Here is a 57,671-nt window from a genome sequence, read left to right on the forward strand (position 1 = left end):
TTTGTGTATAAGAGACAGACACAAGGTCGGGTTTTCAGACAAGCTTAACTTACGCAGTAAACCTTACCGGTAAGCCTCCGGGCTTGGGCATGAACACATCAGGTTGCGGTCGCCGTAGACGTCGTCGATACGGGTAACCGTTGGCCAGAACTTGTTTTCTGCCACAAACTGCGCCGGGAAGGCGGCGTAGGTGCGCTCGTAGGCGCGATCCCAGCTTGGGTCCAGAATGTCAGCCATGGTGTGTGGTGCGTAAGCCAGTGGGTTGTTATCCACTGTCCACTCGCCCGCTTCTACCTTGGCAATTTCCGCACGGATCGTCGTCATCGCTTCGATAAACTTATCCAGCTCGGCTTTGCTTTCTGATTCGGTTGGCTCAATCATTAGCGTGCCGGCTACCGGGAAGCTCATGGTTGGTGAGTGGTAACCAAAGTCCATTAAGCGCTTGGCGATATCCATCTCGGTAATACCGCTGGCTTCTTTTAATGGCCGAATGTCGATAATACATTCGTGCGCCACGCGGCCATGGGTACCGACATACAGCACCGGGAAGTGCGGGTTCAGTTTTTTAGCAACGTAGTTAGCGTTCAGGATCGCGAATTCAGTGGCTTGTTTTAAGCCTTCGCTACCCATCATCGCGATATACATCCAGCTGATTGGCAGAATGCCGGCGCTACCAAAAGGTGCTGCCGATACTGCACCATTGCTGGCGCCGGTGCCGTCGATTTTTACGACCGCATGGTTAGGTAAAAACGGCGCTAAATGGCTCTTCACGCCGATTGGGCCCATACCCGGGCCACCACCGCCGTGCGGGATACAGAAGGTTTTGTGCAGGTTTAGGTGCGATACGTCTGAGCCGATAAAGCCTGGCGAGGTTAAGCCCACCTGAGCGTTCATATTGGCACCGTCCATATACACCTGGCCGCCGTAGGAGTGGATCACTTCACACAGCTCGGCGATGGTTTCTTCAAATACACCGTGCGTAGACGGGTAAGTCACCATAATGGCCGCTAAGCGATCGCCGACTTCCGCTGCTTTGGCTTTTAAGTCGGCCATATCGATATTACCTGACTTATCGCAGTCTACCAGCACAACTTCGTAGTTGGTCATGGCCGCAGTAGCCGGGTTAGTACCGTGCGCCGATACCGGAATTAAACAGATATTACGATGGCCTTCGCCACGGCTTTCGTGGTACTTACGAATCGCCACCATACCGGCGTACTCGCCCTGCGCGCCTGAGTTTGGCTGCATCGAGATAGTGTCGTAGCCCGTGATATTGACCAGCCAGTCGCCCAGCTCGTTGATCATCTGGTAGTAACCTTCGGCCTGATCGCGTGGCACGAACGGGTGCAGAGACGCGAACTCTGGCCAGGTGATCGGGATCATCTCGGCGGTAGCGTTCAGTTTCATCGTGCATGAACCTAACGAAATCATCGAGTGGTTCAGTGCTAAGTCTTTGTTTTCCAGCTTTTTGATATAACGCAGCATCTCAGTTTCGCTGTGATACTGGTTAAATACCGGGTGGCTTAATACGGCAGAGGTGCGTACTAAATCGGCTGGGATAGAGCTTGAGCCATTGGCCACGATCTGCGCATCTAAGGCGTTAACGTCTAAGCCATGACCGGCACCGAATACGATATCAAACAGCTGTGCGATATCACCAGCCTGAGTGGCTTCGCTAAAGCTTACCGCCAGGCTATCGGCCACGTCAGTACGCAGGTTAACACCGGCTGATAAAGCGCGGGCGATAACGGCAGCGCGATCGGCAACTTTAAAGGTCACGGTATCAAACCAGTGGCTATTCACCAGGGCAACGCCTTTGGCTTTTAAGCCAGCAGCGAAGATATCGGCGCTGCGGTGAATGCGCTCGGCGATATCTTTTAAACCTTGCGGGCCATGATACACGGCATAGAAGGAGGCGATATTGGCCAGTAATACCTGGGCAGTACAGATGTTGGAGTTCGCTTTTTCGCGGCGGATATGCTGCTCGCGGGTTTGCATTGCCATACGCAGTGCCTGATTGCCACGGCGATCTTTCGACACACCGATAATGCGGCCTGGCATAGAGCGCTTATAGGCATCGCGGGTCGCGAAGAAGGCAGCGTGTGGGCCACCAAAGGCCATTGGCACACCAAAGCGCTGCATAGAGCCTAATACGACATCGGCACCCAGCTCGCCCGGTGCTTTTAACAGCATTAACGCCATTGGGTCTGTTGCTACTGCAACAATGGCTTTTTTCGCCTGCAGCGCGGCAATTAAGGCGCTGTCGTTACGGATATCACCGTGAGTGGTTGGGTACTGTAATAAGGCACCGAATACGTCCTGCTCAGCAGCTTCGCTGGCTTTACCCACCACAATATCAAAACCAAACATTTCGGCGCGGGTTTTTACCACGTCGATAGTTTGTGGGTGCACGTCGTCGGCAACAAAATACAGGTTAGACTTGCTCTTAGTCACGCGCTTGGCCAGCGCCATGGCTTCGGCAGCGGCGGTTGCTTCGTCCAGCAGCGAGGCGCTGGCCAGTTCCATACCAGTTAAGTCTAAAGATAACTGTTGGAAGTTTAACAGCGACTCTAAACGGCCCTGGGCAATTTCCGGCTGGTATGGCGTGTACGCGGTGTACCAGCCCGGGTTTTCCAGCACGTTACGTAAAATAACATGCGGGGTCAGTGTTGGGTGGTAACCCATACCAATGTAAGACTTATACATTTTATTTTTTGACGCAGCAGCCTTTAAATACGCCAGGGCGTCTACTTCAGTGCGGCTGTCGCCAATGGCCAAAGGTTTTGGCAAGCGAATGCTCTGCGGCACGGTTTGCGCAATCAGCTGCTCGATGCTTTCTACGCCAAGTTCCTGCAGCATAGCCGCAGTTTCGGCAGCATCCGGGCCAATATGGCGCTGGATAAATTCGTCGTGTTTCGCAAGTTGCGTCAGGGTTTTCACAGCGGTATGGGTCATGCTCATTATCCTGGTAGTGCTTTCTAACATAAAGCCCCGTTATCTACGGGGCTTTAGGGTGGCAGGATCTGCCGTAATATTAAGCTTCGTCAATCGCGCTCTGATAACCGGCGGCGTCTAACAGGGCGCCGAGCTCAGCTTCGTCTGCGATTTTAATCTTAAACATCCAGCCATCTTCGTACGGGCTGCTGTTTACCAGCTCTGGCGAGTCGCTCAGGGCATCGTTTACGGCAACAATTTCACCTGAAACCGGCGCATAAATATCTGACGCCGCTTTTACTGATTCCGCAACGGCGCAATCATCGCCCTGGCCTACCGTTTCGCCCACTTCCGGTAATTCTACGAATACCATATCACCCAGTAATTCCTGAGCGTGCTCAGTGATACCTACGGTGTAGATGCCATCGCCTTCAGCGCGCAGCCATTCGTGACTGGATGCGTATTTTAAGTTTGCAGGAATGTTGCTCATTGTAAGTTCCTTAGCTGTGTGTTCTTGCCACCTGCCGCCCTGTTAGCACAGGCACGGCCAGGTGAAGCCTCTCTGGTCTTTCCGGCAGCAGGCCGGCATCGTTATTGTATTATTTTTGGCCAGCTATAAAGCTTAGACCAGTTTTTTACCCATGCGCACAAAGGCCGGTTTTACTACTTTTACCGGTACCAGTTTACCGCGAATATCCACTTCTGCTGTATCGCCGGTCGCGGCAGGTACCCGCGCCATCGCAATACTAAAGCCCAGTGTCGGCGAGAAAGTACCAGAGGTAATTTCACCTTCACCGGCAGCAGTAATCACTTTCTGGCCATGGCGCAATACCCCTTTTTGCTCCATCACCAAACCCACCAGCTTGGCGGTAGCGGCCGCTTTGGCCTGCTCCAGCGCAGTGCGGCCGATAAAGTTACGATCGCCAGGCTCCCAGGCGATAGTCCAGCCCATATTAGCAGCCAGTGGTGATACGGTTTCGTCCATATCCTGACCGTACAGGTTCATGCCGGCTTCTAAGCGCAGGGTGTCGCGGGCGCCTAAACCACAGGGTTTGACGCCGGCAGTTACCAACTGTTGCCAGAAGTCTGCCGCCTGCTCGTTTGGCAGCGCAATTTCGTAACCGTCTTCACCGGTATAACCGGTGGTAGCGATAAATAAGTTACCCGCCTGCACGCCAAAAAATGGCTTCATACCAGCGACGGCAGCTTGCTGCTCAGCCGTTAATAAGGTTGCCACCTTGGCTTTGGCATTCGGGCCCTGCACGGCAATCATCGCAAATTCCGGACGCTCGGTTACCGTAACATTAAAGGCTTTGGCTTCAGCGTTGATATGGGCTAAGTCTTTTTCGCGGGTAGCAGAGTTCACGACTAAGCGGAAGAAATCTTCTTGCAGGAAGTACACGATTAAATCGTCAATGACGCCGCCGGTGCTGTTTAACATGCCGCTGTACAGGGCTTTGCCGGGGGTGGTGAGTTTGGCAACGTCGTTGGCTAATAAATAACGCAGGAAGTTACGGGTATTGGCACCGGTTAAATCAACAATGGTCATATGCGACACATCAAACATGCCGGCATCCTGACGGACGGCGTGGTGTTCTTCAATCTGAGAGCCATAGTTAATTGGCATTTCCCAGCCGAAGAAATCGACCATTTTCGCACCAGCAGCCAGATGGCTGGCGTGTAACGCGGTTTTTTGAGCCATTATTTTTTCCTGTTTATTATGCGGGCCGGCAGCTTAATATTGAGCTTGGCAAATAAACCTTTGTTATCAGCCTATTACGCAATATTGCTACCAGTCTGACTAAAAAATACTGCTCGATTATACCCGATCACCCCGCCAGCAAACAGCCCAATTTGGATTACTTTTTGTAATGCGACAACCGGGGTTACCAAAAAAACTAAGGCAAATTTATGACAGCAATAATTGCTACAGCTATGGTTTGGCTAAAGCCGGTAAATCACCGCTATTACCCAGCGCCTGTGCCATCAGCTGCTGTTTAACAAAAGGCAGTTTATCGGCCAGCAGCAAACCTGCGCCGCGCAAAAATTTTAATGCCGGCTGCTCATTACTAAAACCACGTTTGAAAGCTTCCATCGCCGCGATCATGCTTTGCGCTTCAGCCTTACGCCAACGCTGATACGCCTGCAACACGCGGGGGGCAAATAGTGGTTTACCCGCCTGCTGTTGTTTGCCTAACAATTCAGCCAAGGCAGTCACATCCATTAAACCCAGGTTCATGCCCTGCCCGGCCAACGGATGAATACTATGTGCCGCATCAGCCACCAGCACCACGCGGCCACGCACCCAGTCACTGGCATAACGCATCCGTAGCGGATGCACACTGCGCGCTGTTGCCAGCGTTAAACAACCCAAGACACTTTGGCTGGCAGCGGTTAGGGCGCGCGCAAAGGCAGCATCATCCAGTGCCATCAGTTCGCTGGCACGGCTCGTTTCGGCACTCCAGACAATAGAGCAATGCTTAGGATCCGGCAGTGGCAGCAGTGCCAGCGGCCCGGTCGGTAAAAACACCTGCCGCGCCGTCGCGTGATGTAGCTCGTCGCAATGGATCACCGCTACTATCGCATCCTGCTGATAGTCCCAGTGCGTCAGGGGTAACTGTAGTTGTTGCCGTACATATGAATTCACGCCATCGGCGCCAACCAGTAATTCGCTGAGTAAGATCTCACCGCTGCTCAGTTGCAGCAGCACCTCTCGTTCCGATTGCACTAACTGCTGAATTTGGGCAGCGAAATAACAGTGGATCGCCGGCTGTTGCTGTACTTTTTGATACAGCTGCTGGCGAATCGCTTCGTTATCGCAGATCCAGCCTAAATCGGCCGGCTGTGGTGGCTCGGCGGCAAAATGAATGCGGCCAAAGCTGTCGGCATCCCACACCTGCATATGCTGATAAGCAGCGGCCTGCGCGGCTATGCCATCCCACACACCTAAATGGGCCAGCACCCGTTGTGAAGCCGGATTAAGGGCGCTTACGCGCAAATAGGCAGGGGTTGCCGGCAATGGCTCAGCGCCCTTTTCCACCAGCGCCACCTTTAAGCCCTGCTCTGCCAATAACAGCGCCAGGGTTAAGCCGGCACTACCGGCGCCAACGATGGTGACATCAAGATTTTGCATAACGAGTTCCATAACCCATAGTTTGCCGCGCGAGTGGCGTCTTAAGCGGATCGCACAGCAGAATCGCCGTCAGGCCAAGATTACGCGCCAGCGCCACCAGGCGTGAGCGGTTAGAAAAGGTGCGCACTAAGGCGTCGGTCAGCCAAATCACCTGCTGCATATCGGCCTGGCGTTGCTGCTGATAGGCACGCAGCAGCGCATAGCCACCGGCATCGGCTAAACCTTGCTCTGACAGCAGTTGGCTTAAACAGGCAATATCACGCAGTGCCAGATTAAAGCCCTGACCAGCAATAGGGTGCAGGTTATGCAAGCTGTTACCTAACAATGCGGTGCGGTGATTCACCACCTGCTGGCTTTGCTTTAACACCAGCGGGTAAGCAGCGCGGCTGCCTACCGCCGTAAAGACGCCGGCCCGATAACCAAATGCCTGTTGAATTTGCGCTAAAAATTCGTTGTCACTGAGTGCCAGTAACAGCGGCACCTGCTCCGGAGGAACCGTCCAGACCAGCGAATAGCGGTTTTGGGTCAGCGGTAATAAAGCAATAGGGCCATGCTCGGTAAAGCGCTCGAACGCCTTATACTGATGCGCACTGCTGAGCGCCAGATTGGCGATAATGGCCGCTTGCGGATAAGGCTGCTCCGTTAAACTAAAACCGGCCAGCTGCCGGGTATTGGAAGCACCGCCTTCGGCGATCACCAGTAAGCGGGTACTCACACTCTTGCCGTCATCTAAGGTTAGCTGTTGCCAAGCTTGCTGTTTGTCGATGGCGGCGATGCTGCGCGGCTGTAGCCGGCTTAAATTCGGATGTTCCGCTAACGCCTGATACAGCGCGGCACCAATATGCTCCACTTCGATCACCTGCCCCAGGGCGGGCAAACGGTATTCGTCGGCACTAAGCCAGGTTTTGCCAAAATGGCCACGATCGGATACCGCTATGGTTTTGATTGGGCAGGCCTGCTGGGCCAGTTGTGGCCAGAGTTGCCAGCGTTGTAATAATTCGACACTGGCCGCCGCCAGCGCAATACTGCGGCTATCAAAACTGGCTTTGGATACCGGCGTTTCAGCCTGCTCGATAATGGCAACCTTTAATGCCGGCGCCTGGCGTAATAATGCCAGCGCCAGCATCGAGCCGGCCATGCCACCACCGGCAATCACCAGATCAAAATCGACTGTGGTAGTGCTTGTTACTTGCACGGCTTACCTTATTTGTTGTGTATTTATGCTGTTACTGATTACTGTCAGAGCGTCAGGCTAACGATTGGCCATCAGGGCTTCTACTTCCGCCAGGGTTTTTACACAGCCAGCAGTCAGGTTGTCATGGCCGTCCGCGGTCACCAGAATATTATCTTCGATCCGGATTGCCAGGCCCCACCATTTTTCGGCGGCCTCGCTACCCGGTGCGATATACAGGCCGGGTTCAATGGTCAGCACCATGCCGGGTTGAAACGGCCGATCGTTACCAGCGACCTTATAGGCGCCGACATCATGTACGTCCAGCCCCAGCCAATGGCCTATACCATGCATAAAATACTGCTTACAGGCTTTACTGGTTATGAGCTCGGTCAAATCGCCGTGCAAAATACCTAATTCCAGCAACCCTTTGGTCAGCACCTGCTCGGCAATGGCATTTAACTGTGCAAAGGTGCAACCGGGTTTAACCGCGGCGATACAGCAGAGCTGGGCGTCTAATACCAGCTGATACAGCGCCGCCTGCTCCGGGGTAAAACGGCCATTTACCGGGAAGGTGCGGCTAATATCAGCGGCATAGCCCTGTAACTCGCAGCCGGCATCAATTAATACCAGCTCGCCATCAGTCAGCTGGCTGCTATTTTCGGTGTAATGCAAAATACAGCCGTTGTCGCCACTACCGACTATGGTGTTATAGGCAGCGAAACGGGCACCATGCAGCGCAAATTCATGCAGGATCTCGGCTTCTAACTGATATTCCCAGCCGCCGGCATGGCAAAAGCGCATGGCGCGATGATGGGCCTGAGTGCTGATTTGGCCGGCGCGACGCATTATCGCAATTTCGTCGGCACTTTTTATCAGCCGTTGTTCGCTGCTATAAGGCCTAAGGTCCATCAGCGCCACCGGCGCCTGCTCACCGCGTTTTTCACGCTGTTTGAGCCCCTGCATAATGGTCAGCACTTCCTGCTGTAATGCCGGTTCATCACCTAAATTCAGATACACCGCCTGCATGCCATTTAATGCCTGCTGCAAGCTGGCGCTACGCTCACTCAGACTAACGGCATTTAAACCCAGGGTAGTCAGTGCCGCAGCTGGCCCCAGCCGCCGGCCCTGCCACATTTCAGCAAAAGGGTCTTTGTCGCGGCACAGCAGCAAGCTGCGACACTCGCCCGCAGTGGTTTTAGTTAAAATCAGTAAGGCATCAGGCTCGTTAAAGCCGGTGTAATACCAAAAGTCACTGTGCTGGCGAAACGGATATTCGGTATCGCGGCTGCGGGTTTGCTCGGCGGCCGCACTCAGTAATACCACAGAGCGCTCTGGCAGTTGCGCCAGCAGTTGCTGACGCCGCTGCTGATAGACTTCGATTTGCATAGCAGACCTTAATGTAAGGTTTTATTTAACGGGCCCTTTACCGCCGGCCGCTGCCCGACTTCGTTATAGCAGCTAAACACCATCAGCCGGATATGTTCCAGTACCAGGAAATAGGCTTCTTCGTTTTCTTCGGCGCTGGCATCGTCCTGCGTACTAAGGTCAACCTTAGTCACTTCGCTAAGCTGATTCACGGCTTCGCGCACTTCTTCGCTTAATAACGATAAATCGGTTTGTTGTACCGAAAATCCGACTAAAAATGCTTGCGCCCACTCCACCATCGCTTCCAGCCGCTCGATCAGTGCATCATCGTCATGCGGCAGCAACAACGCGAAATCATAGTCGGCAGCACTCAGGCTTTGTGAGGTATTGCTGATCAGCTGCTGCACGTCGGTTTTTAGCGCCTGAGGCAGGGCCTGACCGTCATTTAAAAAGTCGTGCAGCACCGGCAAAAACTCGCTGGCATCGGCTGGCATACCGCCGCACAGCAGGCCACTGATTAAACCATGCAATTCTGCGGCAGAAGCCATCACATAGGCTGCATCCAGGGCTGCGCTCCAGCGTTCATAGCTTTGTACCAGTGATAATGGCATAAAGTGCCCCTTTATTAACTAAACCTGGCTATGCTACCACTGCGCAACAGCTACGCCAACCTGTGCCTAAACAAGCAGCAGTTGGCCGCTTTTTGCCGGGCTTTGTTTCTCATCACGATTAAAGCGGTGTTATACTGAGGGCGTTCTCTGGGTTGTTCGTGTTTTGTCGATGTCCCTGAGCCGATAATTGTTTTGTTAAGGGATGTTTCTGCGTCGCTTTTGTGCAGGCCCGGCTAGTACCGGGAAGCCTACGGTGGCCATTGGCGTTCCGCCTTGAACCTTGGGTTCAAGGGCTGATACAGGGCACGGCAACTTCGGAGAACACTTCTGCACTTTCTCTTCTTCCTGACAGCAAGGGTTCTGAATTGCTAAATCGGGCACAACTGCGAACTGAAATCCGTAACCGGCGGCAACAGCTGAGCGCTCAGGCGCAGCAGGACGCAGCTATCGGATTAGTGCGGCAACTGCTCCCCTGTGCTGAGGTATTAGCGGCGCAACATATCGCACTCTATCTGAGTAATGACAGCGAGATTGATACCACGCCGCTAATCCAGGCCTTATGGCAGGCCGGCAAGACGCTGTATTTACCCATTTTGCATCCGTTTTGTGCCGGCTATCTGATTTTTCAGCGCTATCAGCCGACTACGCCGCTATTACCCAATCGCTTTGGTATTCCGGAGCCGAAACTAAACTGCGCTGAATTACTGCCGGTGCAGCAACTGGATCTGATTTTTACCCCTTTAGTCGCGTTCGATAGCCTCGGGCAACGCCTTGGCATGGGCGGCGGTTTTTATGACCGTACCCTGTCGCAGTTAGCCGCCAATCATCATTGCCGGCTAATTGGTTTGGCGCATGATTGCCAACAAGTGCCGCAGTTACCGATCGAGCCCTGGGATCAACCGCTGCATGCGGTAGCGACCGGCAGCCGGCTGCTGCGTTTTAGCCGCTAGTTTTTGCCGAAAATTATCCGCGCTAACTAACACTGTCTTTTTTTCTGGCAGCCGATATACTATCCATCTTTATGGCTAAACGCATAAAGCGAACCCTCCATGACGCAAGATGAAATGAAACGCAACGCGGCCCGCGCCGCCGTGGCCTATATCGAGCCACAGACAATTGTCGGTGTCGGCACCGGCTCTACCGTAAACCACTTTATTGACGCTCTGGCCGAGATCAAAGATCAAATCGCCGGTGCCGTCTCCAGCTCTGAACAATCTACCGCCCGCTTAAAGGCACTGGGCATTCCGGTGCTGGATTTAAACAGCATCAGCGGCTTTGGCGTCTATGTTGATGGCGCCGACGAAATTAACGCCGCTAAACAAATGATTAAAGGCGGTGGTGCCGCCCTGACCCGCGAAAAAATTGTCGCCGCTGTCGCCAAAACCTTTATCTGTATCGTCGATAGTACCAAGCAGGTTGAGGTATTAGGCAAATTCCCGCTACCGGTTGAAGTGATCCCGATGGCCAGCAGCTATGTCAGCCGCGAACTGGCAAAACTGGGTGGTAAACCGGTAGTACGCGAAGGCGTGGTCACCGATAACGGTAATCTGATTATTGATGTGCACGGTTTACGTATCAGCGAGCCGTTAGCGCTGGAGCAGCAGATTAATAATATCGTTGGTGTTGTTACCAACGGCATCTTTGCCGCTCGCGCCGCCGATCTGGTCTTGGTGGGCAGCGCTGAGGGTACTCAGGTACTGCGCTAACACTAAACAAAGCTTTTGATAGAACTGTTTTTATAACAATAGCCCCGCTTAAGGGGCAGTGAAGACAACCGGGCGGCATTTATATTAAGCACAAGAGAAGTGACCATGGAAAAATTTTCGCTGGCAAAAGACAAAATTAAGATCCTGCTGCTGGAAGGCCTGCACCAGAGTGCCGTACAAACCTTTAAAGACCACGGCTACAGCAATATCGAGTATCTGAAAACCTCGCTGCCGGAAGACGAGTTGATTGAGCGGATTAAAGATGCGCACTTTATCGGCATTCGCTCGCGCACCCAGCTTACCGACAAGGTGTTAGAAGCTGCCTCTAAGCTGGTGGCGATCGGCTGCTTCTGTATCGGTACCAATCAAGTGGATCTGGACGCGGCCTTAAGACGCGCCATCCCGGTGTTTAATGCGCCCTTTTCTAATACCCGCTCGGTGGCTGAACTGGTGCTGGGACAAATTATTATGTTACTGCGCGGTATTCCGCAGCGTAATGCCGCGGCTCATCGTGGCGAGTGGTTAAAAACCGCCGATAACTCCTTTGAAGCACGCGGTAAAACGCTCGGCATTATCGGCTATGGCCATATCGGTACTCAGCTTGGCATTATGGCCGAAAATATCGGTATGCGGGTGCAGTTTTACGATATCGAAAACAAGCTGGTACTGGGCAATGCGGTACAGGTAGATTTAGGCAGCTTACTGAAAACATCCGATGTGATCAGCCTGCATGTGCCGGAAACGCCACAAACCAAAAATATGATTGGCGAAGCCGAACTGGAGCTGATGAAGCACGGTGCTATCCTGATCAATGCCTCGCGTGGCACTGTGGTTGATATCGATGCCCTGACCAGCGCGTTACAAAGCAAAAAGCTGGCCGGCGCCGCCATCGATGTATTCCCGGTGGAGCCTAAAGGCAACGACGAAGAATTTATCTCGCCACTGCGCCAGTTTGATAATGTGATTTTAACGCCGCATATCGGTGGCTCGACTCAGGAAGCGCAGGAGAATATCGGCTTTGAAGTCGCCGGTAAGTTGGTGAAATACAGTGATAACGGCTCGACCCTGTCGGCGGTGAATTTCCCGGAAGTGTCGCTGCCTGAGCATAAAGGCCGCTCACGCCTGCTGCATATCCACAAAAACCAACCGGGTATGCTGACCAAGATCAACGAAGCCTTTGCCCGGCATAATATCAATATCTCCGGCCAGTACCTGCAAACTGTGCAGGAAATTGGTTATGTGGTGATTGATATTGACTCGGCCGATCACGAACTGGCACTGAATGAGCTAAAAGCCATTCCGGGTACCTTAAGAGCGCGGGTGCTACATTAAACGTAGTATTTAACATGACGGGGCAGCTAAAGCTGCCCTTTTTTATATTGGTTCTGTGCTTAAAAGGAATACACTAAAGATGCGGACGTTTCCGTATCCGTGGTTTCCAGATCACCTTCTGGCCGTGAGTTGTGGTTTACTGAAAAACTCACACGCATCGCTAAGCGACCATTAATTTGCGACGTTAACGAACTGCGGCTGGTAAACATCGAGTTTTCACCATCCAGCGACACATTACCTTCAAAGGTTTGCCGGAACCGGCTGCCTTTATAGATTTCCTGCTCAAAGTTTGCCGCTAAAAACCAGATAAAACCCATAGTCGTATTGCGACTGGCACTTTCGCGATACGCAAAGCCCGGGCCGGTCTCTAAATCCAGGTAATTAGATTGCTTTTCATAAACCCGGTTAGCATAACCGGTAGCCAGCGAGCCGACCTGACGGAATGAACCGAACATATCGTACGCATAAGCACCGCGACCAAAGAACGAGGTGGTACCGGTCAGAAACTTATAGTTGCTCTGGGCGGACACAGCATAACGCTTTACTGTCGGTTCGCTGCGTACCTCACCGGTGGCGCTATCGGTAAACTGATTTTTCTGTACCCGGCCCTGAATATTATAGCGGTTACGGAAGAAATCATTTTCGTGCACCATTTCGGTATTGACCCGCCAGCCGCGGGCGTCGGTATTACCATCGATAAACAGAAACCCAAGCTCAATATCGCCGGTGATAGTACCAAGGATCCCAAGGTCACGTAATTCGGGGACAAGTGGTTCAGCCTCTTCGGGCTCTTCATTGGCAACGGCATTAAATGCCAGCAACCCAAGTAAAAAAATTAAGACAGGCATGTTCAGATCTGAATAGTTAGAATTAATATTACTGCCGCCTGCTACAACGCCAGGGCCACCTGGCGTTGACAACCTTAAGTTGCTCAGGCCGACGCAGTGTGTTGCCGGATATAAGCCAGCGCCATTTCAATCCGTGCCAGACAACGCGCTTTACCAATCAAGGTTAGCGTAACATCCAATGCCGGTGAATTACCGCCACCCGTTACGGCTACCCGTAATGGCATCCCGACTTTACCCATACCAAGATTAAGCTCAGCCGCAGTATCTTTAATTTGGGACTGGATCTGCTCAGCAGACCAATCCGACAAACTGGTTAATTTGGCCAGTAATAGCGCCAAAGGTTCAGCCGCCGCTGCAGTTAAATGTTTAGCTGCCGCACTGGTTTCAAATTCGCTAAAGTCTTCATAAAAATAACGGCTGACTTCCACCATTTCTTTTAAGGTTTTTACCCGCTCGGCTTGTACCTGCACCAGCTGCGCCAGACTTGGCCCGGTGCTGATATCCAGTTTTTGCTCAGCAACATGCCAGGCTAAATGACTGGCAACATCCTGTGCCGGCAGGGTTTTCATATAGTGTTGATTTAACCAGATCAGCTTGTCGGTATTAAAGGCCGATGGGGCACGGTTACAAGATGACAGGTCGAACAGCTGTACCAGCTCGTCCAGACTAAAGATTTCCTGGTCACCATGTGACCAACCCAGACGAACTAAATAGTTGATCAATGCCTGTGGCAAGAAGCCATTATCGCGATACTGCATAACGCCAACAGCGCCATGACGTTTTGATAACCGCTTACCATCGTCGCCAAGAATCATCGGCACGTGGGCGTATTTGGGGATCTCAGCGCCCAGCGCCGCCAGAATATTCATCTGCCGCGGGGTGTTATTAACGTGGTCATCACCACGGATCACATGGGTAATGCCCATTTTCCAGTCATCAACCACCACCGTCAGGTTATAGGTTGGGGTGCCGTCACTGCGGGCAATTACCAGATCATCCAGCTCAGCATTGGCGATTTCAATGCGGCCTTTAATCATATCGTCAATCACAACCACGCCATCCAGCGGGTTTTTAAAGCGAATGACATAAGGCTTATCGGCCGGATGATCAGTGCGATCTCGCCACATACCGTTGTACTTTGGTTTTTCACCGGCAGCCATTTGTGCTTCGCGCATCGCATCCAGTTCTTCCACCGTGCAGAAGCACTTATAGGCTTTGCCTTCTGCCAACAGCTGCGCCACCACTTCTTTATACAGGTCAAAGCGTTTGGTTTGATAGTACGGGCCTTCGTCGTGATCCAGTCCCAGCCACTGCATACCTTCTAAAATCGCGTCTACCGATTCCTGAGTTGAGCGTTCCAGATCGGTATCTTCGATGCGCAGGATAAATTTACCGCCATTTTTTCTGGCAAACAGCCAGCTGTATAAAGCAGTACGGGCACCACCAACGTGCAAATAGCCAGTTGGGCTGGGAGCAAAACGGGTCACTAACGACATAATCTTTCCATTTCTGACGGGCAAATAACTAAGGGGCGGTATTGTAGCAATCCGCGCCGGCAGATGCACCCGAGGCGTAGCGGCAAAAGCTGGTTTTTTTCACTCTACTGTTTACTTTTGCGGCATACAGCGTACTTTGCCCGAAAATAAAGTTGACAGCTAAATCACGCTCCCTATAATGTGCGCCATCGCAGCGTGGATTGTTAGCTCAGCTGGGAGAGCACCGCCCTTACAAGGCGGGGGTCACTGGTTCGAACCCAGTACAATCCACCAATTTTTTAATTTAATTATGATTTGCGATACTCCCATGGATTGTTAGCTCAGCTGGGAGAGCACCGCCCTTACAAGGCGGGGGTCACTGGTTCGAACCCAGTACAATCCACCAATTTTTTAAAATCGTTGAGAGCACCGCCCGCTCTTTACGAAGAGACGGTTGTCACTGGGTCGAACCCAGTACAATCCACCAATATTTTACACAGCGATACTCCCATGGATTGTTAGCTCAGCTGGGAGAGCACCGCCCTTACAAGGCGGGGGTCACTGGTTCGAACCCAGTACAATCCACCAATTTTTTAAAATCGTTGAGAGCACCGCCCGCTCTTTACGAAGAGACGGTTGTCACTGGGTCGAACCCAGTACAATCCACCAATATTTTACACAGCGATACTCCCATGGATTGTTAGCTCAGCTGGGAGAGCACCGCCCTTACAAGGCGGGGGTCACTGGTTCGAACCCAGTACAATCCACCAATATTCTATACAGCGATACTCTAATGGATTTTTAGCTCAGCTGGGAGAGCACCGCCCGCTTTTTACAAAAATACGGTTGCCACTGGTTCGAACCCAGTACAATCCACCAAATTCTGTACAGCAATATCTCCTTCGATTGTTATCTCAGCTGGGAAAGCACCGCCCGCTTTTTACAAAAACACGGTTGCCACTGGTTCGAACCCAGTACAATCCACCAATTCTACACAGCAATATCTCCTTCGATTGTTAGCTCAGCTGGGAAAGCACCGCCCGCGCACCACTCAAAATCGCATTTATTGATCTCGCCCCGTTAACTCAAGCCAAAAAATTGCTATAGTAACTAAAGTACTTTCTCTCAGGCACCGCCAGTAATGGAACATGTACCCAAGCGGGACGAACGCATTCTAATCATTGATGAGCAACAGCTGTCGCAAAGTTATTTGCGTTACACGCTGGAGCAACTCGGTTATCAGAACATTACCATTGCCGACCGCGCCCAACTGGCGCTTAATCTTTGCCGTAACAACCTGTTTGATCTGATTATTTGCTCCTTCAACCAGGCTGAAGGCAAGGACGGTTTTCAACTGTTTGCTGAGTTGAAGTTTAGTGGGTTGCAAAAGCATGCTACGGCACTAATTTTTATCAGCGCGGAAACCGATCCGACCCTGGTGCATAGCGTGATTGAGTTACAGCCAGATGAATTTCTGGCCAAACCCTTCGCGATTAAAGATCTGCAGCTGCGGATTGAGCGCGTGCTTAAACGCAAACAACAACTGCGGCCTTTATATCAGTTATTAGATAACCAGCAATATCCGTCAGCGTTGCGCCATATTGATGAACAGCTGTCAGATGCCAGCCAGCACAAGTGGTTTCCACTACTCCTTAAGCTCAAAGGCGATATCTTACTTGCACAGCAAGACTATGAGGATGCCGAACATTTCTTTTTAGCCATGCTCAGCATCCAACCCTTTAGCTGGGCGCGCATGGGGCTGGTACGTTGCTATATGCAACAAGGCCGGGAACAGCAGGCTTTTAATGAGTTAGAGCCCTTGTTATTGCGAACGGAAAGTCGCCTGTTTGCACTGGATTTACTGTCGGAACTCGAATTTAAACAGCAGCGCTATCAGCAAGCTCAGCAGCATTTGATTGATGCCGCAGAGCTGGCACCGCGTAATTTGTTGCGCCAGCAAAAGCTACTACAGCTGTCACGTTTAAATCATGATTATGAAACTCAGTATCGTGCTGCCAAAGATATGGTGAAATATGCCCGTTACTCGATGTTTGAACAGCCGGACTTATATCTGAACCTGGCGCGTGCCAGTATTGATTATGCGCTGGCCAGTGAAGACGAAGAACAACAAAGCCGCTTAAACCGACAGGTGACCCTCAGTTTACAAGCGCTGCAAAAGCAATTCGGTAAACAGGATCTCAGCGAGCAGCAACTGATCTTACAAGCCCGTTTATTGTATCTGCAGGACCATAAAGACAAAGCCAAAGCACTGCTGCGTGATCTGAAAAACGACCAACCGATTAGCTCACTGGAAGATGCACTGGATAAAGCTAAAGCATTACACGAACTTGGTTTAGCGGATGCCGCCGAGCAACTTTTTCAGCAAATTAGTGACTATTGCAAACAGCAGCAAGCCGATCCGGTATTGACTGCGTATCTGCAACAGGAGCAAGCCGAACGGGTACAAATGAAGCAAGGACCACGTGAGCTCAACAACAGTGCAGTGCAACTGTATCAACGTGGCCATTGGGAACAAGCCTTCGAAGCCTTTAGCCTGGCACATAAAGTGATGCCGAAAAATGCCGGCATTGCCTTAAACCTGTTGCAAACGCTGTTAACCAGCCCCAGGCCCTTATGTGGAGTACAAGAAAAACTGCGGTTACAACACCAATGCGAGCAGGTTATTGCAGCCGCCAGCCTGAAACCGGAGCAGCAACGTCGTTATGAGCAGCTAAAAAGCAAGCAACAGCCGTTACAAATGAACGGCTGAGCTTAATCGCCGGCCCTGCAATAAGTTTCCGGCAAATACGCTTTCACTTGCAGAGATACTTTATTTCACCACCGGCTCCGGCCATTCGCTAAAGATCTGTGGCAAGGTTTTCGAGCGGATTAACCAGAAAACGCCCAGCCCCAAACCGATCACCGAAACCAAACGCCAGGGCGCATCCAGAATCACGTCGGCGGGCAGATCATAGAGGCTGTAAGCCAAATCGGCCAGGCAGCTGATTAAGAGTATCCAGCGACTCACACGCCAGATCGGACGCCAGGCAGCACTGCGTTTATCGCTACGTTGACTGAGTGCCGCTACTACCAACAGCACTGGCAAGGCAATAACACAGGCAATTAAAAAGTCCTGCTGTTGCGGATAGAACAGTTTAAGTAAATCCTTTTGCTGCGGCGGTAAGGTCAGCACCATCACCCAGCTTAAATAGGGCCGTAACAGCAACACTAGTAACCAGTAAAAGCGCTGCGGTATCGGCACCAGGCCGTATTTGTCCAGCAAAGGCCAGTCTTTCACGCTTGCCGCCGCCGCTGCGCCAAAATACCCAGCAACACAAAGACCCCTAAACTGATCCACGGCAGCCATAAGTTACTTAATTGTCCCAGCTGCTTGGCCACCAGCGGGGTTAAAAATAAGGTCAGGGCACCATAACCGAACGCACAGAGCAGCACAAAAATACCGGTGCGCCAGATAAAGTGCCAGTGAGCCGTTTGCCGGCGGACGATCTGGTTTAGCTCATCACCAAACACCACTAGCGAGGTTGCGACCATAGCCAGCGCCATATCGCGCACATAGGGGCGGAACAAGGCGCCCCAGTCCAGTAATAAGCTCACTAACCAATCAGGCATCCGGACTCACTCCATACTGCTTAAACAAATCCAACATCTGTTGCTCATCCCAAACCGGTACCTGTAATTCACTGGCTTTCGCCAGTTTCGAGCCGGCATTTTCACCGGCAATCACGGCATGGGTTTTCGCTGACACCGAGCCGGAGACTTTGGCTCCCAGCCGCTGTAATAACGCCTTGGCCTCATCGCGGCCCATACTGCTCAAAGTACCGGTTAATACGATGGTCTGGCCGCTTAACGGCTGCTCGGTGACCTGTTGCAGCGCTATCGCCGGCCAATGCAGGCCCTGCGCCAGTAAGGCGCTGACCACCTGTTGGTTATGCGGCTCACGGAAGAAATGATACAAATGCTCAGCAACGACAGTGCCAACATCGCTAACCGCTAACAGTTGCTCGATACTGGCGGCCATCAGCGCATCCAGGCTGGCAAAATGATTGGCCAGATTCAGCGCCGTCGCCTCACCCACTTCCCGGATCCCTAAGGCATAAATAAATCGCGGCAAGGTGGTACTTTTGGCGGCTTTAATGGCATTTAACAGCTTTAATGCCGACTTCTCGCCCATCCGCTCCAGGCCAACTAAAGACGGCATATCCAGCTCAAAGATCGCATCCGGTGTTTTCACCAGTTGCTGCTCTACTAACTGCTCAACCAGCTTATCGCCCAGACCTTCAATATCCAGCGCCTTGCGCGAGACAAAGTGTTTCAGTGACTCTTTCAGCTGTGCCGCGCAATACAAGCCCCCACTGCAGCGGGCAACCGCTTCACCACTCACCCGCTCAACCGCCGAGCCGCAAACCGGGCAGGTATCCGGAAAGATGACTGGTCGGGTATCCGCCGGCCGCTGTTCCATCACCACGGCCACAATTTGTGGGATCACATCACCGGCGCGGCGCACAATGACTTTATCGCCAATTTGTACACCTAAGCGGTTTATTTCGTCCTGATTATGCAGCGTGGCATTACTGACCATTACGCCGCCGACATTAACCGGCTCCAACCGCGCCACCGGGGTGATAGCGCCGGTACGGCCCACCTGAAAATCGACATCCAACAGGGTTGTTAGCATTTCCTGCGCCGGAAATTTAAAGGCAATAGCCCAACGCGGCGCCCGGGCAACAAAGCCCAGCGCCTGTTGCTGTGCCAAGTTGCTGACTTTGACTACCACACCATCAATTTCATAAGGCAGTGCCGAACGTTTGGCCAGGATCTGCTGATAATACGCCAGTGCGGCCTCTGCCCCTTCGACTAACCGGATTTCCGGGCAAACCGGTAACCCCCATTTTTTTAGCTGCTGTAGACGCTGATAATGACAGCGGTTATTCAGCAGCATGCCGGGATCATCCAGCTGGCCGACCGCATAGGCATAAAACATCAACGGTCTTTTCGCAGTAACAGCCGGATCTAATTGCCGTAAACTGCCGGCTGCGGCGTTACGCGGGTTAGCAAAGACTTTTTCGCCCCGCGCTTTGGCGTCAGTGTTCAGCCGTTCAAAGCCGGAGATCGGCATAAAGACTTCGCCGCGCACTTCCAGTACCGGCGGTACTTCACCGGTTATGCGCAGCGGGATCGCCCGGATGGTGCGGATATTGGCGGTAATATCTTCGCCGGTGCTGCCATCGCCGCGGGTTGCCGCCTGCACTAACACGCCGTGTTCGTAACGGATACTGACCGCCAGGCCGTCTAACTTAGGCTCAGCACAAAAGCTAAAATCGCCGGCAAAATCCAGCCGATCCTGCATCCGTTTTACAAAGGCGAGAAAATCGCTGTCATCAAAAGCATTATCCAGCGATAACATCGGTACCTGATGGCTAACCTGAGAGAATTTGGCTAAGGGTGCGCCGCCAACCCGCTGCGTCGGTGAGTCGGCGGTAATCAATTCTGGATGCTGCTGTTCCAGTTGTTGCAGCTCGCGATACAGCCGATCGTATTCGGCATCCGGCACACTGGGGGCGTCTAACACATAGTATTGATAGTTATATTGTTCCAGCTGCCGGCGCAGCTGAGCGATTTGCTGTTCAGGAGACATCATTTGCAAACTCACCAACAAAAACGGCAGGAAAATCCTGCCGTTAGATTAAAGCCTGGCAATCAACCGCGGATCAGTTGTTGCCGTTGAAACTCGCGGATCCGCTCGACATAATGCCGCACGGTTTGCACCGTCAGCACGCTACGCTGCCCGTCTAACACCTGACCACCGAACTCTTCCGCCAGCTTTTTCGCGGCGTTATTCATCAGGTTAAAGTTTTGCAGCGGTTCGCCCGGTCCGGGTAGTGTCATAAACAGGCTCAGGCCACGGGTGCTCAGCTCGTCCATACGTTCAATATCAAAGGTGCCGGGATTAAACATATTCGCCAGACTAAACAGCACCTCACCGGTACCGGCACTGTCCTGATGCCGGTGGAAGATGTCCATATCGCCGTATTTAAAGCCCAGCATGGTCAGTACTGACAGCAGCTCCTGACCACCAATTTGTTGCTGCTCAGGCACCAGCACATACAGGATCAACACCTCTGAAGGCGCGGCTTCTGCTTCTTGCGTTGGTTCATCGTCTACCGTTTCATCATAGCCATAGTCAGTGTCTTCCGGCAGCAGCTCTTCCTGCTCAGGAATACTTTTTTCATCCAGTGCCGAGAAATTCAGCACCGGCTCTTTCGGCTCAGCAAACAAGTCAGTTTGTTCGGCTGGCCGTTTTACATCAATGGGCCGGCTGGTGGGTTTGGTCGCGGTTCTGGGCGGCACTAACTTGCTGCGTTGCTCCGCCTGGCCTTTACCGGCGCCTTTAACTACCCGCACCTGACCAATACCATATTCGTCAAAACCTTCACCCGGACGTTCGTCTTTGCTGTCCTCTTCCGGATGATAACGATGCTGCACCTTGTTACTGTTTTTGCGCACCGTCCATAAGCCGTGTAAAAACAACGCCCCCAATACCAGGGCACCGATAATAATTAATACCAAACGCAACTCGTCAGCCATTTGTTATACCTTTTCATTAGGCTACTGCCAGTTTGACAGCATCATCCACATCTACTGCGACCACGCGTGACACGCCGGGTTCCTGCATCGTCACCCCCATCAATTGCGCAGCCATTTCCATAGCAATTTTATTGTGGCTGATATAAATAAATTGTACGGTATCCGACATTTCCCGCACCAGATTACAGAAGCGCCCTACGTTAGCATCATCTAACGGAGCGTCAACCTCGTCTAACATACAAAACGGTGCCGGGTTTAATCTAAATATTGAAAACACTAATGATAAAGCGGTTAAGGCTTTTTCACCACCCGATAATAAATGAATTGTACTGTTTTTTTTACCTGGCGGCCTCGCCATAATACTTACCCCGGTTTCCAGTAAATCGTCGTCAGTCAAATCAAGGTAGGCACTGCCACCACCGAAGACTTTCGGGAACAGCTGTTTTAAACCATCGTTTACCTGATCAAAGGTTTCTTTAAAGCGTTGTCGGGTTTCGCGATCGATTTTGCGAATCGCGGTTTCCAGCGTCTCCAGCGCCGAAGTCAGATCCTGATGCTGGGCATCCAGATAGGCTTTGCGCTCGGCCTGTTGCTCATACTCTTCAATCGCTGCAAGATTTATCGCGCCAAGCCGGCTGACTGCTTCGACAGTCTTATCCAGCTGTTGCTGCCACTGTGCTTCATCGGCGTCGGCCGGCAATTCAGCCAGCACCTCTTTCATATTCACCTGCTGCTCACGCAACAACTCCAGCATATTATTGGCGCGGATCCGGTAGCCTTCCGCATCCAGCCGCAGGTTTTCCAGTGCTTTTTGCTGGCTGCTTAAACGCTGGGTAATGCCGCTTTGCCCCTGCTCCAGCTCACGGATCTGTTGCTGGATAGCGGCTAGCTGCTGATTGGCACTGGTTAGCGCCTGTTCGGCGTCACTGCGCTGCAGCAAGGTTGCCTGTAATTCCTCTTGCAGTTGCAATGCCGGATCCTGTTGTTCGTCCAGCTGTAGCTGCAACTCGGCCAGTTGTTCCAGCCATTGCTGTTGTTGCAAGGCTGCGCGGCTTAAACTCAATTCGACACTTTGCAATTGCTGCTGACAGAGCCGTTGCTGCATTTGCAGCTGGCTGTGCTGACCTTGCTGTTGTTGCAATTGCTGGCGCAGCGCCTCTTCCTGTGCCCTCGCCTGTTGCTGCCGTTGCTGTAACTGCTGTTCCTGCGTTAACGCCTGCTGATACTCTTGCTCCGCTTCAGCAAGCTGAAGTTCGGTTTGCTCTGCACTTGCCGCCAGCGCCTGTTGCTGTAACTGTAATTCTGCCAGCTGCTGCTGCAGCTGTGTACTCTGTTGCTTTAATTGCTGCAGCGCCTGCTGTTTTAACTGCACCACCGTATGCTGTTGCTGCAAGGTTTGTTGCTGGCTGCTGAGCGCTGCATTAAGCTGGCTAAGTTGCTGCTGTGCCTGTTTTTGCAACTCAAGCTGTTGTTGCTCGGCTGCCGCAGCGGCTGCAAGCTCCTGCTCAACCTCAGCTAACTCCTGCCCTAATTGTTGTAACCGCTCTTGGCGTAACAAACGGCTATCGGTCAGCGACACCTGGCTTTGCTGGCCCCAGTTAGCGCCGAACCATTTACCCTGTGTACAGATCACCGATTGTCCGGGCTTAAGCTGTGCCAGCATCGTTAGCGCCTGCGCTTCATCCGCCGCCAATAAAATCTGCCGGAAATAATCCGGATACACCCCTGACAGCACCACGCTGGCCAGGGTATTAGCCGGCACCGCTTTGTCGCCAGTCGCTGCGGTGACATACAGCGCTTTGCCGTCATCATGAGCAGCCAGCTCAGCCTGTTGTAGTGCGCCCAGTGCCAGCGTAACAGCCAGCGCCCAGCCGTCGGCAATTTGCAGCTGCTCTGCCAGTAAAGGTCCGCTGCTGCCGGCTTGCTGTTGACTGTGGCTAAGACGTTGTTGCTCTATTCTCAACACTTGCTGTTGGTTTTGCCACTGTTGGCGTTGTTGAGTTGCCTGCGCGCTCAGCTGTTGCTGCTGCGCCAGGGCGGCAGTAAGCTCTGCCTGCTCTAGCTGCAATGCCGCGACTTGCTCTGCCAGCTCATGGTGCCCGGCTTCTGCCAGCGCCAGCTCTTGCTCTGCCTGCTCAGGCTCAAGCCGGGCCAGCTGTTCAGTTAACTTATGTTGCTGTGCGGCCAACTGATGTTGTTGCTGCGCCCAATGTTGCAGTTGCAGCCGCCACTGCTGCAGTTGCTCGCGGCGCTGATAATGCTGTTGTTGCCAGTCTTGCCAGTTAAGCTGTGCCTCGGCTGCCTGCTCCGTCGCGTCCAGCAATTGAGCCTGTAACTCTTCCTGTTGCTCAGTCAACACTAGCAGTTCCGGTATCAGCTCTTCCAGCTGCGCTTCAAGCTCGGCGCGTTGCTGCTGCTCCTGCTGCTGTTGCTCATGAAAACCGGCCAGACTCAGCTGCTTTTGCTGGATCTGCTGTGTGAGTAACTGTTGTTGCTGACGCTGGCCAACAATTTGCTGCTCCAGCGCACTGATCCTGTTACCCAACTGATAATACTGCTGCTGACACTGCTCCTGCTGTTGCCGTGCAGTATTGGCTTGTTCACGTAATTCGGTCAGCACCCGCTCATCGCCCGCCTGCGCCGCCTGATATTTCTGCAGCTCGGTTTCCTGCTCGCGCAGCTGCTGTTCCAGTTTATTTAGCGTGTCGTTAAAGCCCAGCCATTTAATCGTTGTCAGCTGGGCACGCAGTGTGCGTTCCTGCGCTTTCAGCTCTTTATAGCGCTGTGCGGTAGCTGCCTGCCGCTTGAGTTTATCGATATTTTTACCCAGCTCTTCGCGCACGTCGGTCAGGCGATCCAGATTATCCCGGGTATGTTTAATGCGGTTTTCGGTTTCGCGCCGCCGCTCTTTGTAGCGGGAAATGCCGGCGGCTTCCTCAATAAAGACCCTAAGCTCCTGCGGTTTAGATTCAATCAGGCGCGAGATCATGCCCTGTTCGATAATGGCATAGCTGCGGGGCCCCAGGCCAGTGCCAAGGAAAATATCGGTAATATCGCGGCGGCGGCACTTGCTGCCATTTAAGAAATACAGCGACTGGGCATCGCGGGTCACGACGCGCTTGATCGCAATTTCACTGCGATCCGCCAGATTGCCGGCCAAACGGCCCGCGGTGTTTTCAAACACCAGTTCCACTGAAGCTTGTGATACCGGTTTGCGCTGCGCCGAGCCGTTAAAAATCACGTCGGTCATTGCATCACCGCGCAGGTTTTTTGCCGAGCTTTCACCCAGCACCCAGCGCACCGCATCAATGACATTGGATTTGCCACAGCCGTTTGGCCCCACTATGGCCGTCATCGCTTGCGGAAACGGCACTGTAGTGGGGTCAACAAAGGATTTAAAACCTGCCAGTTTGATCTGTTTTAAGCGCATCCGGCTGCTGTATTCTGCTTAGAGTTATAGCGACAAATCTACCCATTTTGTCGCACCCTGTCACTTGCTAATTCGATTAACGGGCTGACTTTGCAGATTTTTTTTACGCCAACGCTCTGCTTTGGCGACCACATCAATAGTCTTACGCACCGGTGCTTGTGCCGCGCTGATAATTACGACCGGGCGTGACACAATCAGGTTATTTGGGTAAATCACCCGCTCCTGCTCTTTGGTGCGCAGCACGGTGTTAAACAAATGGATTTCAGCAATATCACCCTCCAGCGCATTATTACCATCAATAATCCGCACCTTGCTGCCTTCGGCAAAGTCTTTCTGCCCCAGTAGAATAAAGAAAGCGGTTACGTTGCTGATTAGCGACCAGGACGCAAATAAGGCGACACCGGCTACCGCAATAATTGACGATGCCAGCACCAGCAAGCCACGGATATCCACGCCCCAGATAATGCTTAGCACCACCAGCAACAGCAGCATTAGCAGGATATGAAAAACGACAATGGCTCTTTTATTCATCTCAGGCCGCATCCGGCCACCGGCCAGCAAGCCATAGATCAATGGCACCAGCCGGCGGCTGACGATGATATAAGCCAGTACCGCCAGCAGCGATAAACCTAGCTGTACCATCATTGGGCTCATATAACCGCTGAGTTGTTTCAGGATCTCACTGTCAGCAATGATCGATTGTTCCACACTCATCATTTAATCCAGATCATTTAACGGCCAACTAACGATATAGTCTTCAAAATCATCCAGATCCACCATATCCTCTGAGATGGTTTTGTTGCGTACCGACATTTGTTTTTTATGCATCAGGCTTTTCTTGCCGCCGTTTAATAGCGGATGCCAGGACGGCAAACCACGCCCTTCATGTAAGCGCCGATAGGCACAGCTGTTGGGCATAAAGAAGATGTCTTTCAGATTGTCTTTGGTCAGCTTAATGCAATCCGGCACCAACACAGTACGAAGACTATATTGGGTACATTCGCATTTATGGCTATTCAGATAGCGGCAGGCGATATTGGTAAACACCACCTCTTCATCTGGTTTAAGCTCAGCGGTCGGACCTTCTTCCTCGTCGTCATGAATAAATTTATTCAGACAACATTTAGCGCAGCCATCACATAAAGCTTCCCACTCAGCGTCATTCATTTCGCTTAAGCTTTTTTGCTCCCAGAAGCGTTCAGTCAGGCTCATTTAAACCTCTACCCGGCTATCAATTTTCAGTAAATCAGCCAGCGTCAGGGTCAGGGTATCACCGGCCTGCAAGGGCCCTACCCCTGCTGGCGTGCCGGTGAGTACCAGATCGCCGGGCAACAGAGTAAAATGTTGGCTCATTTCGCTAATCAGCTGGGTAATACCGCGGATCATATTGGCGCTGTTCCCTTGCTGGCGCAGCTCACTGTTAACCTGCAGACTAAAATCCAGTTGCTGCGGGTGTTGTACCTGTGCTTTTGGAATCAACGGTGACATCGGGCAAGCACCGTCGAAGCCTTTGGCAATTTCCCACGGCCGGCCAAGTTGCTTTAGTTTGGCCTGCACCTCACGTAAGGTCAAATCCAGCGCCAGGCCATAACCCCAAATCGCCTCATTCACTTCAGCAAAGCTGGCGTTTTTCAGTGGCTTGGCAATTAATACTGCCAACTCCAGCTCATTGTGAACTTCACCGCGTCCTGCCGGAATAGTGAAAGCCGGCGCCAATGGCACCAGCGCAGTCGCAGGTTTGATAAAAAACAGGGCTTCCGGCGCTGTTTTACTTTGCATTTCGGCAATATGGTCCTGATAGTTCTGACCAATACACACCACTTTACCCAATGGTAAGCTGATAGGTTGACCTCGCCAATCCTGATGCTGGTACATTAAGTTTGCTCCGCAACAATAAGATCAGCCAGATAACCAACACTGGTGACGAAATAGTAAGAGCGGTTCCAGTGCATCAGGCTTTTATAGTTATCGTAAGCCAGGAAAGCCCGGCCGGTCGGGCCGTCAGGCAACACCAGGGCGGCAGAGATATCACGCTGTGGCAACACTTCACCATTTAAGCGGCGTACGCCAAGTTGATGCCAGGCTGCCATACTGCGCGCCGAGGCATTCCAGCGGCCCAGCCATTCATTGCGCGCCAGACTGCCACGCTGAATGGCATGTCCGGTATCAAAACCGGCCGGCAACTTCACTTCGCGCCCCCAGGTTTTGCTGTAATCCCAGCCTTGCTGCTTGAGATAGTTGGCAATAGAGGCAAACACATCCAGCTCATTAGTCCAGATATCTTTCTTACCGTCACCATCGCCGTCCTGGGCATAAGACAGAAAAGAGCTTGGCATAAACTGGCTTTGCCCCATGGCGCCAGCCCAGGAGCCTTTCATATTGTCTAAATCAATATGGCCTTGCGCCAGAATATCCAGCGCATGAAAAAACTCGGTGCGGAAAAAGGTTTCGCGCCGACCTTCGTAGGCTAAGGTTGCCAGCGCAGAAGGAATAGAATAGTTGCCCTGGAAGCGGCCAAAACTGCTCTCCAATCCCCATAACGCCACAATAAAGCGCGGTTGCACGCCATAGCGTTTGCCGATTTCTTCCAATTGTGGCTGATATTGCTGATAACGCTCCCGCGCCATCCGGATCCGCGTTTCGCTGACCCGCTTTGGCAGATAAGTATCGAGTGTTTCAACCACTTCCGGTTGACTGCGGTCAGCACTGACAACCCGCTCATGGAACTGCAGACTACTGAACACAGCGTCAAGTAAACTGGCGTCATAACCGCGACTGAGTGCCTCTTGTTTCAGTGCGCTGGTATAGCTGGCAAAATCGGGTTTAGCTGCCGGACTGTCATTAGCCAACACCAATGGGCTGAATAGCTGAGAGCTGAGCAGCAAGGCGCTCCCCAAAAACAGACGGTGTAACAACTTTATCTTCATACTTATTCCTTGTTGACTTCAGCTTGCTGCAGCGCCGCTTTATGCGCCGCCAGCAAATCTTCAACCGGTGGTGGCAATTGTAAATAGTAGCCCTGTTCCAGCAAGGCGGCTTTTACCTTTTCGATATCAGCCTGAGCCAAATGTTCCCGTTTGGCTAAATTCAGTATTGTAATCAGCGCCGGTTGGCCAAAGGTTTGTAATAAGGCCGGCGGAACTTTGCTAAAGTCATCCCGCTTTTCGACATACAGGTAGGTGCCCTCTTTTCGCGGGCTACGATATACAGCAGATAACATAGAATAAAACTACTTCGCCAACTTGCCTAACAGATAGCAAGACTATAACATGAACCGCAGGTTATGCGCATCGACCACCGTGAATGGCAGCGCAGAAATTATGGGGCTGAGGTTGGTTAATTTTAGCCAGCGCCAGAATCCAAAGATCCCGCGCAAGCGGCTTAATAATAATAGTAAAAGCGCTGAACTTTTATGTCTGAACACTCCTTAGAATTAAAGGGCAGTTTATTCCCTTTGTCCGTGTTACATTGCTCCGATCTTAGTATCAGCAGTCTGCAATCCCTGTTAACGGCCAAATTGGCTCAGGCACCAGCATTCTTTTACCAGGCTCCGATCGTCATTAACCTGCAGGATAATGATAGCAGGCCCGATTTTGTGGCGTTGAAACAGTTATTTACTGAGTTAAAACTGGTGCTGGTAGGTGTTACTGGCGCCAATGCAGAGCAAAAGACTGCAGCCCAACAAGCGGGCCTGGCGGTGTTGCAGGCCGGAAAAGCCTCGGCAGCCAAAGCCACCGAACCATCAGCGCAGACAGCGCCAGCGGCTGCGGTAAAGCCGACGCAAGTCGTGGTGCAACCACAGCCGATGGACAGCAAGATTGTGGAACAGAATGTCCGCTCCGGCCAACAAATCTACGCCAAGGGTGCCGATTTAATTATCAAGGGTGCAGTTGGCGCCGGAGCCGAAGTGATTGCCGATGGCAATATTCATATTTATGGTTCGCTGCGGGGTAAGGCGATTGCCGGCGCCAGCGGCGACAGCAGCAAGCGAATTTATTGTTACAACATGCAGGCCGAATTGGTCTCAATCGCCGGTAATTACTGGCTTAGTCATAGCCTGCAAGGCGAGTTTTGGGGTAAACCAGCCTGCATTCGCTGGCAGGGCGAAAGTTTAGTCATTTCAGAATTAGTGTAAGGAAAGTCACTATGGCAAAAATTATTGTGGTTACCTCTGGCAAGGGTGGTGTCGGTAAAACCACCTCCAGTGCCGCTATCGGTACAGGCCTGGCATTAGCCGGTAAAAAAACCGTGATTGTCGATTTTGATATCGGTTTACGGAATTTAGATTTAATTATGGGCTGCGAGCGGCGCGTAGTTTACGACTTTGTCAATGTGATCAATGGCGAAGCCAATCTGAAACAAACGCTGATTAAAGATAAACGGGTCGAGAATCTGTTTATTCTGCCGGCGTCGCAAACCCGCGACAAAGATGCGCTAACCAAAGAAGGCGTGGAGCGGGTATTAAATGAACTGTCTGCCGACTTTGATTTTATTATCTGTGACTCTCCGGCGGGTATTGAGTCGGGTGCCATGATGGCATTGTACTTTGCCGACGAAGCCGTAGTAGTAACCAATCCGGAAGTGTCATCAGTACGCGATTCTGATCGCATTCTGGGTATGTTATCCAGCAAATCACGCCGGGCTGAACAGGGTCTGGATGGCATTAAAGAGCATTTACTGCTCACGCGCTATAACCCGGAGCGGGTGCTCAAAGGCGAGATGCTCAGTGTTGAAGATGTGAAAGAAATCCTGGCCATCGAACTGGTTGGCGTGATCCCGGAATCCCAGGCCGTACTGAATGCATCTAACTCTGGCCAACCAGTGATCCTGGATGAAGAGAGTGATGCCGGTCAGGCTTATCTGGATACGGTGAAACGCTTACTGGGTGAAACCGTGCCGTTCCGTTTTCTGACGGTGGAGAAAAAAGGATTTATTAAAAGGCTGTTTGGAGGCTAACTAATGTCGTTACTGGATTATTTTCGTTCAACTAAAAAAAATACCGCCAGCACAGCCAAAGAGCGCCTGCAAATTATTGTTGCCCATGAGCGCAAGCGCCGCAGCGGCCCTGACTACCTGCCGCAGCTGGAACGCGATATTTTAGAAGTGATTCGCAAGTATGTTGATATTCCGGCCGACCAGGTTGCAGTATCACTGGAGCAACGTGGTGATGAGTTATCGGTACTGGAACTTAATATCACCTTCCCTGATGAAAAGCGCTAAGTAGCGCTTTTCTTATCTTATCTGTCAAAGGAGCAGACAATGAAAAAAACGTTAATTGCAGCCGCCGTGGTTGCAGCCGGTGTCGCCGGGTATTACTTTTTAAAACCCTCATCAGCTACGCAACTGGATTTTCCAGAGCTGGCTTATATCCCTGCCGATACGGTGCTGATGTCTGCACAACTGACTCCACTGGATATCGTGTCCTATCTGAAAAGTCTGGGATTATCGCCGGAGATGTATCTGAATCCGGAAATGAACGAGGTCTATAGCCAGTTGGCCGCTGAATCATCTAGTGCCGGCAAATTTGGTATTGCCTTGCTGCAAAACTACTTACAAGCGTTGAGTGAGCCAGAGAGCTTTGTCCAGAAAACAGGTATCGCTGCGCAAACCCGCTCTCTGACCTATATGGTCGGTGCTGCTCCGGTGATCCGCTTTGAACTGGCGGACGAAGCGGCCTTTTGGGCGATGTTTGAACAAGCTGCAACTAACAGTGGTCTGGCTTCTGAGCAACAGAATCTAAATGGCCACAATTTCCGCAGTTATAGTTTAGATGAGCAGCTCGCTGGTGCGCAGTTGCTGGTTAGCGTAGAACGCGGTTGGGGTACCATAGCCTTACATCATAGCGCGCTGTCAGAGAGCCACCGTGCCGAGAGTCTGGCATTACAGCAACCGGCCAGTAACCTGCTCAATAGCGGTAAGTTACAGGCGATGGTAAAGCAATATCAGCTGAAAGCTGACGGTATCGGTTATCTGAGCACCGAACAATTGGCTCAGGCGCTGACCACTACTGATGGTAACCAGCTGGCACGCGATTTACAGCTGACCTTTAGCGAAGGCTTACCGGAAGCGCTGCAAGTGTGGCACACCCCGGCCTGTCAAGCTGATATGGCGATGTTAAGTAAAACCTGGCCTGGTCTGGTAATGGATGCTGAACTGGTTGAGCAAGCGCCTGGCAAACTGCATATGCGGTCGAAGATGTTATTCCCCACCACCAGCCAGATTGCACTGGAAGGCTTACAAGGCCTGCAAGGTTTTATCCCCGCCAGCTTAAACGGTGGTTTACCGGACAGCATGTTTTATATGGGGTTAGGCGCCGAAATTAGCCAGTTAACGCCTGCAGTGAGCAAGCTCTGGGCTGGCATGACCGATCTTAGCGTAAGCTGTGAACCTCTGGTGGCAGTGCAACAGCAGATGAAAGCCCAGAACCCACTAATGATGTTGGCGATGGCCGGTATGGCCGCCAATGGCTTACAGGGTTTATCGGTAACTATTAATGATTTTAGTCTGGATCCGGCAACCGGCCAGCCAAATCAGGCCGATGCACTGCTAACCTTATCTGCAGATAATCCACAAGCTCTGCTGACCAATGCCCAGGCCACGCTACCACCGTTGGCGGGGATCACCTTACCGGCAGCCGGTGAAGAGGTATCCGTTGCAGAGCTATTCCCACCCGTCGCCATGCTGGGTTTAGACGTGCGTTTACAAGCTACCGACAAGCACCTGTTACTCTATGTTGGTGAGAAAGCGAAAACGCAGGCGGCCACCATTGCCAAAGAGCCACTGAGTAAAAATGGTTTATTTAGTTTTGGTATGGACTATCAGCAGTTTTTCAGCGCCATGGCAAAGATGTCAGAACTTTCCGGACAACCGCTGCCCGCTGAGTTGGAGTCGATGTTAAAAACCAATATGCAAATGGGCATGTCATTTGCTATCGACCAGCATGGTATCGTAATTAACTCTGATGCCAAAGTCGGCGAGTAACATTAGCCGCGTATCAGACAAAGCCGGATAATATCCGGCTTTTTTTATACCTTACGCCGGCGATTAGCCCACCAGGCATCAATACTGTAGCAAAATAACGCCAGCCAGATTAGACCAAAGGTAAACAACCGCTCTAATGCAAAAGGTTCCTGATATAGCCAAACACCGAAAATAAACATCATGGTCGGCCCGATATACTGGAAAAAGCCCATCGTTGATAACTTCAGGCGCCGGGCCGCCGCAATAAAACACAGCAAAGGAACCGTAGTAACCAGACCGGCAGCCATCAAATAAAGGTTCAGGCCCACACTGTTTTCGAATAAATTCGCCGCAGGGCTGGCAGCATAAGACCACCAGTACCATAGCGCTAAAGGTAATAGTAACAAGGATTCGATAAAGAGCCCTTTTATCGCATCTACGGCCAGCTTTTTACGCAATAGCCCATAAACCGCAAACGAGCTTGCCAGTGCCAGTGCTATCCAGGGTACAGCGCCGTAACCGACTATCTGCCACAGTACACCTACCGAAGCCAAGCCAACCGCTAACCACTGTAACTTTCGCAGCCGCTCTCCGAGAAACAGCATGCCCAGCAGCACATTCAGCAGCGGATTAATGTAATAACCCAGGCTGGCATCCAGCATATGATTATTATTTACCGCCCATATAAATAGCCCCCAGTTACCCCCCAGCAACACGGCACACAACAAAAGCCAGGCCAGCAGTTTAGGTTTTGCCAGCACTGCCAGCGTCTCGCGCCCCTGTTTTAACAGTAACAATACGATAAACAACAACAAAAAAGACCAGACGATTCGGTGCAGCAAGATCTCCGGTGCCGGGATAACGTCAATCTGTTTAAAATATAGTGGCGCTATGCCCCATAATGTATAAGCACTGGCTGCAAAAAGGCCGCCTAATTTTTGTTCACGCGTTAACGCCATACCGACTCCAATAATTAAGGCGGCAATTATACGCGGACTCGGCATCTTGGGTCGAAAAAAACAGCCGGCGAGTGCCGGCTGTTGTCATGTATTGCACAATACGTTGCGTTGCTGTTTATTCCTGAACAAAATCGTCCATCAGAATCAGCCCAACATCTGCAGTTAACCCCTCACCATCGCGCGCGATAGCGGTGTAAATCTTGTTAGCCTCGAGGCTAAGTGCTACCGGGCCAATTGCCGCTGTTTTTGAGCCTGCCGGTGTAACAGTTACCACATAGTCACCTGCGGCCAGAGACACGTAGCCGGTATCGGCTTTGAATGGCACAGCCGCGAAAGCGGGTGTCGCTGTTGAGATATCGTTGGTTGCGGTAACATAGATATCTACCGGACCTGCCAACGTCGAGCCGTGTACAATACGCACTTGAGCTTCAGTGGCGATACGGCGTGGCATGTCTGCTAGTACCAGGGGCTCAATGGTGTTTTCAGTCAAGGAACCTACTGCCAACACGCTGTAAAATGCTCCGGCTTCTAACGGTAAATCAGCGTCAATCACCACCACATCGTTGTTAGCGTTAGCGGCGACTTTCACATTGTAGGTATCGGGCGCGACACCCAGATAGCCCGTGAAGTCCGGGAAGGACAAGGCTTCGACCAATTTGATGGCATCGTTAGCTATGACATCTACCGCTGGCGCATCTGACACATTGTGCACCACCCGCACTGAGGCTGTGGTATTTGCATCCAGAATGTCCAGACTTTCACCCGTTGGCGTTACCGCCAGTAAGGAAACCGGTGAATCGCCAGAGAAGCGGTTATTAATCGCTGCCACCACTAAGTCGGTGCCAGCAGCTAACTCCAGAGGACCAGAGTCAAACACTACCATATCCTGACCCGGTAATGTAATGCGTACACGGTAGTTACCGGCGGCAACATCGATGGCTCCGGTAAACTCTTTAAAATCAAGTGTATCCAGCGGTGCTCCCAGTGCCGCATCTGGCGCCGTGACGTGAATATCAACTGCTGGTGCCGCAGATGCCGCATGCACCACTTGTAACCGGATGTTACCTGCGGCTAAATCTGCCACATCTGATGTCACCACTAGCGGCTCCAACGTATCCTGTGCGACAGAACCTACCGCAAAGACCTTGTAGTTGGTCGCCTCTGCCAGCGCCAAATCTACTGGCCCGATAACTGAGGCAGTTGCATCGCCCGGCAGTAAGGCTTCTACCGCCACGTTGTAAGTTGCAGGCGCCAGGTCAAAGTTCTCAGAGCTTTGACCAAAGGCCAGATTTTCGATTACCGGCTCGCCACCTACTAAGACATTAACGTTGGGTGCATCTGAGGAAGCGTGAATCACTCTTAAGGTCGCATCGACCACTACCGGTGGTGGTGGTGGCGGCGGAGGTACGACTACCGGATCACTGCTGCTGTTGCAGGCACTGAGCGTCGCCATTACCGCTGCGGCGACTGAAAGTGAGACGATTTTTTTCATTGTTCTTACCCTTCAGTTGATAGTTGCTCGAAAACATACGCCGCGGTACAGAGCAAAGATCAACTATTACAGGTGCAAAAAACCGACATTATTATTGCAAAAATTCTACTGATCCATCTCGACTTTATTAACGTTAAATTTCAGTTTAATTATCGATGTGTGCAGGAAGTGTTAAGAAAGGTGCTAATACTGCGCCGCGCCATCCGGTTAAAAATTCAGGTACCGGCAGCTGGTTACGCTCCTGATCACTCACCCGCCAACACCAGTTAAAATATTCGTGCAACTGACGACGGGTTGCCAGAAATGATGCCGGTATATCTGCTGCGGCAGCGGCATCCTTTACCGCTTGTCCGATTTCAGCCAATACGACCTTTTCACCGGCAAATTTCTCATTATGATAGAACTTTTGCGGACAATGCTCCGGATTTAATGTTTTAGCATGGTTAATTAACTCAACCAGCAATTTAGCGTGTCGTCGCAGCTCCCGCACCGGCATACCGGGGATGTTTAACAAACTTTCTGCTGAAGCCGGCTTGCGCTTGGCTAGTTCAAATAACTGCGCATCTTTGACCACCAGCCCCAAGGCCAGATCTTTGTTGCTGGCATACTGATAACGCCAGCTTACCAGTTCACGTAAAATAGCCAATTCCCGGCTATTTAGCTGACTGCTATTCTTAATCTCCAGATATTTAAATTCAGCCGGCAATTGTTGTTGCCGCCGCGCCATCAGGGTTTGTCCCTCGGCTAATAGCAGGGCTAATTTTGTGCTGTTGGATAATTCGGCCAGAAGTCGCTGATACACTGGCAGTAAAAACTTAACGTCGTTAGCAGCGTAATCAAGTTGCTTTTGCGCCAGAGGTCTGGCAAGCCAATCGGTGCGCGATTCGCTTTTGTCCAGCACTTCGCCGGTTAATTGCTCAACCAGTCTGGCATAACCCATACTACCGCCCCAACCCAGAATTTCGGCTGCCAGCTGAGTATCAAATAATGGTGCGATGTTCGTAATACCAATGGTAGCCAGGGCTTCGAGATCTTCCGTGCAAGAATGCAGAATTTTGGTCACGCCTGTTGCCGCCAGTAAAGCCTGTAACGGCTGCCAGTCGGTAATAGTTAGCGGATCAACTAACGCCAGCCGGCTGCCGTCATACAGCTGAATAAGCCCCAATTTTGGGTAGAGGGTGCTTTGCCGGATAAACTCGGTATCCAGGGCAAGTAGTGGCTGTTCGATAGCCTGGCGGCAAAAATCGGCCAGCGCCTGATTGGTGGTAACTAAAGACATGCTTATCTCTCAAAGTAAAAAGCCGGCAATCGCCGGCTTTTTATTAACCGCGCAGTTCGCGGCGTAGGATCTTTCCTACGTTAGTTTTGGGCAATTCTGAGCGGAATTCTACCAGCTTTGGCACCTTGTAGCCGGTTAAATGTTGCTTACAGTGTGCAATCACTTCCTGCTCGGTCAGGCTTTGGTCTTTTTTCACCACAAAGACCTTCACCACCTCACCAGTTACTTCATTAGGTACACCAACAGCGGCAACTTCCAGCACTTTTTCGTTCATCGCGACCACTTCTTCAATCTCGTTCGGGAACACATTAAAGCCCGATACCAGAATCATATCTTTCTTGCGGTCGACAATATAAAAGAAGCCATCGGCGTCCATAGTGGCGATATCACCGGTATATAACCAGCCATCTTTAATGGTTTTGGCCGTTTCTTCCGGCCGATTCAGATAGCCCAGCATCACCTGAGGCCCTTGCACTATCATTTCGCCTGCTTCACCGACTGCGACATCATTACCGTTTTCATCCACTAAGCGGATATCGGTTGAAGGTGCCGGTAAACCGATACTGCCGTTAAAGTCATCCAGATCGAACGGGCTTAACGTCACCAGCGGACAGCATTCGGTTAAACCGTAACCTTCCAACAGCCTGGTTTTAGTCACTTTTTTCCAGCGCTCCGCCACCGGGCGCTGTACCGCCATACCGCCACCCAGAGACAGTTTTAACCGACTGAAGTCCAGTTCTGCAAAGCCGGGGGTATTCAACAGACCATTAAACAGGGTGTTAACGCCGGTAATGGCCGTAAACGGGAATTTGGCCAGCTCTTTTACAAAGTTGGGCATATCACGCGGGTTGGTAATCAACAGATTAGTACCACCGTGTTTGAAAAACACAAAGAAATTCGCGGTAAGCGCAAAGATATGGTACAGCGGTAAGGCAGTAACCACATTTTCTTTGCCTTCATCAAGGAATTTATCGAGGAAACCACTGGCCTGTTCCAGATTGGCGACCATATTGCGATGCGTCAGCATCGCACCTTTTGAAACCCCGGTCGTGCCACCGGTATACTGTAAAAAAGCAATATCATCGCCAGTCATCTGCGGTTTTTGCCAGCTTAAGCCGGCGCCACGCTGAAGTACTTCTTTATAAGTCACAAAACGGCGTAACTGATAAGCCGGGATCAGCTTTTTCAGGTGCTTAACTACCAGATTAACAAGAGTGCCTTTTACCGCACCTAACATATCGCCCATCTTGGTTAGAATAACGTGCTCAACCTGAATATTTTTCTCAACTGCCATCAGGGTGTGAGCAAAGTTTTCAACGATAATAATAGCGCGGGCTTTAGAATCGGTTAACTGGTGTTGTAATTCGCGCGGGGTATAGAGCGGGTTCACATTGACTACGCTACAACCGGCGCGTAACACGCCCATCAGCGCAACCGGGTATTGCAGTAAATTCGGCATCATAATGGCAACGGCATCGCCTTTTTTCAGCCCCAGCTCGTGTTGCAAATAGGCCGCGAATGCCTGACTTTGCTGATCCAACTGCCGGTAGGTAATGCTTTTACCCATATTGACAAAGGCGATTTTATCGGCAAATTTGGCAATGCTTTGCTCGAAAATATCTAATAATGAAGAATAATGATCAGGATCGATTTGTGCCGGCACGCCTGCAGGGTAACGCTTTAACCAGACTCTATCCACCGTCTACTCCTTAAAAATAGTTGTTATACTTAACCCTGCGCACTTTTCTAAGTGTCTGACGGGTTTTTTATAATTTTACGTTTACGGCAGGTTATCAGACCAAGTTTTGACCTGCTCACCCACTCTGAGTATTTACTCTAACTCTAATCATCCCACAAATAGCGAAATCAGACAATTAGTCTGCTGCAGCTCTGGCAGGCTTGGTAAACTTTAACGTCATCCGATCACTCTCGCCTATAGCCAGATAATAATCACGATCGGTAAGCCCCATCGCCAGCGTCGGTGGCAACGCATACACACCTTTAGGATAATCTTTGCTATCGCGTGGATTCGCATTAATCTCACTGCTGGCGACCAGTTGAAATCCCACCTGCTCTGCAACCTGAATCAAATAAGCCTCATCAGTATAACCTTCAACCGCATAGCTGGTGGTTTCGCTAACCCGCGCTGCCCGATGTTCTACCATACCAAGGGTACCACCAGGCTTTAACACCTGATACAGGCTTTGCATCGTTGCCAATAAATGTCCACGCTGGTCCCAAATATGAGCGTTGCGAAAGCTCAGAATCATATCAAACTGGTCGGGAGCTAAAGCCGGGATAAAATTTGGCGGATCTAATGCGACCCGGCCAACCTCACCAAAATGCGCGTGTTGTTCCAGGATCCGCTGTTCCAGACGGCTACTTAGCCTGGCCCAAAATTGGCTTTTCGCATCCTGATTACTCGCCGCATCCTGCCGGAAATGGGCGACGGTTAAACGCCCTTGATCTTTCACGAAGGGCGCAATAATTTCGGTGTACCAGCCGCGAACCGGCCAAAGCTCTAATACCGACATCTGCGGCTCGATGCCAAAAAATAGCAGAGTTTCAACCGGATGACGATATTGGTTACGCTGCAGGTTTGCCGCGCCGCGCGCGGGATCTTCTGCCAGCTCGGTTAAACGTTCCCGCCATTGCTCAGCATCCGTTGCGACCACCGTCGCCGCAGGTGAAAGCAAACAAAGGGCTGCCACTATGCTTGTTATTGTTCTTTTCATAGTTATTACCTGTTGCATCAGCAGCTGTGTTACTGGTACACAGCGATTATCTTAAGATAGCGTTGCCTTTGCCTAAAAGTCCAGCAAAACACCGTTTTTTGCCACTCTGTCGCAGTTAGCTTGGTTGAAACAGTACAATGTTTTACACTGCCTGGATTGAAAATTAAAAAGGATTCCTGATGCGCAAGGTTTTTCTGCTCTCGGTTTTAGCTATCGCCACCGCAACACCTGTTGCTGCAGCACCGAAAAATATTATTTATATGATTGGCGATGGCATGGGTCCAGCCTATCTGACCGCTTATCGTTACTACCTGAATCAGGGGGAGCGTCCCGTTGAACAAACGATTTTCGATCAGTTATTAGTTGGTGCTGCCAGTACCTATCCGGATGATGACACTCTGGTTACCGACTCTGCAGCTGGCGCCACCGCGTTGGCTACCGGCGTAAAAAGCTTTAATGGCGCGATTTCGGTAAACCGGCAGCATATTCCGATTGGCACCATGATGCAGCTGGCCAAGCGCCTGGGCAAAGCCAATGGTATTGTTGCCAGTTCTCAGGTTAACCATGCGACACCTGCCGCCTTTGTCTCTCACAATGTCAATCGCCGTAATTACAGTGCTATTGCTGATATGTATCTGGATTACCGGATTAATGGCCAGCCAGTGGCCGATGTGATTTTAGGTGGTGGTACTTCGTACTTTATTCGTGACGACCGTAATCTGGTCACTGAATTTAAACAGCAAGGCTACCAATATGCCGATAGTTGGCAGGATCTGAACCAGCTGACCACTAAGCCAGCTCTGGCGCTACTCGATAAAATCGGCTTACCTGCAGCGTTAAACAGCGAGCAACCCGCACAGCTGGCAACCTTAACCGAAAAAGCCCTGCAGCTGTTAAGTCCGGCCGAGAAAGGCTTTGTGCTAATGGTTGAGGGCAGCCAGATTGACTGGTGTGGGCATGACAATGATATCGCCTGTGCTATGGCCGAAATGGATGACTTTGCGAAAGCCATTGCCGTAGCAAAAGCCTATGTGGATGCCAACCCGGATACCCTGTTGGTGATTACGGCCGATCATGAAACCGGCGGTATGTCCTTAGGTGCGGATGGCAAATATCTGTGGTTACCCGAGGTGGTACGTGGTGTGAAAGCCACTGGCCGGCGAATTGCTGACGAAATGAATGCGGCGGACAGCGAACAGGCAGCGCTGGCACGTTGGCAAGCCTTGACCGGTATTAATATTACCGATGAAGAACAACAGCAGTTGCTGGCCGCTCGTGGTAAGGAGCAAAAAGATCTACGTGACGTTGCGGTCAGACTGGTAGCCCAATATTCCTATACCGGCTGGACTACCGGCGGCCACACCGGCGCCGATGTGCCGGTAATGGCCTATGGTAAATACAGCGGGGCTTTCCGCGGCTTTATGGATAATACCGATATCGCCAAACAACTGATCCGCTATATCAGTACCAATCAAACCCCTAAAGCCAGCGAGTAAGTCTTACTCGCTGGCAATCAGCTGCGCCCGTAATTCGGGCGCACTGGTATTTTGGTGCAACCAGATATTAAAAAATGCCGGCCCAAATTCTGGATCTGCCAATACGCCGGTACTCTCTCCATTCATATAGAACTCAACGCCGTTATCTGCCAGCAATACCGCTGCCAAACGGTCGCCTTTGTCGACATCCTGCCATAGACTTTTTAACTGTTCTGCCCACTTTTGCTGTTGCTCGGCACTACTTTGGCCTAGCTTCTTCCACTCATCAACGGTGGCTTTAATAAACTGATCGCGGCTGATTTTGCGCTTATAGGTGAGCTCCAGTAATAAGGGGGTACTTTGCTGGTAATCGACAAAACGGCCATCGGCCGTCGCCAGCCTCGCATCGTACAGCTGCCAGAATAAGTAGCGATAGCTACCCTCGCCTACTGTAGTGAGATCCGGTAAGGCCGCAGCCGGCATTGCCAGTCCCAGCAATAATGCAAATGCTGATACTCTAAACATAAAACCTCCTGCTTTGACCATAAAGGACGGCCAGACCGCCCCAAATCAGTGCTAATACGCCATAAGACACGTAACCCGCCGGGAAACTGAGCACTCCGCCACTCAGGGCTGCACCGCCGATATAAGACAAAGGCCCGCCCGTAGCGCCCAATACAAAAGCTAACCAGGGCTTTTGTAGAAAATCGGCTAACAACTCCACCACTGCCAGGGCAAAAACACCCCACAGCAACCAGAACCACAGTGGCAAGCTGTCGCGCAGGGCAAAACTTAAAATATCCAGCTGGATCAATGCTGAGTCAATCGCGATACCCAGTAGCGCAATAATCACAACAGCCAGCCGTCGCCGCGTGCCAACAAGACGCCACAAACCATAAAGCAAATACGCCAGTACCGGCCAAAACGCCAGTTGCTGGAAATACACCAGCAAAAACCAGCACAACTCAAATCCGATAATGGCCCGCCAGTTAAGCTTAGACAGGGCGGCACTCATTGTTGTTTCATCCGGTTCGCCAATTTAATCCGCAGGCCGTAAGGCAAAGCACTTAAAAGCTTCAGCATCAGGCTTAAACGTCTCGGGAAACGTAGCCGCGGTTTGCCCGCGGCTATACCGGAGTAGATGCGCTCTGCAGCCTGAGCGACCGGCATTAAAAACGGCATCGCAAAGTCATTTTTTTGGGTAAGTGGCGTATCGATAAAGCCCGGTTCAATCAAGCAAACCTTAATTCCGGTATCATGCAAATCTACCCTTAAGCTATCGGCGAAATAGCTAATAGCGGCTTTGCTGGCGCCATAGGCTTCAGCCCGGGTAAACGGGAAGAAATGCGCCATCGAACTGACGATGGCTAATGTACTGCCGGCGCTAAGCCGTGGCAGTGCCGCTTTTACCGCCCGCACCACAGCCAGCACATTGAGCTCAAAAGTCCGCTCAAAAGCGCTGATATCAAGGTTAGTCGCCTCTACATATTCGCAGTTACCGGCGTTAAGCAGCACCACATCGAAATGCAGCTCAGCCGGCAGCTTGGCAAACCAGCTGGTTAGGGCTGCGCTATCGGTCAGATCCAAACTTACCGGCACAATACGCTGCGGCGCCTCGGCTGAAAGTTCTGCTAACTTATCTGCAGAGCGCGCCACCGCATATACCGTCCAGCCATTACGGGCATAATGCAGTGCGGTTTCGCGGCCAATGCCAGAGCTGGCGCCGGTAATTAAAATCGTCGAGGTCATAAATACTCCATTGCAGTTGGAGCTTATACGTAAAGTATAGCGAACAGTTCAGTAGTGCTTTAACGCAAAACAATTGAAAATAGTCAGGCTGCTTGTCATTTATACACTTCAAGATTATATTCATTATTATCATTTATGAATACGAGAGGCCTTATATGGCAACGACAAGTTTGAGTTTGGGCGAGCATTGGGAAACCTTCATCAGGAAGGAAATTGCAACCGGTCGCTACGGTTCGGCCAGTGAAGTGGTGCGTGATGCATTGAGAACGCTTGAAGAACGTAAGGCAAAACTTGAAGCCTTGCGTGCACATTTAGCTCAGGGTGCCTTGCAAGCCAGAGAGGGACAGTTTGTTGAGGACTTTAGCGTCGACCAGCTAATTGCGGAATTGGATGCCAGCGCCGGATGAGCCAAACCAAGTCGGCATTGTATCGGGTTACGCCACGAGCCAAAGAAGATTTAATTAACATCGCCCGCTACACCGAAGCATCATGGGGGCGTGCTCAGCGTAACCTTTATCTGAAACAACTTGAGCAACGCTTTGCCTGGCTAGCGGCCAACCCGCATCTCGGTAAAGCCCGCCCGGAAATTGCTGATGGCTTTTACAGTTTTCTACAAGGTCAGCATATAATTTTTTATCTCATTAGTGGCCGTTGTATTGATGTAATCGGCGTACCACATCAAGAAATGGATATTGATGGCTATTTCAAAAATTAGCCAGAAGACAAAAGTTAGGCGTAGAGATCAACACCCAGCATCGCTTGTACTTCACTGCGACGCTGTTCATTTTGCAGGCTTTGGTAAGCGGCTATCGCCCGTTCATTCCGGGGTTCGCTGCTATCGCGAAAGTTTTGCCGATTGCGCTCAGCCTCACGTTCATTATCCAAACGCTCAATCACTGCCCGCTCCACGCGGATCCCTGCCGCTTGCTGCGTGCTTTGCGCCTCTGCAGCTTGGCGCTCAGGCGTAGTTTGCCGCACCGGTTGCGGACGATTCGTCGCCGGGTTTAGCAAACTGCTGGCATTGATATTATTGCTGGCGTTAATGCTCATATAAGCCGCTAACTAGAAGAATTGCGCTAATTATAGACAAGGAACCGCGAAAGTTACCACTAATATTTGTCCACAGCACTATTGTTGCTCACGTGGCACCGGTAGGACCTCGGAGGTCCGTCCGGTACCGGAGACGTGTGGATAAGTTAGCGGCCGGGGAGTTTTTGCCAGGTGACTTCATCGCGTACATATACCGGCTCGGCCTGCTCGGCGCTGACAAATAACTGTTGCTGCCAGGCTCGGCTGGCAAAAGGCAGCATAAACTGCGCTGACGGGTACAGAATCGAATCAGCAATTAGCGCTGGCGCCAGCTGCTGTAGTGCGTGCGAATAAGTTTGCCAACCGGTACCCACCCCCAACACCCGTGAGGTAAAAGACAGTGAGGTCAAAACCTCAGGTAAAGCGGCCGGCTTAGCCGCGATTTCCGGCGTTATCGCTTGCATTAAACCTGCTTCATCTAAAGTGAAAGCGGCGATATACACTTCCGCCATTCTGGCATCAATAGCGGCAATCACCTCTGTGGCATTTTGCTGTACTGCCGCCGCCTGTGCCATCGCGGCCAGGGTTGACACCCCGAAGACCGGCAAATCTGCGCCAAAAGCCAGACCCTGGGCGACGGACACGCCAATCCTGACACCGGTAAAACTGCCGGGGCCACGACCAAAGATAATACCGTCTAACTGATGAAGGCTGATGCTAGCATCAGCTAACAGCTGCTGTACCATCGGTAAAATGCGTTTGCTGTGTTGCTGCGGGCAAACTTCATCCAGCGCTAAGAGCTGGTCATCCAGAGCTAAAGCGACTGAGCAGGCTTCGGTAGAGGTATCCAGGGCTAAAAACTTCATTATTTATCCTGTTGCATAGCATGTAAAAACTGACAGGCCTCGGCCAGATTGCGGCTGCGGCGCATCGGTGGCAGGCTCTTTAAAAACGTGGCGCCATAGGGCTTAGTCACCAGCCGGTTATCACAGATCACCAGCACACCGCGGTCGCTGACATCGCGAATTAGCCGCCCAACGCCCTGCTTTAACGTAATCACCGCCTGGGGTAACTGGACCTCGGCGAACGGATCTTTGCCGCGCATTGTACAGTCTTCACTGCGTGCCTGCAGCAAGGGATCGTCCGGCGAAGCGAAGGGCAGCTTGTCGATAATGACACAGCTTAAGGTATCGCCCCGTACATCCACCCCTTCCCAGAAACTGCCGGTACCCAATAACACCGCATTTTCCAGCTGCACAAACTGCTCTAATAGCAAACGTTTACCGGTGCTGCCCTGCACCAGCACTGGCTGGCGGATCTGCTCCGGCAAGGCGCCCGCCATCCACTGCAACATACGATGGCTGGTAAACAGAAAGAAACAGCGGCCATTATTCGCCTGGATCAGCTGAACAGCTAAACTGAGTAAAGCATGCGCCATCGCCGGCTCATGGGGCTCGGGTAAAAACCGTGGCACACAGAGCAGTGCCTGCTGCGCATAGTCAAAAGGACTTTCCAGCAACAGCGTACGGGCACCATTAAGGCCCATTTGCTGTTGATAATGGGCAAAGCCCTCATCTACTGACAGCGTGGCCGAGGTGAAGATCCAGCTGCGTTCAGCGGCAAATACCAGTTTTTGAAATTTATCGGCAATACTCAGCGGCGTTAAATGCAGCGTCACGTGCAAGCGGCTGGTTTCAAACCACAGACTGACGCCGCTTTGTTCGGTTTGCAGCAACTTCGGTAACTGACTTTTCAGCTGCGCCAGCCGCTCATAGCAGTTATCCAGCGCCTGACTGCGTCCAAGACTGCTTTTTACAATCTGATACAGCATCTCCAGCGCATCATTAATACGGATCACTGCCGTTTGCATGCTAGTTTGCTGATAGGCCTGCCGCCAGTTGCCACGCGCCGGATCGGCAGCAAACTGCAACCGCCAGTCGCGGGTCAGGCTGGAGAGTTTATCGGCGGCTTTACTTAGCTGGATCAGATCTTTCAGTTCGGTTTTGCCGATTTGCTCTAAGTCTTTACACAGATCCAGCAACACCCGGCTGGAGAAATGCTCACCAAAATAATCGCTGGCGATATCCGGGATCTGATGCGCTTCGTCGAAGATCACCACTTCCATGTCAGGTAACAGCTCACCAAAGCCGGTATCTTTCAGCGCCAGATCGGCAAAAAATAAATGATGATTGACTACCACCAGATCAGCTGCCTGTGCCTCTTTGCGCGCTTTTAGCAGATGGCAGTCTTCATACACCGGGCAGTCTTTACCCAGGCAGTTATCGGTGGTACTGGTGACATAAGGCAGCGCCCGCGAGTCTTCGGCGATATAACTGAGCTCACCGATATCACCGCTTTGCGTTTCCGCGGCCCATTTTTTGATCAGGCTTAGGTCATTAATCAGCTCAGGATCAGCACTAGGGATATGTTGATAATGCTGCTCTAAGCGAAACAGACACAAATAATTTGACCGCCCTTTTAACAGCGCAGTCTTTACCGGCAGGGCCAGCGCCTGCAATACCGTTGGTAGATCGCGAAAGTACAGCTGCTCCTGCAGGTTTTTGGTGCCGGTTGATAAGATCACCTTTTTACCGGACAGCAGTGCCGGCACCAGATAGGCATAAGTTTTACCGGTACCGGTACCTGCTTCCACCACCAGGACACCATTGGCCGTGATACTTTCTGCTACGGCCTGTGCCATCTCCAGCTGCGCCGCACGCGGCTTAAAGCCCGGGATCTGTTTTGCCAGGGTGCCCTGTTCGGCAAAGGCATGTTTGACCTTAGCCGACATCAGTACCTCGGGTAACGGCATCACAAAAACGCAGCACAGCAGCTCCAGAATAGTAATAAGGCTTCAACCAGACGAAGAAAGAAGCAAAATACAAAGCAATTGCCGGCTATTATGCCTTGTCAGCACCAAAAATCAGATAAAAATATCCACATGGCCATCTTTATCGACGTGCTGCTCTTCCTCTGGCGTGGTGTAGGGTGCTGGCGGATAGTCATCTGACGGCGCTTTTTTGGCAAAGCGGCGCAGAATTAAAAACTTTTGCTCATTGCGTTTTAGCGGCTCCAGCCGGGCTTCTTTAAACACAGGCAGCACCTGCCGTGGATCCTGTTCGACAGGGGTTCCCGGGGTGCGTTGAATAAAGGGCATAAAAACGTCCATCATTCCTCCTGCCTGTGTTAAAAAGGTGGCCGCCGTAAAGTGTTAAGTTGCAATACCATACTGTTATCGACTGCATTAGCCTAAACTTTAATCAGCAATATTGCCTATACAACCTGACCACAAAACAGGCAGTTAGTTGCCAGTCTTGAACTTTAAACACTGATAAACTTTAATGCGAAACAAGTCGAAAAAATACAAAGCACTGATTAATAAACAAATTAAAAAACATTGCCGTATTTGCCACTGAAAATAATAGTTGCAACCAAAGCTTGTCAGGAGTAACTTGTATAGCATCTAACGTACAGGATTAACCCATGACACTGTTCACTGTATCACTGCACCATCATCATAGCACCTAGCCTTCCGGCTTAGGCGGAGGGCTATTGCTAAGGCCTCCGGTGGATACTGTCATATCAAACCCCGCAGGCCAGTGCCACGGGGTTTTTTGTTTTCAGGTTTTTTATTTTTCGACTATCAGGAGTGACGTATGAGTCCGGCCATTGAAAGTAAACGTTTACGTATCGCGATGCAAAAATCCGGGCGGCTGTCGGTTGACTCGCAAGCCCTGCTTAGCAGCTGTGGCTTAAAAATTAACTTACGTGAACAGCGCCTAATTGCCCATGTCGAAAATATGCCGATTGATATTTTGCGGGTGCGCGATGACGATATTCCGGGCTTAGTGATGGATGGCGTCTGTGATCTGGGTATTATCGGCGAAAACGTGCTGGAAGAAGTATCGCTGCAGCGCCAGCTAGATCAGGAAAACTTTGACTATGAGGTGCTGGCACGACTGGATTTCGGCGGCTGCCGCTTATCAATTGCCGTACCGCAAGAAGAAAACTACCAGGGTGTACAAAGCCTCGATGGCAAAACGATTGCCACTACTTACCCGCGCTTACTGGCACGCTTTTTAAAACAACAAGGCGTCAATGCCCGCATCGTGATGCTCACCGGCTCAGTAGAAGTGGCACCGCGTGCTGGCCTGGCCGATGCGATCTGTGACCTGGTCTCTACCGGCGCCACGCTGGAAGCCAATGGTTTAAAAGAGGCCGAAGTGATTTACCGCAGCAAAGCGGTATTGATTCAGCGCAAAGGTCTGACAGATGCCGGTCAGCTAAAACTGATTAGAAAACTGATGCCACGCATTCAGGGCGTGATGCAGGCAAATGAAAGCAAGTACATTATGCTGCACGCACCACGCTCCCGCTTAGATGAAGTGATTGCACTGTTACCTGGCGCCGAAAACCCAACACTGTTACCGCTGGCGGGGAATAACGATGTGGTCGCCATTCACGTGGTCAGTAGCGAAACCCTGTTCTGGGAAACCATGGAGCAGTTAAAAGCTCTTGGCGCCAGCTCTATTCTGGTGCTGCCGATTGAGAAGATGATGGAGTAACATCATGCAGCGTATCGATTGGGCCACGTTAGACTCTTCTGCACAGCAACAGGCATTAGCACGCCCGGCGCTGCCGGATGCCGCAACCCTGGCACCCCAGGTGCGCGAGATTATTGCTAAGGTACAAAGTGAAGGTGATGCCGCCTTAAGGGCTTTCAGTGCCAGCTTTGACAAACTGGATAATAACCCGCTTAAGCTCAGTCTCGATGAACAACAACGGCTGTTAAGTCTGCTAAGTCAGGAGCGCAAAGCCGCGATTGAACTGGCCTACGACAATATCCGCAAGTTTCACGCCGCCCAGCTGCCGCGCGATATCGAAGTTGAAACCAGCGCTGGCGTGATTTGTGAGCTAAAGAATCAGCCGATCCAAAGTGTTGGCCTCTATATTCCTGGCGGCAGCGCGCCGCTACCTTCCACGGTACTGATGCTTGGTGTACCGGCACAATTAGCGGCTTGCCCGCGTGCGGTGCTGGTCACTCCGCCGGGCAAACCGGCTGCGACTGATATCGCACCAGAAATTATCTATGCCGCTAACCTCTGTGGTATTACCGAGATCTATACTATTGGCGGCGCCCAGGCGATCGCCGCGCTGGCCTATGGCACTGAGACGATTGCCAAAGTAGATAAAATCTATGGCCCCGGCAATCGTTATGTGACAGAAGCCAAGCAGCAGGTAAGTCAGGATCCGCGTGGTGCAATGATTGATATGCCTGCCGGCCCGTCTGAAGTACTGGTGCTGGCCGATGCGCTGGCCAATCCGGCCTTTATTGCCGCCGACTTGTTATCACAGGCCGAACATGGCCCGGATTCACAGGTCATTTTAGTCAGTGATAACCAGAGCCTGATCGATCAGGTTGAGCTGCAGCTCTCAGCACAGCTGGCGGCCTTACCGCGTAAAGAAATTGCCGCCAAGGCACTGGCGCATAGCCGCGCCATTTTAACGCCGGATCAGGCTACGGCAGTGGCCGTGACCAATGCCTATGCGCCGGAGCATTTAATTGTGCAAACGGCCAATGCCGAAGTCTTAACCGCGCAATTTACCAGCGCCGCCAGTATCTTTGTCGGTCAGTGGACGCCAGAGTCGGCCGGTGACTATGCCAGCGGCACCAACCATGTGCTGCCAACCTATGGCTATAGCCGTACCGTGTCGAGCTTGTCGCTAAGTGATTTTTTCCGCCGCTACACAGTGCAGCGTTTGTCGGCCACTGGTATACGCAATATTGGCCCAGCGATTGTTACGCTGGCCGAGGCAGAGAGCTTAGAAGCGCACGCCAATGCCGTGCGGCTGCGCTTAGCAGCCCTAGAAAGCGCAGTACAAGAACAGAATTAAGACAGGGCAGCATGATGAGCACAGCAAATACTATCAATAGCACTAACAATAGCAAAAACAGCAAAAATAACAGCGTCAGCGAACTGGCCCGGCAACTGGTGCAGGACTTAGTGCCTTATGCCTCAGCCCGCAGCAGCATGAGTGGCGGTGCGGTTTGGCTTAATGCCAATGAAAATGCGCTGGCTCCGGCCTATCAGCTGGATGGCACTTTTAACCGTTATCCGTCCTGTCAGCCCAAAGCCGTCATTGATGCCTATGCCGCCTATGCCGGTGTCGCGCCAGAGCAGGTACTGGTCAGCCGGGGTGCCGATGAGGGCATTGAGCTGCTGATCCGCAGCTTTTGTGAACCCAAACAAGATAGCATTACCATTTGTCCACCCACTTATGGCATGTATGCGATTAGCGCCGAGAGTAATCAAACCACCGTCAACAAAGTGCTGCTGGTGAATAACGAGCAGCTGGATCTGGCCGGTATCTTTGCCACCACGCCTAAGCTGGTATTTATCTGTAGCCCGAATAACCCGACCGGCGATCTGATCCCGCGCGAGCAAATTATCGCTGTACTGGAACAGTTCCAAGGTAAGGCGCTGGTTGTCGTCGATGAAGCTTATATTGAATTTGCGCCCAGTGCTTCTGTGGTACCACTCTTAAGCCGTTATCCGCATTTGGTGATACTGCGTACTCTGTCCAAAGCCTTTGGCCTGGCCGGGTTACGCTGTGGTTTTACCCTGGCCGCCCCTGAGGTAATTAATGCTCTGAAAAAGCTGATCGCGCCTTATCCTATCGCCGAGCCGGTCGCGCAAATCGCCGCTCAGGCTTTAGCACCGGCAGGTATTGCACAAATGCAGCAAAGCGTGGCGACCATTAATCAGCTGCGCCAGGAGTTTTGCCAGTTTGCCCAAGGCTTAGAGGGGGTACAAAAAGTCTGGCCCAGCAATGCCAACTATGTGCTGTTGCAGGTAGCCGATGCCGCGGCCTGCGTCGCCGCGTTAATTAACGAGGATATCCTGATCCGCAATCAATCCTCACAGCTGGGTTTAAGCCAGGTGGTGCGGGTATCTATTGGCAACCCGGATGAAATGCAGCGCCTCAAGCAGGCAATGCTTAACTATTTTTCAGTGAATAAGAGAGTAAGCGCATGAGTGGCCAACCTATTTTATTTATCGACCGCGATGGCACCATGGTGGAAGAGCCGCCAATTGATAAGCAACTGGATAGTCTGGAAAAACTGGCTTATGAGCCAGGTCTGGTGCCGGCCTTGTTAAAATTACAGGCGGCCGGTTATCGGCTGGTGATGGTGACCAATCAGGATGGTCTGGGTACCAGCAGCTTTCCGCGCGACACCTTCGATGCGCCGCACAATAAGATGATGCAGCTGTTAACCTCGCAAGGGATCCAGTTTGACGATGTGCTGATTTGCCCGCACTTTGACAGCGATAACTGCAGTTGCCGCAAGCCGAAACTGGGCCTGGTAAAAGACTATCTGCAACAAGGCAAAATCGACTTTACCAATTCCTACGTGATTGGCGATCGGCTGACCGATGTGCAGCTGGCCGAAAATATGGGGCTACCGTCTTTTCAATATAACCGCGAGTCTTTGGGCTGGGCCGACATTACCAAACAGATTTTAGGCCGTGGCCGCAAAGCTGAGGTAAGCCGGGTAACGCGCGAAACCGATATCAACGTTAAGGTTGATTTGGATAACAGCGGCAACAACAGCTTTAACACCGGCGTGGGCTTTTTTGACCATATGCTGGAGCAAATTGCCACTCATGGCGGCTTTTCGTTGCAGGTTGCGGTAAAAGGCGATTTGCATATTGATGATCACCACAGCGTGGAAGATACCGCCCTGGCGCTGGGTCAGGCATTAAAGCAAGCGCTGGGCAATAAGCGTGGCATTAACCGTTTTGGCTTTGTGCTGCCAATGGACGAGTGCCGGGCCGAATGCGTAATGGATTTATCGGGCCGGCCGCTGTTTGTCTTTAACGCCGAACTGGGCGAAGGCAGTGTCGGTGGTTTGAACCTTGAGATGGTACCGCACTTTTTCCGCTCACTGAGCGATGCGATGGCGATGTCGCTTCACCTGAGCATTACCCCGGGCAATAAGCATCATATGGTCGAAGGGTTATTTAAAGCCTTTGGCCGCGCCCTGCGCCAGGCCATTACCGTTAGCGGTGAAGCACTGCCAAGCTCAAAAGGAGTGCTGTAATGGCCAAGCTGGTTATTGTCGACACCGGCTGTGCCAATATCAGCTCGGTGTATTTTGCGGTAAAACGCTTAGGCGTAGAGCCGGTGATCAGCGCTGACGCAAAGCTTATAAAACAAGCTGAGCGGGTAATTTTACCCGGCGTCGGTACGGCTAAAGCGGCGATGCATAATCTGGCTGAGCGTGACTTAATCAGCACCTTACAAGGCTTACAACAGCCGGTACTGGGTATTTGTCTGGGCATGCAAATGCTGACCGCCCATAGTATGGAAGGCGATGTGGCTTGTTTGGGGTTAATTCCCGGCGAAGTGGCACCGCTTAACGCCGCCGGTTTACGCTTACCACATATGGGCTGGAATACCTTGCATAGCATCAGCCAGCATCCGCTGTTAAAGGGCTTTACTGCGCAAGATTATCTGTATTTTGTGCACAGCTTTGCGGTGGTACCCAGCCAATACAGTTTGGCGCAGTGTCATTATGGCTCTGACTTTGCCGCAGTCATTGGCAAAGACAATGTCGCCGGTGCCCAGTTTCACCCGGAGCGCTCAGGCAAGGTCGGTGCACGTTTATTACAAAACTTTCTGGAGTGGCAGTTGTGATTATTCCGGCCATAGATTTAATCGACGGCAAAGTCGTCCGCCTGTATCAGGGCGCTTATGATAAAACCACTGAGTACGAATTTAGCCCCATTAGTCTGCGCGACAGCTACGCCGCGGCCGGCTCGCCGCTATTACATGTCGTGGATTTATCCGGTGCCAAAGATGCCAGCAAACGCCAGCTTGCGTTATTAACGCAGCTGATGACCGACTCGCCGCTGCAGATCCAGGTAGGCGGCGGTGTACGCAGTGAGCAGGATGTGCAAGACTTACTGGCCGCCGGTGCCAGCCGCGTCGTGATTGGTAGCTTAGCCATTCGCGAACCGGCGCTGGTACAAAGCTGGATCAAAACCTACGGCGGTGAGCGCATTGTGCTGGCGCTGGATGTCGCCATTAATGCCAAAGGTGAAAAAACCCTGCCCAGCCATGGCTGGATTGAAGAGTCCGGTGTCACCCTGGAACAGGTTTTAGATGGCTATATCGCGGCCGGCGCTAAACATGTGCTGTGCACCGATATTAGCAAAGACGGTACCTTAAGTGGCTCTAATGTCGCCTTGTATCGTGAGCTGTGCAGCAAGTACCCGCAACTGGCCTGGCAGGCCTCAGGCGGTATTGGCGCGCTTAGTGATATCCAGACGCTGATTGGCTCCGGTGTGGCAGGCGTGATTTTAGGCCGCTCGCTGTTGGAAGGTAAATTTACGCTACAGGAGGCGATCGCATGCTGGCAAAACGGTTAATTCCCTGTTTAGATGTGCGCGATGGCAAGGTGGTCAAAGGCGTACAATTTCGTAACCATGAAATTATCGGCGATATCGTGCCGCTGGCGCAGCGCTATGCCGAAGCCGGTGCCGATGAGCTGGTGTTTTATGATATTACCGCCTCAAGTGATGGCCGGGTGGTCGATAAAAGCTGGGTCCGGCGCATTGCCGAAGTCATTGATATCCCGTTTTGTGTGGCAGGCGGTATTAAGTCGGTCGCCGATGCCGGCAAAATTCTGGAAATGGGTGCCGATAAGGTATCGATTAACAGCCCGGCGCTGGCCAACCCACAGCTGATTGCCGAGCTGAATGACACCTTTGGCCAGCAATGTGTAGTGGTCGGTATCGACAGTTTTTTTGATGTCGCCTCCGGCCAGTATCAGGTATATCAGTTTACCGGTGATGAGAGCCGCACCCAAAAAACCCAGTGGCTAACCCGTGATTGGGTCGCCGAGGTGCAGCGCTTAGGTGCCGGTGAAATTGTGTTGAACTGTATGAATCAGGATGGCGTGCGGCAGGGTTATGATTTAGCGCAGCTAAAAAGTATCCGCGATATCTGCCGGGTACCGCTGATTGCCAGTGGCGGCGCCGGTACTATGCAGCATTTTACCGAGGTGTTTAGCACCGCAGATGTCGATGGCGCCCTGGCGGCCAGTGTGTTTCATAAGGGCATTATTCAGATCAGCGAGCTAAAAGCGAAGTTAATAGCGGATGGGATTAGTATTCGGCCTTAGTGGTAAAGTCATGAGCTTCGAACACGCAAACACTGCGTACATTTTTTCTGTGACACGCCGTGAACCATCCATGGGGCTCGATTGTAAATGTCATCCATGACATTTACCCCATGGCGGGGCCAGCGAGGCTGTCCAAATTCGTTCCAGACGAATATGTCCGGCCATCCATGGCCTCCAACGGTCACAGAAAAAAGTACATCCGCGTTTGCTTTTTAAGGTGTAAACACAGATGTCGCAAGCGAAGTACTGACACTGCTAAGCAAAGCGTGTCCGGCATGGATGCCGGACAGGAGCCTACAAGGATGTATTCACGGCGTCTTTGCGTGTAGTGTCAGTGCGAAGCCAACACCCAACAAGCTTCTCGAGACGGAAAAATGAATCAACAACAAATCAGCCAGCTTAACTGGCCCGATAACCAACTGTTACCGGCGATAGTGCAACATGCCATCTCTGGCAAGGTGCTAATGCAAGGCTATATGAATCCGGATGCGCTGCAGCATACGCTGCAAAGCGGCAATGTCACCTTCTTTAGCCGCAGCAAGCAGCGACTGTGGACCAAGGGCGAGAGCTCGGGTCACACCCTGCAGCTGGTCAGCATCGACAGCGATTGTGACAGTGACAGCCTGTTAGTACTGGCGCTGCCGCAAGGGCCAACCTGCCACGTTGGCACCGAAACCTGCTGGCATGATACTGATGCCAATAGCCCACAGCTGGCGTTTTTATATGACTTAGAACAAGTGATTAAAAGCCGTGAGGGTGCTGATCCGAAAAGCAGCTATACCGCCAGTTTATTTGCCAAAGGCGTGAAACGTATCGCGCAAAAAGTCGGTGAAGAAGGCGTCGAGTCGGCTTTGGCAGCGATGGCTGGTGATCGCGAAGAGCTAAAAAACGAAGCCGCCGATCTGATTTTCCACTTGCTGGTATTGCTACGTAGCCAACAGTTGGAGCTGGCCGATGTGATTACGATTTTAAAGCAACGGCATCGTTAGACACAGCACTATCTGCAACAACGTCAACAAGCCAGAAAGACTGGCGTTAGGGCGCTGCTCAGAACTGGCGCCCTAATGATTTTGTGCTATACCTAAAGCTCAACTGGCGCAGAGGTTGTCTCTGACTGCTTAGATGCTAAGCGCCGTCATTAACGGAGGCTGTAGTTCACAGCAAAACATGTCACACTCTGAATCTCCCAAGGCATCAGATCAGGCTGTTCCGGCGCCGCTGATTGCGAAGTGGAATCTCAGCACCGGTGAGGACACTGTGGCCGCTCATCCTTTTGCCTGCTCGCTCGATTTACCCCGTCTGAATACGATTTTTGCTAACTTTCAACAGGCACTCGGTGTCACCATAGCGCTGATCGATTTACAGGGCAAAGTCTTAGCCTCCTCCGAATGGCAACATGCTTGTTTAAATTTTCATCGCCAACAACCAGGCACCCTGCATAATTGTCTGCAAAGTGACACAGTATTAGCAAATCAGCTGTTGCAACAACAACAGCAAGCCGTCTACCGCTGTCATAATGGTTTAACCGACTGTGCGGCGCCAATTCGTATTAACGGCCGCCATCTGGCGAATGTGTTTATCGGACAGTTTTTTCAGGAACCACCGGATTTGGCGTATTTCCGGCAGCAGGCAGCAGAAAATGACTTTGATCAGGCTGATTATCTGGATGCGATAGCTAGAATACCGATTATTCCGGCACAGAAAGTTAAGCCCATGCTGGATTTAATCAGTACTATGGCAGAGCAGATAGCTGAACTCAGTTATAACCATTCGCAAAGCCAGCAACTATTGGAGCGGGTTGAACAGGAAGTCAAACGCCGCACTCTTGAGCTGCAGATGCAGAATCAGATCCTCAGTTTAATTAGTCAGAGCGCGCCCCTACCCTATATTCTGGAGCAGTTGGTACTACAGATTGAACAACAATATCCGGGGTTAATTTGCTCGGTGTTGTTGTTGGATGAGAAAACCGGCCGGCTACAACATGGTGCAGCGCCGTCCTTACCTGAAGCTTATAACAGAGCAGTTGATGGTTTAAAACTCGGCCCGATGGCTGGTTCCTGCGGTGCTGCAGCGCATAGCGGTGAGATTTTAATTGCCGAAGATCTGTACACCCACCCCAACTGGCAGGCTTATCGTGAACTGGTCGATTTGGCAAGCATTCGCTCCTGTTGGTCGATTCCAATTAAAGATGCCGGGCAACGGGTGTTGGGCACCTTTGGTATTTACCAGCGCCAACCTGCTAAACCCGATCAGACCTTTACTGAAAAAATGCAGGTTTTCAGTAATCTGGCTGAGTTGGCCATTAGTCGCTTTAACTCTGCAGAGAAAATCCGTCACATGGCGTTTTATGATGAACTGACCGGTTTGGCGAACCGCCGCTTGCTCGATGAACGCCTGCAACAAGCGCTGGCTTCCAGCCGCCGCAGCAACCGCTTTGGCGCCCTGCTATTTTTAGATTTAGATAATTTTAAGCCGGTTAATGATGTGTACGGCCATAAAACCGGCGATGCGCTTTTAACTGCCTTTGCTTCACGTTTACAGCAGCTGGTACGACAAACGGATACCGTCGCGCGCCTGGGCGGCGATGAATTTATTATGCTATTGGTTGATCTTGAACCAGATGCCACAATGGCCAGACAGCAAGTGGAACTACTGTTGGAGAAAATTCGCCGCGCGCTGGCTCAACCCTTTATGTTAGAAACGCCGGAGCAACCTGTCTTCAATTGTCATTGCAGCATAGGGCTCTCGCTTTACCATGGTGCGACTGATACCGCAGACGAATTACTGAAACGCGCCGACCAGGCGATGTATCAGGCAAAACAGCTAGCTGGTACTCAGGTGTGCTGGAGTGACGCCATTAACCTCCCCGATTCAGCGCTGGCAACCACGCCATTCACCCCATAAACTCCGGCGTTGGCCGGGAAGAAGTGTAACAGGGTTTGTCCGCCCCTTGACAAGGTCACAGCACCAACCGACTATAGCTACAGCCTGTTTGGCGTACTAATAACAATATCCTGATAAGAGTTCCTATGAAAAAATCCCTGCTCGTGCTGGCTTTGACCAGCGGTTTTGCGTTGGCTGATGAAGGCATGTGGATGCCACAACAATTGCCAGAAATTGCCTCGGAATTAAAAGCGGCTGGTCTTGAACTGGATCCGGCTAACCTGACCAAACTCACCGAATTCCCAATGGCGGCTATTGTCAGCCTGGGCGGCTGTTCAGCGTCTTTTGTTTCACCACAGGGTCTGGTTGCCACTAACCACCACTGTGTTTATAACAGCATTGCGCACAACTCAACGGCTGAAAACGACCTGCTGAAAAACGGCTTTTTAGCCAAAACGCTGGCTGAAGAAGTGCCGGCAGCACCGGGTAGCCGGATCTTTGTTACCAAGGCCGTAGATAAGGTGACGGAGCGCGTTATCGATGCGAAAACCGCGAAATTAACCGGTAAAAAGCGGCTCGATGCCATTGAAGCGAATCAGAAAGCCATCGTTGCCGACTGTGAACAGGATGCCGGTCACCGTTGTACCGTAGCCGCGTTTTATGGCTCGCTGGAATACTACCTGATTAAACAGCTGGAAATTAAAGATGTGCGTCTGGTGCATGCACCGGCTGAAGGCGTTGGCAAATTCGGTGGCGACACCGACAACTGGATGTGGCCACGCCACACCGGCGATTACAGCTTCCTGCGCGCCTATGTCAGCCCGGATGGTAAGTCTGCCGACTTCCACAAAGATAACGTACCTTATACGCCGGATTTCCACCTGAAACTGGCGAAAGACGGCTTAAAAGAGGGTGATTTTGTGATGGCGCTGGGCTACCCCGGTCGCACCAACCGCCATCGTTTACCGTCAGAAGTTGCCGATACCTTCGATTGGAGCTACCCCACTACGGTGCAATATCTGGGCGAGCTGCTAGAGATTATTGGCCGTGAAACGGCTAACGATCGCGATGCGGCGCTGAAATATGCCAGCCGCGTCGCAGGATTAAATAACGTGCTGAAAAATCGTCAGGGTATGCTGGATAGCTATGCCGAAAGTGACTTTTTACAGCGCAAACAGGCCGAGCATCAGGCGCTAAAAGACTGGGTTAACAGCGACCGAGCTAACAAGCAGGCCTATGCCAAAGATTTAGCCGCGATCGAGAAGCTGTTAGAGCAACAGCAATCAGAAGGTCGCAGTAACTTCTTACTGGCCAATGCAGCACCGCGTTTGCTGGGCACAGCCCGCAGTCTGTACCGGCTGGCCAACGAGAGCACCAAGCCAGATGCTGAGCGTAAAGCCGGTTTCCAGCAACGTGACTTACCTCGCTTCCAGGCCTTTATGGCTGGCATGGACCGCACCTTTGACGTGCGGGTTGAAAAAGCGATGGACCTGCATAACCTGAAAAAATATGTTGCTCAGCCGAAAAAGCAGCGTAATGCTGATTTCGATAAAGCGATGGGCATTCAGGATAATATGACAGAAGCCGCCTTAGTGGCGCTGATCGATAGCTGGTATGCCAATACTAAGCTGACCGACCAGGCCGAGCGGTTGGCATTGTTAAGTGCCAGCCCGCAAGACTTTGCTGGCAAACAGGATGCCTTTATCAAAGCAGCAGTCGCGCTGTATAAAGCGGATCTGAAACGCGAAGCTGAGCAGGAAGAGCTGGCTGGTAAAATCCAGCAAGCCTATGCCAGCTATATGCGCGCCAAAATTGCCTTTATGCAGTCTCAGGGCAAAGCCGTTTACCCGGATGCCAACAGCACCTTACGGGTAACTTATGGCAACGTAACAGGTCGTGCGCACGGTAACGAAGACGGTAATGCCTGGGCCGCCTTTACGACATTACGTGGTATTACTGCTAAAGCGACCGGTGAAGGTGAGTTTAATGCGCCGCAAAATCAGTTAGAGGCGATTAAAGCGAAGAACTACGGTCCTTATGCCGTAACCGCGCTTAATTCGGTGCCGGTTAACTATCTGGCGACACTCGATATCACTGGCGGTAACTCGGGCTCAGCCATTCTGAACAGCAAAGGTGAATTTGTTGGTCTGGCCTTCGATGGCACCCTGGACTCAATTATTTCCGATTGGGATTTCAATCTGACGAACACCCGTTCGATTCAGGTGGACCTGCGCTTTATGCTGTGGCAAATGCAGCAAGTCGATAAAGCTGACAATCTGTTACAAGAGATGGGCGTGCAATAAGCCC

Annotated in this window: 52 protein-coding genes, 5 tRNA genes and 1 other RNA gene; 27 read left to right on the plus strand and 31 right to left on the minus strand. The window is 51.6% G+C overall.

Features of this window, described 5'->3' with window-relative positions:
- Positions 1-63: 63 nt before the first annotated feature.
- The 7 genes from gcvP to AAY72_RS00035 form a co-directional block, all read right to left on the minus strand.
- Positions 64-2,955, minus strand: a complete 2,892-nt coding sequence (gcvP, locus tag AAY72_RS00005) for an aminomethyl-transferring glycine dehydrogenase (protein WP_057785081.1) — start codon at positions 2,953-2,955, stop codon at positions 64-66.
- Between the two features lie 79 nt (positions 2,956-3,034).
- Positions 3,035-3,424, minus strand: coding sequence for a glycine cleavage system protein GcvH (gene gcvH, locus AAY72_RS00010; protein ID WP_008951563.1), 390 nt, complete (start codon positions 3,422-3,424; stop codon positions 3,035-3,037).
- Positions 3,425-3,556: 132 nt separating this feature from the next.
- Positions 3,557-4,636, minus strand: coding sequence for a glycine cleavage system aminomethyltransferase GcvT (gene gcvT / locus AAY72_RS00015; protein ID WP_057785083.1), 1,080 nt, complete (start codon positions 4,634-4,636; stop codon positions 3,557-3,559).
- 231 nt (positions 4,637-4,867) lie between these two features.
- Positions 4,868-6,067, minus strand: coding sequence for an FAD-dependent oxidoreductase (locus tag AAY72_RS00020; RefSeq protein ID WP_057785085.1), 1,200 nt, complete (start codon positions 6,065-6,067; stop codon positions 4,868-4,870).
- Positions 6,054-7,262, minus strand: coding sequence for a 2-octaprenyl-6-methoxyphenyl hydroxylase (gene ubiH, locus AAY72_RS00025; RefSeq protein ID WP_057785087.1), 1,209 nt, complete (start codon positions 7,260-7,262; stop codon positions 6,054-6,056). The genes AAY72_RS00020 and ubiH overlap by 14 nt, the downstream gene beginning before the upstream one ends.
- A 57-nt stretch (positions 7,263-7,319) precedes the next feature.
- Positions 7,320-8,627 carry a Xaa-Pro aminopeptidase gene (gene pepP, locus AAY72_RS00030; protein WP_057785088.1) on the minus strand — a complete coding sequence of 436 codons (1,308 nt, stop codon included), beginning with the start codon at positions 8,625-8,627 and terminating at the stop codon, positions 7,320-7,322.
- Between the two features lie 8 nt (positions 8,628-8,635).
- Complete coding sequence (locus AAY72_RS00035; RefSeq protein WP_008951557.1) at positions 8,636-9,217, minus strand: UPF0149 family protein; 582 nt, start codon at positions 9,215-9,217, stop codon at positions 8,636-8,638.
- A gap of 141 nt (positions 9,218-9,358) precedes the next feature.
- On the opposite strand from AAY72_RS00035, the gene ssrS reads away from it, so the two are divergent.
- From ssrS to serA, 4 genes are all read left to right on the plus strand, one after another.
- A non-coding RNA gene (ssrS, locus tag AAY72_RS16415) (6S RNA) lies at positions 9,359-9,542 on the plus strand.
- Between the two features lie 40 nt (positions 9,543-9,582).
- Complete coding sequence (locus AAY72_RS00040) at positions 9,583-10,167, plus strand: 5-formyltetrahydrofolate cyclo-ligase (protein WP_057785089.1); 585 nt, start codon at positions 9,583-9,585, stop codon at positions 10,165-10,167.
- A 99-nt stretch (positions 10,168-10,266) separates the two neighbouring features.
- Positions 10,267-10,923, plus strand: a complete 657-nt coding sequence (gene rpiA / locus AAY72_RS00045; protein WP_008984079.1) for a ribose-5-phosphate isomerase RpiA — start codon at positions 10,267-10,269, stop codon at positions 10,921-10,923.
- A gap of 105 nt (positions 10,924-11,028) precedes the next feature.
- On the plus strand, positions 11,029-12,255 hold the full coding sequence (gene serA, locus AAY72_RS00050) for a phosphoglycerate dehydrogenase (RefSeq protein WP_008607690.1): 1,227 nt from the start codon (positions 11,029-11,031) through the stop codon (positions 12,253-12,255).
- Positions 12,256-12,314: 59 nt separating this feature from the next.
- Here the strand turns inward: serA and AAY72_RS00055 are convergent, their stop codons facing one another.
- Both AAY72_RS00055 and gltX read right to left on the minus strand, forming a co-directional pair.
- Positions 12,315-13,103, minus strand: a complete 789-nt coding sequence (locus AAY72_RS00055; RefSeq protein ID WP_057785155.1) for a YdiY family protein — start codon at positions 13,101-13,103, stop codon at positions 12,315-12,317.
- A gap of 83 nt (positions 13,104-13,186) precedes the next feature.
- Entirely contained in the window at positions 13,187-14,599 is a 1,413-nt protein-coding gene (gltX, locus tag AAY72_RS00060; protein ID WP_057785090.1) for a glutamate--tRNA ligase, read from the minus strand.
- Between the two features lie 197 nt (positions 14,600-14,796).
- Between gltX and AAY72_RS00065 the strand changes: the two genes are divergently transcribed.
- The 6 genes from AAY72_RS00065 to AAY72_RS00095 all read left to right on the plus strand — a co-directional run bounded on the left by AAY72_RS00065 (position 14,797) and on the right by AAY72_RS00095 (position 17,348).
- A tRNA-Val gene (locus AAY72_RS00065) sits at positions 14,797-14,872 on the plus strand.
- Between the two features lie 36 nt (positions 14,873-14,908).
- Positions 14,909-14,984, plus strand: a tRNA-Val gene (locus AAY72_RS00070).
- Between the two features lie 106 nt (positions 14,985-15,090).
- Positions 15,091-15,166 (plus strand) — tRNA-Val (locus AAY72_RS00075).
- 106 nt (positions 15,167-15,272) lie between these two features.
- Positions 15,273-15,348 (plus strand) — tRNA-Val (locus tag AAY72_RS00080).
- 25 nt (positions 15,349-15,373) lie between these two features.
- Positions 15,374-15,457 (plus strand) — tRNA-Cys (locus AAY72_RS00085).
- A 262-nt stretch (positions 15,458-15,719) separates the two neighbouring features.
- A complete protein-coding gene (locus tag AAY72_RS00095; RefSeq protein WP_057785091.1) occupies positions 15,720-17,348 on the plus strand; it encodes a response regulator in 1,629 nt (542 codons plus the stop codon).
- Between the two features lie 60 nt (positions 17,349-17,408).
- Here AAY72_RS00095 and AAY72_RS00100 read toward each other — a convergent pair whose 3' ends face one another.
- The 10 genes from AAY72_RS00100 to AAY72_RS00145 are packed head-to-tail and all read right to left on the minus strand — an operon-like array spanning position 17,409 to position 27,834.
- Complete coding sequence (locus tag AAY72_RS00100) at positions 17,409-17,876, minus strand: DUF2919 family protein (protein WP_057785092.1); 468 nt, start codon at positions 17,874-17,876, stop codon at positions 17,409-17,411.
- Entirely contained in the window at positions 17,873-18,208 is a 336-nt protein-coding gene (locus tag AAY72_RS00105) for a DUF3392 domain-containing protein (protein ID WP_057785093.1), read from the minus strand. The genes AAY72_RS00100 and AAY72_RS00105 overlap by 4 nt, the downstream gene beginning before the upstream one ends.
- Entirely contained in the window at positions 18,201-20,237 is a 2,037-nt protein-coding gene (ligA, locus tag AAY72_RS00110; protein WP_369815324.1) for an NAD-dependent DNA ligase LigA, read from the minus strand. Before ligA ends, AAY72_RS00105 begins: the two co-directional genes overlap by 8 nt.
- 59 nt (positions 20,238-20,296) lie before the next feature.
- Positions 20,297-21,184 carry a cell division protein ZipA gene (zipA, locus tag AAY72_RS00115; RefSeq protein WP_057785094.1) on the minus strand — a complete coding sequence of 296 codons (888 nt, stop codon included), beginning with the start codon at positions 21,182-21,184 and terminating at the stop codon, positions 20,297-20,299.
- A gap of 16 nt (positions 21,185-21,200) precedes the next feature.
- Positions 21,201-24,614 carry a chromosome segregation protein SMC gene (gene smc / locus AAY72_RS00120; RefSeq protein ID WP_057785095.1) on the minus strand — a complete coding sequence of 1,138 codons (3,414 nt, stop codon included), beginning with the start codon at positions 24,612-24,614 and terminating at the stop codon, positions 21,201-21,203.
- Between the two features lie 60 nt (positions 24,615-24,674).
- Positions 24,675-25,328 carry a mechanosensitive ion channel domain-containing protein gene (locus AAY72_RS00125; RefSeq protein ID WP_008607678.1) on the minus strand — a complete coding sequence of 218 codons (654 nt, stop codon included), beginning with the start codon at positions 25,326-25,328 and terminating at the stop codon, positions 24,675-24,677.
- A 3-nt stretch (positions 25,329-25,331) separates the two neighbouring features.
- On the minus strand, positions 25,332-25,826 hold the full coding sequence (locus AAY72_RS00130) for a YcgN family cysteine cluster protein (RefSeq protein ID WP_057785096.1): 495 nt from the start codon (positions 25,824-25,826) through the stop codon (positions 25,332-25,334).
- Complete coding sequence (locus tag AAY72_RS00135) at positions 25,827-26,489, minus strand: fumarylacetoacetate hydrolase family protein (RefSeq protein WP_057785097.1); 663 nt, start codon at positions 26,487-26,489, stop codon at positions 25,827-25,829.
- On the minus strand, positions 26,489-27,541 hold the full coding sequence (locus AAY72_RS00140) for a lytic transglycosylase domain-containing protein (protein WP_057785098.1): 1,053 nt from the start codon (positions 27,539-27,541) through the stop codon (positions 26,489-26,491). Before AAY72_RS00140 ends, AAY72_RS00135 begins: the two co-directional genes overlap by 1 nt.
- Positions 27,542-27,543: 2 nt before the next feature.
- The gene (locus AAY72_RS00145; RefSeq protein ID WP_057785099.1) at positions 27,544-27,834 is read right to left on the minus strand and encodes a YcgL domain-containing protein; all 291 of its coding nucleotides are present in this window, start codon (positions 27,832-27,834) and stop codon (positions 27,544-27,546) included.
- 192 nt (positions 27,835-28,026) lie between these two features.
- Here AAY72_RS00145 and minC point away from each other — a divergent pair, with 192 nt between their 5' ends.
- The 4 genes from minC to AAY72_RS00165 are packed head-to-tail and all read left to right on the plus strand — an operon-like array spanning position 28,027 to position 31,595.
- On the plus strand, positions 28,027-28,749 hold the full coding sequence (gene minC, locus AAY72_RS00150) for a septum site-determining protein MinC (RefSeq protein WP_008984092.1): 723 nt from the start codon (positions 28,027-28,029) through the stop codon (positions 28,747-28,749).
- Positions 28,750-28,760: 11 nt separating this feature from the next.
- Entirely contained in the window at positions 28,761-29,570 is an 810-nt protein-coding gene (gene minD / locus AAY72_RS00155) for a septum site-determining protein MinD (RefSeq protein WP_057785100.1), read from the plus strand.
- Positions 29,571-29,573: 3 nt separating this feature from the next.
- The gene (minE, locus tag AAY72_RS00160; protein ID WP_008607670.1) at positions 29,574-29,834 is read left to right on the plus strand and encodes a cell division topological specificity factor MinE; all 261 of its coding nucleotides are present in this window, start codon (positions 29,574-29,576) and stop codon (positions 29,832-29,834) included.
- A gap of 39 nt (positions 29,835-29,873) precedes the next feature.
- Positions 29,874-31,595, plus strand: coding sequence for a hypothetical protein (locus AAY72_RS00165; RefSeq protein WP_057785101.1), 1,722 nt, complete (start codon positions 29,874-29,876; stop codon positions 31,593-31,595).
- A 44-nt stretch (positions 31,596-31,639) separates the two neighbouring features.
- On the opposite strand, the gene rarD is transcribed toward AAY72_RS00165, so the two are convergent.
- The 5 genes from rarD to AAY72_RS00190 all read right to left on the minus strand — a co-directional run bounded on the left by rarD (position 31,640) and on the right by AAY72_RS00190 (position 38,039).
- Positions 31,640-32,533, minus strand: coding sequence for an EamA family transporter RarD (rarD, locus tag AAY72_RS00170; RefSeq protein ID WP_057785157.1), 894 nt, complete (start codon positions 32,531-32,533; stop codon positions 31,640-31,642).
- A gap of 115 nt (positions 32,534-32,648) precedes the next feature.
- Complete coding sequence (locus AAY72_RS00175) at positions 32,649-34,025, minus strand: DUF4397 domain-containing protein (RefSeq protein ID WP_057785102.1); 1,377 nt, start codon at positions 34,023-34,025, stop codon at positions 32,649-32,651.
- Between the two features lie 145 nt (positions 34,026-34,170).
- Positions 34,171-35,304 (minus strand): ribonuclease D, encoded by a 1,134-nt coding sequence (gene rnd / locus AAY72_RS00180; RefSeq protein ID WP_057785103.1) that lies wholly within the window; start codon positions 35,302-35,304, stop codon positions 34,171-34,173.
- A 43-nt stretch (positions 35,305-35,347) separates the two neighbouring features.
- Positions 35,348-37,003: a long-chain-fatty-acid--CoA ligase FadD gene (gene fadD / locus AAY72_RS00185; protein ID WP_057785104.1), complete on the minus strand. Its 1,656-nt coding sequence runs from the start codon at positions 37,001-37,003 to the stop codon at positions 35,348-35,350.
- 175 nt (positions 37,004-37,178) lie between these two features.
- Positions 37,179-38,039, minus strand: a complete 861-nt coding sequence (locus AAY72_RS00190) for a class I SAM-dependent methyltransferase (protein WP_057785105.1) — start codon at positions 38,037-38,039, stop codon at positions 37,179-37,181.
- Between the two features lie 179 nt (positions 38,040-38,218).
- On the opposite strand from AAY72_RS00190, the gene AAY72_RS00195 reads away from it, so the two are divergent.
- Positions 38,219-39,535, plus strand: a complete 1,317-nt coding sequence (locus AAY72_RS00195) for an alkaline phosphatase (protein ID WP_057785106.1) — start codon at positions 38,219-38,221, stop codon at positions 39,533-39,535.
- A 3-nt stretch (positions 39,536-39,538) separates the two neighbouring features.
- Here the strand turns inward: AAY72_RS00195 and AAY72_RS00200 are convergent, their stop codons facing one another.
- Genes AAY72_RS00200 through AAY72_RS00210 form a run of 3 tightly spaced genes read right to left on the minus strand, consistent with a single transcriptional unit; the run spans position 39,539 to position 41,263 of the window.
- Positions 39,539-40,039 carry a chalcone isomerase family protein gene (locus tag AAY72_RS00200; protein ID WP_008984102.1) on the minus strand — a complete coding sequence of 167 codons (501 nt, stop codon included), beginning with the start codon at positions 40,037-40,039 and terminating at the stop codon, positions 39,539-39,541.
- A complete protein-coding gene (locus tag AAY72_RS00205; RefSeq protein ID WP_057785107.1) occupies positions 40,032-40,529 on the minus strand; it encodes a DUF2878 domain-containing protein in 498 nt (165 codons plus the stop codon). Before AAY72_RS00205 ends, AAY72_RS00200 begins: the two co-directional genes overlap by 8 nt.
- Positions 40,526-41,263 carry an SDR family NAD(P)-dependent oxidoreductase gene (locus AAY72_RS00210; RefSeq protein ID WP_057785108.1) on the minus strand — a complete coding sequence of 246 codons (738 nt, stop codon included), beginning with the start codon at positions 41,261-41,263 and terminating at the stop codon, positions 40,526-40,528. The genes AAY72_RS00205 and AAY72_RS00210 overlap by 4 nt, the downstream gene beginning before the upstream one ends.
- A gap of 155 nt (positions 41,264-41,418) precedes the next feature.
- Here AAY72_RS00210 and AAY72_RS00215 point away from each other — a divergent pair, with 155 nt between their 5' ends.
- The gene (locus AAY72_RS00215) at positions 41,419-41,670 is read left to right on the plus strand and encodes a type II toxin-antitoxin system ParD family antitoxin (protein ID WP_008951529.1); all 252 of its coding nucleotides are present in this window, start codon (positions 41,419-41,421) and stop codon (positions 41,668-41,670) included.
- A complete protein-coding gene (locus AAY72_RS00220) occupies positions 41,667-41,978 on the plus strand; it encodes a type II toxin-antitoxin system RelE/ParE family toxin (protein WP_057785109.1) in 312 nt (103 codons plus the stop codon). Before AAY72_RS00215 ends, AAY72_RS00220 begins: the two co-directional genes overlap by 4 nt.
- A 14-nt stretch (positions 41,979-41,992) precedes the next feature.
- On the opposite strand, the gene AAY72_RS00225 is transcribed toward AAY72_RS00220, so the two are convergent.
- The 4 genes from AAY72_RS00225 to AAY72_RS00240 all read right to left on the minus strand — a co-directional run bounded on the left by AAY72_RS00225 (position 41,993) and on the right by AAY72_RS00240 (position 45,461).
- Positions 41,993-42,313 carry a hypothetical protein gene (locus tag AAY72_RS00225; RefSeq protein ID WP_008607646.1) on the minus strand — a complete coding sequence of 107 codons (321 nt, stop codon included), beginning with the start codon at positions 42,311-42,313 and terminating at the stop codon, positions 41,993-41,995.
- A gap of 146 nt (positions 42,314-42,459) precedes the next feature.
- Positions 42,460-43,158, minus strand: a complete 699-nt coding sequence (tsaB, locus tag AAY72_RS00230; RefSeq protein ID WP_057785110.1) for a tRNA (adenosine(37)-N6)-threonylcarbamoyltransferase complex dimerization subunit type 1 TsaB — start codon at positions 43,156-43,158, stop codon at positions 42,460-42,462.
- A complete protein-coding gene (locus AAY72_RS00235; protein ID WP_057785111.1) occupies positions 43,158-45,104 on the minus strand; it encodes an ATP-dependent DNA helicase in 1,947 nt (648 codons plus the stop codon). Before AAY72_RS00235 ends, tsaB begins: the two co-directional genes overlap by 1 nt.
- Positions 45,105-45,215: 111 nt before the next feature.
- Complete coding sequence (locus tag AAY72_RS00240; RefSeq protein WP_008607638.1) at positions 45,216-45,461, minus strand: hypothetical protein; 246 nt, start codon at positions 45,459-45,461, stop codon at positions 45,216-45,218.
- A gap of 487 nt (positions 45,462-45,948) precedes the next feature.
- On the opposite strand from AAY72_RS00240, the gene hisG reads away from it, so the two are divergent.
- The 10 genes from hisG to AAY72_RS00290 all read left to right on the plus strand — a co-directional run bounded on the left by hisG (position 45,949) and on the right by AAY72_RS00290 (position 57,667).
- Positions 45,949-46,857: an ATP phosphoribosyltransferase gene (gene hisG / locus AAY72_RS00245; RefSeq protein WP_008607636.1), complete on the plus strand. Its 909-nt coding sequence runs from the start codon at positions 45,949-45,951 to the stop codon at positions 46,855-46,857.
- Between the two features lie 4 nt (positions 46,858-46,861).
- Complete coding sequence (gene hisD / locus AAY72_RS00250; protein WP_057785112.1) at positions 46,862-48,187, plus strand: histidinol dehydrogenase; 1,326 nt, start codon at positions 46,862-46,864, stop codon at positions 48,185-48,187.
- 14 nt (positions 48,188-48,201) lie between these two features.
- On the plus strand, positions 48,202-49,329 hold the full coding sequence (gene hisC, locus AAY72_RS00255; protein ID WP_057785113.1) for a histidinol-phosphate transaminase: 1,128 nt from the start codon (positions 48,202-48,204) through the stop codon (positions 49,327-49,329).
- On the plus strand, positions 49,326-50,396 hold the full coding sequence (gene hisB / locus AAY72_RS00260; protein ID WP_057785114.1) for a bifunctional histidinol-phosphatase/imidazoleglycerol-phosphate dehydratase HisB: 1,071 nt from the start codon (positions 49,326-49,328) through the stop codon (positions 50,394-50,396). Before hisC ends, hisB begins: the two co-directional genes overlap by 4 nt.
- The gene (hisH, locus tag AAY72_RS00265) at positions 50,396-50,992 is read left to right on the plus strand and encodes an imidazole glycerol phosphate synthase subunit HisH (RefSeq protein ID WP_057785115.1); all 597 of its coding nucleotides are present in this window, start codon (positions 50,396-50,398) and stop codon (positions 50,990-50,992) included. The genes hisB and hisH overlap by 1 nt, the downstream gene beginning before the upstream one ends.
- The gene (gene hisA, locus AAY72_RS00270; protein WP_057785116.1) at positions 50,989-51,726 is read left to right on the plus strand and encodes a 1-(5-phosphoribosyl)-5-[(5-phosphoribosylamino)methylideneamino]imidazole-4-carboxamide isomerase; all 738 of its coding nucleotides are present in this window, start codon (positions 50,989-50,991) and stop codon (positions 51,724-51,726) included. Before hisH ends, hisA begins: the two co-directional genes overlap by 4 nt.
- Positions 51,708-52,481 carry an imidazole glycerol phosphate synthase subunit HisF gene (gene hisF, locus AAY72_RS00275; protein ID WP_057785117.1) on the plus strand — a complete coding sequence of 258 codons (774 nt, stop codon included), beginning with the start codon at positions 51,708-51,710 and terminating at the stop codon, positions 52,479-52,481. The genes hisA and hisF overlap by 19 nt, the downstream gene beginning before the upstream one ends.
- Positions 52,482-52,855: 374 nt before the next feature.
- On the plus strand, positions 52,856-53,470 hold the full coding sequence (hisIE, locus tag AAY72_RS00280) for a bifunctional phosphoribosyl-AMP cyclohydrolase/phosphoribosyl-ATP diphosphatase HisIE (RefSeq protein ID WP_057785118.1): 615 nt from the start codon (positions 52,856-52,858) through the stop codon (positions 53,468-53,470).
- Between the two features lie 178 nt (positions 53,471-53,648).
- Positions 53,649-55,385 (plus strand): PocR ligand-binding domain-containing protein, encoded by a 1,737-nt coding sequence (locus tag AAY72_RS00285; protein WP_057785119.1) that lies wholly within the window; start codon positions 53,649-53,651, stop codon positions 55,383-55,385.
- Positions 55,386-55,510: 125 nt separating this feature from the next.
- A complete protein-coding gene (locus tag AAY72_RS00290; protein ID WP_057785120.1) occupies positions 55,511-57,667 on the plus strand; it encodes a S46 family peptidase in 2,157 nt (718 codons plus the stop codon).
- The last annotated feature ends 4 nt before the right edge of the window (positions 57,668-57,671 follow it).

The sequence above is a fragment of the Alishewanella sp. WH16-1 genome (genome assembly GCF_001441695.1).
GTDB lineage: Bacteria > Pseudomonadota > Gammaproteobacteria > Enterobacterales > Alteromonadaceae > Alishewanella > Alishewanella agri.

Bases quoted from the DNA above. Each gene is read 5' to 3' on its own strand.
- gcvP (WP_057785081.1), bottom strand. From the start codon at position 2,955: ATGACCCATACCGCTGTGAAAACCCTGACGCAACTTGCGAAACACGAC.
- gcvH (WP_008951563.1), bottom strand. From the start codon at position 3,424: ATGAGCAACATTCCTGCAAACTTAAAATACGCATCCAGTCACGAATGG.
- gcvT (WP_057785083.1), bottom strand. From the start codon at position 4,636: ATGGCTCAAAAAACCGCGTTACACGCCAGCCATCTGGCTGCTGGTGCG.
- AAY72_RS00020 (WP_057785085.1), bottom strand. From the start codon at position 6,067: ATGCAAAATCTTGATGTCACCATCGTTGGCGCCGGTAGTGCCGGCTTA.
- pepP (WP_057785088.1), bottom strand. From the start codon at position 8,627: ATGCAAATCGAAGTCTATCAGCAGCGGCGTCAGCAACTGCTGGCGCAA.
- AAY72_RS00035 (WP_008951557.1), bottom strand. From the start codon at position 9,217: ATGCCATTATCACTGGTACAAAGCTATGAACGCTGGAGCGCAGCCCTG.
- rpiA (WP_008984079.1), top strand. From the start codon at position 10,267: ATGACGCAAGATGAAATGAAACGCAACGCGGCCCGCGCCGCCGTGGCC.
- serA (WP_008607690.1), top strand. From the start codon at position 11,029: ATGGAAAAATTTTCGCTGGCAAAAGACAAAATTAAGATCCTGCTGCTG.
- AAY72_RS00055 (WP_057785155.1), bottom strand. From the start codon at position 13,103: ATGCCTGTCTTAATTTTTTTACTTGGGTTGCTGGCATTTAATGCCGTT.
- gltX (WP_057785090.1), bottom strand. From the start codon at position 14,599: ATGTCGTTAGTGACCCGTTTTGCTCCCAGCCCAACTGGCTATTTGCAC.
- AAY72_RS00095 (WP_057785091.1), top strand. From the start codon at position 15,720: ATGGAACATGTACCCAAGCGGGACGAACGCATTCTAATCATTGATGAG.
- AAY72_RS00105 (WP_057785093.1), bottom strand. From the start codon at position 18,208: ATGCCTGATTGGTTAGTGAGCTTATTACTGGACTGGGGCGCCTTGTTC.
- ligA (WP_369815324.1), bottom strand. From the start codon at position 20,237: ATGATGTCTCCTGAACAGCAAATCGCTCAGCTGCGCCGGCAGCTGGAA.
- zipA (WP_057785094.1), bottom strand. From the start codon at position 21,184: ATGGCTGACGAGTTGCGTTTGGTATTAATTATTATCGGTGCCCTGGTA.
- smc (WP_057785095.1), bottom strand. From the start codon at position 24,614: ATGCGCTTAAAACAGATCAAACTGGCAGGTTTTAAATCCTTTGTTGAC.
- AAY72_RS00125 (WP_008607678.1), bottom strand. From the start codon at position 25,328: ATGAGTGTGGAACAATCGATCATTGCTGACAGTGAGATCCTGAAACAA.
- AAY72_RS00130 (WP_057785096.1), bottom strand. From the start codon at position 25,826: ATGAGCCTGACTGAACGCTTCTGGGAGCAAAAAAGCTTAAGCGAAATG.
- AAY72_RS00135 (WP_057785097.1), bottom strand. From the start codon at position 26,489: ATGTACCAGCATCAGGATTGGCGAGGTCAACCTATCAGCTTACCATTG.
- AAY72_RS00140 (WP_057785098.1), bottom strand. From the start codon at position 27,541: ATGAAGATAAAGTTGTTACACCGTCTGTTTTTGGGGAGCGCCTTGCTG.
- AAY72_RS00145 (WP_057785099.1), bottom strand. From the start codon at position 27,834: ATGTTATCTGCTGTATATCGTAGCCCGCGAAAAGAGGGCACCTACCTG.
- minC (WP_008984092.1), top strand. From the start codon at position 28,027: ATGTCTGAACACTCCTTAGAATTAAAGGGCAGTTTATTCCCTTTGTCC.
- minD (WP_057785100.1), top strand. From the start codon at position 28,761: ATGGCAAAAATTATTGTGGTTACCTCTGGCAAGGGTGGTGTCGGTAAA.
- minE (WP_008607670.1), top strand. From the start codon at position 29,574: ATGTCGTTACTGGATTATTTTCGTTCAACTAAAAAAAATACCGCCAGC.
- AAY72_RS00165 (WP_057785101.1), top strand. From the start codon at position 29,874: ATGAAAAAAACGTTAATTGCAGCCGCCGTGGTTGCAGCCGGTGTCGCC.
- rarD (WP_057785157.1), bottom strand. From the start codon at position 32,533: ATGGCGTTAACGCGTGAACAAAAATTAGGCGGCCTTTTTGCAGCCAGT.
- AAY72_RS00175 (WP_057785102.1), bottom strand. From the start codon at position 34,025: ATGAAAAAAATCGTCTCACTTTCAGTCGCCGCAGCGGTAATGGCGACG.
- rnd (WP_057785103.1), bottom strand. From the start codon at position 35,304: ATGTCTTTAGTTACCACCAATCAGGCGCTGGCCGATTTTTGCCGCCAG.
- AAY72_RS00190 (WP_057785105.1), bottom strand. From the start codon at position 38,039: ATGAAAAGAACAATAACAAGCATAGTGGCAGCCCTTTGTTTGCTTTCA.
- AAY72_RS00195 (WP_057785106.1), top strand. From the start codon at position 38,219: ATGCGCAAGGTTTTTCTGCTCTCGGTTTTAGCTATCGCCACCGCAACA.
- AAY72_RS00200 (WP_008984102.1), bottom strand. From the start codon at position 40,039: ATGTTTAGAGTATCAGCATTTGCATTATTGCTGGGACTGGCAATGCCG.
- AAY72_RS00205 (WP_057785107.1), bottom strand. From the start codon at position 40,529: ATGAGTGCCGCCCTGTCTAAGCTTAACTGGCGGGCCATTATCGGATTT.
- AAY72_RS00210 (WP_057785108.1), bottom strand. From the start codon at position 41,263: ATGACCTCGACGATTTTAATTACCGGCGCCAGCTCTGGCATTGGCCGC.
- AAY72_RS00215 (WP_008951529.1), top strand. From the start codon at position 41,419: ATGGCAACGACAAGTTTGAGTTTGGGCGAGCATTGGGAAACCTTCATC.
- AAY72_RS00220 (WP_057785109.1), top strand. From the start codon at position 41,667: ATGAGCCAAACCAAGTCGGCATTGTATCGGGTTACGCCACGAGCCAAA.
- AAY72_RS00225 (WP_008607646.1), bottom strand. From the start codon at position 42,313: ATGAGCATTAACGCCAGCAATAATATCAATGCCAGCAGTTTGCTAAAC.
- tsaB (WP_057785110.1), bottom strand. From the start codon at position 43,158: ATGAAGTTTTTAGCCCTGGATACCTCTACCGAAGCCTGCTCAGTCGCT.
- AAY72_RS00235 (WP_057785111.1), bottom strand. From the start codon at position 45,104: ATGCCGTTACCCGAGGTACTGATGTCGGCTAAGGTCAAACATGCCTTT.
- AAY72_RS00240 (WP_008607638.1), bottom strand. From the start codon at position 45,461: ATGGACGTTTTTATGCCCTTTATTCAACGCACCCCGGGAACCCCTGTC.
- hisG (WP_008607636.1), top strand. From the start codon at position 45,949: ATGAGTCCGGCCATTGAAAGTAAACGTTTACGTATCGCGATGCAAAAA.
- hisD (WP_057785112.1), top strand. From the start codon at position 46,862: ATGCAGCGTATCGATTGGGCCACGTTAGACTCTTCTGCACAGCAACAG.
- hisC (WP_057785113.1), top strand. From the start codon at position 48,202: ATGAGCACAGCAAATACTATCAATAGCACTAACAATAGCAAAAACAGC.
- hisB (WP_057785114.1), top strand. From the start codon at position 49,326: ATGAGTGGCCAACCTATTTTATTTATCGACCGCGATGGCACCATGGTG.
- hisH (WP_057785115.1), top strand. From the start codon at position 50,396: ATGGCCAAGCTGGTTATTGTCGACACCGGCTGTGCCAATATCAGCTCG.
- hisF (WP_057785117.1), top strand. From the start codon at position 51,708: ATGCTGGCAAAACGGTTAATTCCCTGTTTAGATGTGCGCGATGGCAAG.
- hisIE (WP_057785118.1), top strand. From the start codon at position 52,856: ATGAATCAACAACAAATCAGCCAGCTTAACTGGCCCGATAACCAACTG.
- AAY72_RS00285 (WP_057785119.1), top strand. From the start codon at position 53,649: ATGTCACACTCTGAATCTCCCAAGGCATCAGATCAGGCTGTTCCGGCG.
- AAY72_RS00290 (WP_057785120.1), top strand. From the start codon at position 55,511: ATGAAAAAATCCCTGCTCGTGCTGGCTTTGACCAGCGGTTTTGCGTTG.